The organism is Bradyrhizobium sp. SPXBL-02, assembly GCF_051853065.1.
Lineage (GTDB): Bacteria > Pseudomonadota > Alphaproteobacteria > Rhizobiales > Xanthobacteraceae > Bradyrhizobium.
The window spans coordinates 7,059,972-7,115,111 of sequence record NZ_CP182474.1 but is presented as its reverse complement, the minus strand read 5'-3'; the positions used below and the strand labels follow the sequence as shown (position 1 = coordinate 7,115,111).

Annotated in this window: 54 protein-coding genes (2 of these 54 running past the window's edge); 31 read left to right on the top strand and 23 right to left on the bottom strand. The window is 64.9% G+C overall.

The annotated features are described in order from the left end of the window. The 3 genes from fdhF to ACNJYD_RS32985 all read left to right on the top strand — a co-directional run. Nucleotides 1–2,546, top strand: partial view of a formate dehydrogenase subunit alpha gene (gene fdhF, locus ACNJYD_RS32995; protein ID WP_439364489.1) — the 3' portion only. It extends 223 nt beyond the left edge of the window; the window shows 2,546 of its 2,769 coding nt (coding positions 224–2,769); the start codon falls outside the window, past its left edge; the stop codon is at nt 2,544–2,546. Nucleotides 2,547–2,658: 112 nt separating this feature from the next. Beyond that, a complete protein-coding gene (ybaK, locus tag ACNJYD_RS32990) occupies nt 2,659–3,132 on the top strand; it encodes a Cys-tRNA(Pro) deacylase (protein WP_271501980.1) in 474 nt (157 codons plus the stop codon). 18 nt (nt 3,133–3,150) lie between these two features. After that, nucleotides 3,151–4,236, top strand: coding sequence for a HupE/UreJ family protein (locus ACNJYD_RS32985; protein ID WP_439364488.1), 1,086 nt, complete (start codon nt 3,151–3,153; stop codon nt 4,234–4,236). A gap of 13 nt (nt 4,237–4,249) precedes the next feature. Here ACNJYD_RS32985 and ACNJYD_RS32980 read toward each other — a convergent pair whose 3' ends face one another. Continuing rightward, a complete protein-coding gene (locus ACNJYD_RS32980) occupies nt 4,250–4,933 on the bottom strand; it encodes a GntR family transcriptional regulator (RefSeq protein WP_439364487.1) in 684 nt (227 codons plus the stop codon). Between the two features lie 148 nt (nt 4,934–5,081). Between ACNJYD_RS32980 and tcuA the strand changes: the two genes are divergently transcribed. Together tcuA and tcuB are read left to right on the top strand one after the other, a co-directional pair. Continuing rightward, nucleotides 5,082–6,473, top strand: a complete 1,392-nt coding sequence (tcuA, locus tag ACNJYD_RS32975; protein WP_439364486.1) for an FAD-dependent tricarballylate dehydrogenase TcuA — start codon at nt 5,082–5,084, stop codon at nt 6,471–6,473. After that, a complete protein-coding gene (tcuB, locus tag ACNJYD_RS32970; RefSeq protein ID WP_439364485.1) occupies nt 6,460–7,560 on the top strand; it encodes a tricarballylate utilization 4Fe-4S protein TcuB in 1,101 nt (366 codons plus the stop codon). The genes tcuA and tcuB overlap by 14 nt, the downstream gene beginning before the upstream one ends. Nucleotides 7,561–7,596: 36 nt before the next feature. Here tcuB and ACNJYD_RS32965 read toward each other — a convergent pair whose 3' ends face one another. Continuing rightward, entirely contained in the window at nt 7,597–11,001 is a 3,405-nt protein-coding gene (locus ACNJYD_RS32965) for an acyl-[ACP]--phospholipid O-acyltransferase (protein ID WP_439364484.1), read from the bottom strand. 238 nt (nt 11,002–11,239) lie between these two features. Here ACNJYD_RS32965 and ACNJYD_RS32960 point away from each other — a divergent pair, with 238 nt between their 5' ends. Further along, a complete protein-coding gene (locus ACNJYD_RS32960) occupies nt 11,240–11,362 on the top strand; it encodes a hypothetical protein (RefSeq protein WP_439364483.1) in 123 nt (40 codons plus the stop codon). On the opposite strand, the gene ACNJYD_RS32955 is transcribed toward ACNJYD_RS32960, so the two are convergent. Continuing rightward, nucleotides 11,355–11,621 (bottom strand): hypothetical protein, encoded by a 267-nt coding sequence (locus ACNJYD_RS32955; protein ID WP_439364482.1) that lies wholly within the window; start codon nt 11,619–11,621, stop codon nt 11,355–11,357. The genes ACNJYD_RS32960 and ACNJYD_RS32955 overlap by 8 nt on opposite strands. 51 nt (nt 11,622–11,672) lie before the next feature. Here ACNJYD_RS32955 and ACNJYD_RS32950 point away from each other — a divergent pair, with 51 nt between their 5' ends. Further along, nucleotides 11,673–12,308 carry a TetR/AcrR family transcriptional regulator gene (locus ACNJYD_RS32950; RefSeq protein ID WP_439367542.1) on the top strand — a complete coding sequence of 212 codons (636 nt, stop codon included), beginning with the start codon at nt 11,673–11,675 and terminating at the stop codon, nt 12,306–12,308. A 10-nt stretch (nt 12,309–12,318) separates the two neighbouring features. Here the strand turns inward: ACNJYD_RS32950 and ACNJYD_RS32945 are convergent, their stop codons facing one another. The 4 genes from ACNJYD_RS32945 to ACNJYD_RS32930 form a co-directional block, all read right to left on the bottom strand. Then, the gene (locus ACNJYD_RS32945) at nt 12,319–14,967 is read right to left on the bottom strand and encodes an autotransporter outer membrane beta-barrel domain-containing protein (RefSeq protein ID WP_439364481.1); all 2,649 of its coding nucleotides are present in this window, start codon (nt 14,965–14,967) and stop codon (nt 12,319–12,321) included. Between the two features lie 284 nt (nt 14,968–15,251). Continuing rightward, entirely contained in the window at nt 15,252–16,565 is a 1,314-nt protein-coding gene (locus ACNJYD_RS32940) for a GGDEF domain-containing protein (protein ID WP_439364480.1), read from the bottom strand. Between the two features lie 243 nt (nt 16,566–16,808). Beyond that, nucleotides 16,809–18,113 (bottom strand): nicotinate phosphoribosyltransferase, encoded by a 1,305-nt coding sequence (gene pncB / locus ACNJYD_RS32935; protein ID WP_172785713.1) that lies wholly within the window; start codon nt 18,111–18,113, stop codon nt 16,809–16,811. 99 nt (nt 18,114–18,212) lie between these two features. Beyond that, nucleotides 18,213–19,142, bottom strand: a complete 930-nt coding sequence (locus ACNJYD_RS32930) for a LysR family transcriptional regulator (RefSeq protein WP_212259208.1) — start codon at nt 19,140–19,142, stop codon at nt 18,213–18,215. 91 nt (nt 19,143–19,233) lie between these two features. Between ACNJYD_RS32930 and pcaH the strand changes: the two genes are divergently transcribed. Both pcaH and pcaG read left to right on the top strand, forming a co-directional pair. Beyond that, on the top strand, nt 19,234–20,022 hold the full coding sequence (gene pcaH / locus ACNJYD_RS32925) for a protocatechuate 3,4-dioxygenase subunit beta (RefSeq protein ID WP_439364479.1): 789 nt from the start codon (nt 19,234–19,236) through the stop codon (nt 20,020–20,022). 4 nt (nt 20,023–20,026) lie between these two features. After that, on the top strand, nt 20,027–20,653 hold the full coding sequence (gene pcaG, locus ACNJYD_RS32920; protein ID WP_439364478.1) for a protocatechuate 3,4-dioxygenase subunit alpha: 627 nt from the start codon (nt 20,027–20,029) through the stop codon (nt 20,651–20,653). A gap of 24 nt (nt 20,654–20,677) precedes the next feature. Here pcaG and ACNJYD_RS32915 read toward each other — a convergent pair whose 3' ends face one another. Next, entirely contained in the window at nt 20,678–21,289 is a 612-nt protein-coding gene (locus ACNJYD_RS32915) for a LabA-like NYN domain-containing protein (RefSeq protein WP_212259206.1), read from the bottom strand. 309 nt (nt 21,290–21,598) lie between these two features. Then, nucleotides 21,599–22,504, bottom strand: coding sequence for a helix-turn-helix domain-containing protein (locus ACNJYD_RS32910; RefSeq protein WP_439364477.1), 906 nt, complete (start codon nt 22,502–22,504; stop codon nt 21,599–21,601). Between the two features lie 50 nt (nt 22,505–22,554). Here ACNJYD_RS32910 and pobA point away from each other — a divergent pair, with 50 nt between their 5' ends. After that, nucleotides 22,555–23,727: a 4-hydroxybenzoate 3-monooxygenase gene (gene pobA / locus ACNJYD_RS32905; RefSeq protein WP_439364476.1), complete on the top strand. Its 1,173-nt coding sequence runs from the start codon at nt 22,555–22,557 to the stop codon at nt 23,725–23,727. A gap of 193 nt (nt 23,728–23,920) precedes the next feature. On the opposite strand, the gene ACNJYD_RS32900 is transcribed toward pobA, so the two are convergent. The 3 genes from ACNJYD_RS32900 to ACNJYD_RS32890 all read right to left on the bottom strand — a co-directional run bounded on the left by ACNJYD_RS32900 (nt 23,921) and on the right by ACNJYD_RS32890 (nt 28,088). Beyond that, entirely contained in the window at nt 23,921–26,071 is a 2,151-nt protein-coding gene (locus ACNJYD_RS32900; protein WP_439364475.1) for a CHASE2 domain-containing protein, read from the bottom strand. Between the two features lie 20 nt (nt 26,072–26,091). Beyond that, the gene (locus ACNJYD_RS32895; RefSeq protein ID WP_172785721.1) at nt 26,092–26,760 is read right to left on the bottom strand and encodes a hypothetical protein; all 669 of its coding nucleotides are present in this window, start codon (nt 26,758–26,760) and stop codon (nt 26,092–26,094) included. Between the two features lie 188 nt (nt 26,761–26,948). Beyond that, nucleotides 26,949–28,088 (bottom strand): HD domain-containing phosphohydrolase, encoded by a 1,140-nt coding sequence (locus ACNJYD_RS32890; RefSeq protein WP_439364474.1) that lies wholly within the window; start codon nt 28,086–28,088, stop codon nt 26,949–26,951. Nucleotides 28,089–28,331: 243 nt separating this feature from the next. Here ACNJYD_RS32890 and ACNJYD_RS32885 point away from each other — a divergent pair, with 243 nt between their 5' ends. The 13 genes from ACNJYD_RS32885 to ACNJYD_RS32825 all read left to right on the top strand — a co-directional run bounded on the left by ACNJYD_RS32885 (nt 28,332) and on the right by ACNJYD_RS32825 (nt 41,167). Beyond that, nucleotides 28,332–28,655, top strand: coding sequence for an STAS domain-containing protein (locus ACNJYD_RS32885; protein WP_271502006.1), 324 nt, complete (start codon nt 28,332–28,334; stop codon nt 28,653–28,655). Then, on the top strand, nt 28,655–29,020 hold the full coding sequence (locus ACNJYD_RS32880; protein WP_100231554.1) for a response regulator: 366 nt from the start codon (nt 28,655–28,657) through the stop codon (nt 29,018–29,020). Before ACNJYD_RS32885 ends, ACNJYD_RS32880 begins: the two co-directional genes overlap by 1 nt. Further along, complete coding sequence (locus ACNJYD_RS32875) at nt 29,017–31,101, top strand: chemotaxis protein CheA (protein ID WP_439364473.1); 2,085 nt, start codon at nt 29,017–29,019, stop codon at nt 31,099–31,101. The genes ACNJYD_RS32880 and ACNJYD_RS32875 overlap by 4 nt, the downstream gene beginning before the upstream one ends. After that, complete coding sequence (locus ACNJYD_RS32870) at nt 31,101–31,562, top strand: chemotaxis protein CheW (protein ID WP_260380468.1); 462 nt, start codon at nt 31,101–31,103, stop codon at nt 31,560–31,562. Before ACNJYD_RS32875 ends, ACNJYD_RS32870 begins: the two co-directional genes overlap by 1 nt. Nucleotides 31,563–31,604: 42 nt before the next feature. Beyond that, a complete protein-coding gene (locus ACNJYD_RS32865) occupies nt 31,605–33,302 on the top strand; it encodes a methyl-accepting chemotaxis protein (protein ID WP_439364472.1) in 1,698 nt (565 codons plus the stop codon). A 66-nt stretch (nt 33,303–33,368) separates the two neighbouring features. Beyond that, entirely contained in the window at nt 33,369–33,857 is a 489-nt protein-coding gene (locus ACNJYD_RS32860; RefSeq protein ID WP_100231558.1) for a chemotaxis protein CheW, read from the top strand. A gap of 60 nt (nt 33,858–33,917) precedes the next feature. Then, nucleotides 33,918–35,720: a methyl-accepting chemotaxis protein gene (locus ACNJYD_RS32855; protein WP_439364471.1), complete on the top strand. Its 1,803-nt coding sequence runs from the start codon at nt 33,918–33,920 to the stop codon at nt 35,718–35,720. Nucleotides 35,721–35,854: 134 nt separating this feature from the next. Beyond that, nucleotides 35,855–36,709, top strand: coding sequence for a CheR family methyltransferase (locus tag ACNJYD_RS32850; protein ID WP_439364470.1), 855 nt, complete (start codon nt 35,855–35,857; stop codon nt 36,707–36,709). Between the two features lie 16 nt (nt 36,710–36,725). Continuing rightward, complete coding sequence (locus tag ACNJYD_RS32845) at nt 36,726–37,817, top strand: protein-glutamate methylesterase/protein-glutamine glutaminase (RefSeq protein ID WP_439364469.1); 1,092 nt, start codon at nt 36,726–36,728, stop codon at nt 37,815–37,817. Between the two features lie 5 nt (nt 37,818–37,822). Continuing rightward, a complete protein-coding gene (locus tag ACNJYD_RS32840; RefSeq protein ID WP_439364468.1) occupies nt 37,823–39,550 on the top strand; it encodes a chemotaxis protein in 1,728 nt (575 codons plus the stop codon). A 152-nt stretch (nt 39,551–39,702) separates the two neighbouring features. Then, nucleotides 39,703–40,146: a hypothetical protein gene (locus tag ACNJYD_RS32835; RefSeq protein ID WP_439364467.1), complete on the top strand. Its 444-nt coding sequence runs from the start codon at nt 39,703–39,705 to the stop codon at nt 40,144–40,146. A 154-nt stretch (nt 40,147–40,300) separates the two neighbouring features. Beyond that, complete coding sequence (locus ACNJYD_RS32830) at nt 40,301–40,585, top strand: hypothetical protein (RefSeq protein WP_172785732.1); 285 nt, start codon at nt 40,301–40,303, stop codon at nt 40,583–40,585. Nucleotides 40,586–40,720: 135 nt separating this feature from the next. After that, nucleotides 40,721–41,167, top strand: coding sequence for a CHRD domain-containing protein (locus ACNJYD_RS32825; RefSeq protein WP_439364466.1), 447 nt, complete (start codon nt 40,721–40,723; stop codon nt 41,165–41,167). A gap of 44 nt (nt 41,168–41,211) precedes the next feature. Here ACNJYD_RS32825 and ACNJYD_RS32820 read toward each other — a convergent pair whose 3' ends face one another. The 4 genes from ACNJYD_RS32820 to ACNJYD_RS32805 form a co-directional block, all read right to left on the bottom strand. After that, nucleotides 41,212–41,577, bottom strand: a complete 366-nt coding sequence (locus ACNJYD_RS32820; RefSeq protein WP_172785734.1) for a VanZ family protein — start codon at nt 41,575–41,577, stop codon at nt 41,212–41,214. Nucleotides 41,578–41,674: 97 nt separating this feature from the next. After that, on the bottom strand, nt 41,675–43,267 hold the full coding sequence (locus ACNJYD_RS32815) for an EAL domain-containing protein (RefSeq protein ID WP_172785735.1): 1,593 nt from the start codon (nt 43,265–43,267) through the stop codon (nt 41,675–41,677). 454 nt (nt 43,268–43,721) lie between these two features. Beyond that, entirely contained in the window at nt 43,722–43,886 is a 165-nt protein-coding gene (locus tag ACNJYD_RS32810; protein WP_172785736.1) for a hypothetical protein, read from the bottom strand. Nucleotides 43,887–44,154: 268 nt separating this feature from the next. Continuing rightward, nucleotides 44,155–44,286 (bottom strand): hypothetical protein, encoded by a 132-nt coding sequence (locus ACNJYD_RS32805; protein WP_257187612.1) that lies wholly within the window; start codon nt 44,284–44,286, stop codon nt 44,155–44,157. Nucleotides 44,287–44,895: 609 nt separating this feature from the next. Here ACNJYD_RS32805 and ACNJYD_RS32800 point away from each other — a divergent pair. From ACNJYD_RS32800 to ACNJYD_RS32785, 4 genes are all read left to right on the top strand, one after another. Then, nucleotides 44,896–45,057, top strand: a complete 162-nt coding sequence (locus tag ACNJYD_RS32800; RefSeq protein ID WP_172785737.1) for a hypothetical protein — start codon at nt 44,896–44,898, stop codon at nt 45,055–45,057. A gap of 314 nt (nt 45,058–45,371) precedes the next feature. Next, the gene (locus tag ACNJYD_RS32795) at nt 45,372–45,662 is read left to right on the top strand and encodes a hypothetical protein (RefSeq protein WP_439364465.1); all 291 of its coding nucleotides are present in this window, start codon (nt 45,372–45,374) and stop codon (nt 45,660–45,662) included. Between the two features lie 41 nt (nt 45,663–45,703). Continuing rightward, the gene (locus ACNJYD_RS32790) at nt 45,704–46,120 is read left to right on the top strand and encodes a hypothetical protein (RefSeq protein WP_172785739.1); all 417 of its coding nucleotides are present in this window, start codon (nt 45,704–45,706) and stop codon (nt 46,118–46,120) included. 286 nt (nt 46,121–46,406) lie between these two features. Then, entirely contained in the window at nt 46,407–46,685 is a 279-nt protein-coding gene (locus ACNJYD_RS32785) for a hypothetical protein (protein ID WP_257187486.1), read from the top strand. Nucleotides 46,686–46,700: 15 nt separating this feature from the next. Here ACNJYD_RS32785 and ACNJYD_RS32780 read toward each other — a convergent pair whose 3' ends face one another. After that, nucleotides 46,701–47,873, bottom strand: coding sequence for a hypothetical protein (locus ACNJYD_RS32780; RefSeq protein ID WP_439364464.1), 1,173 nt, complete (start codon nt 47,871–47,873; stop codon nt 46,701–46,703). 505 nt (nt 47,874–48,378) lie between these two features. On the opposite strand from ACNJYD_RS32780, the gene ACNJYD_RS32775 reads away from it, so the two are divergent. Beyond that, nucleotides 48,379–48,618 carry a hypothetical protein gene (locus ACNJYD_RS32775; protein WP_172785741.1) on the top strand — a complete coding sequence of 80 codons (240 nt, stop codon included), beginning with the start codon at nt 48,379–48,381 and terminating at the stop codon, nt 48,616–48,618. Nucleotides 48,619–48,651: 33 nt separating this feature from the next. On the opposite strand, the gene ACNJYD_RS32770 is transcribed toward ACNJYD_RS32775, so the two are convergent. Further along, entirely contained in the window at nt 48,652–49,029 is a 378-nt protein-coding gene (locus ACNJYD_RS32770) for a hypothetical protein (protein ID WP_439364463.1), read from the bottom strand. 356 nt (nt 49,030–49,385) lie between these two features. Between ACNJYD_RS32770 and ACNJYD_RS32765 the strand changes: the two genes are divergently transcribed. Continuing rightward, nucleotides 49,386–49,832, top strand: a complete 447-nt coding sequence (locus ACNJYD_RS32765) for a hypothetical protein (RefSeq protein ID WP_439364462.1) — start codon at nt 49,386–49,388, stop codon at nt 49,830–49,832. Here the strand turns inward: ACNJYD_RS32765 and ACNJYD_RS32760 are convergent. Both ACNJYD_RS32760 and ACNJYD_RS32755 read right to left on the bottom strand, forming a co-directional pair. Beyond that, on the bottom strand, nt 49,829–50,479 hold the full coding sequence (locus tag ACNJYD_RS32760; protein ID WP_439364461.1) for a hypothetical protein: 651 nt from the start codon (nt 50,477–50,479) through the stop codon (nt 49,829–49,831). The two genes, ACNJYD_RS32765 and ACNJYD_RS32760, sit on opposite strands and share 4 nt — an antisense overlap. A gap of 23 nt (nt 50,480–50,502) precedes the next feature. Further along, the gene (locus tag ACNJYD_RS32755) at nt 50,503–51,240 is read right to left on the bottom strand and encodes a metallophosphoesterase family protein (protein WP_172785745.1); all 738 of its coding nucleotides are present in this window, start codon (nt 51,238–51,240) and stop codon (nt 50,503–50,505) included. 193 nt (nt 51,241–51,433) lie between these two features. Between ACNJYD_RS32755 and ACNJYD_RS32750 the strand changes: the two genes are divergently transcribed. Next, on the top strand, nt 51,434–52,060 hold the full coding sequence (locus ACNJYD_RS32750; protein ID WP_439364460.1) for a transglutaminase-like cysteine peptidase: 627 nt from the start codon (nt 51,434–51,436) through the stop codon (nt 52,058–52,060). A gap of 11 nt (nt 52,061–52,071) precedes the next feature. Here the strand turns inward: ACNJYD_RS32750 and ACNJYD_RS32745 are convergent, their stop codons facing one another. From ACNJYD_RS32745 to ACNJYD_RS32735, 3 genes are all read right to left on the bottom strand, one after another. Beyond that, nucleotides 52,072–53,343 (bottom strand): hypothetical protein, encoded by a 1,272-nt coding sequence (locus tag ACNJYD_RS32745; protein WP_439364459.1) that lies wholly within the window; start codon nt 53,341–53,343, stop codon nt 52,072–52,074. Nucleotides 53,344–53,428: 85 nt separating this feature from the next. After that, entirely contained in the window at nt 53,429–53,701 is a 273-nt protein-coding gene (locus ACNJYD_RS32740; protein WP_439364458.1) for a hypothetical protein, read from the bottom strand. 77 nt (nt 53,702–53,778) lie between these two features. Continuing rightward, nucleotides 53,779–54,351: a hypothetical protein gene (locus tag ACNJYD_RS32735; protein WP_439364457.1), complete on the bottom strand. Its 573-nt coding sequence runs from the start codon at nt 54,349–54,351 to the stop codon at nt 53,779–53,781. 276 nt (nt 54,352–54,627) lie between these two features. Between ACNJYD_RS32735 and ACNJYD_RS32730 the strand changes: the two genes are divergently transcribed. Beyond that, on the top strand, nt 54,628–55,140 hold the 5' portion of the coding sequence (locus ACNJYD_RS32730; protein ID WP_439364456.1) for a polysaccharide biosynthesis/export family protein. The gene runs 690 nt beyond the window's last position; 513 of the gene's 1,203 nt are visible here — the first part of the coding sequence; it begins with the start codon at nt 54,628–54,630; its stop codon lies beyond the right edge, outside the window.

Here is a 55,140-nt window from a genome sequence, read left to right as displayed (position 1 = left end):
AGGTGAAGACGGAATCCGCGCGTGCGGTGTCGGCGCAAAAAATGGTGATGGAGCTGCTCGTTGCCGACCAGCCGGCGCGTGAGACGTCACACGATCCGGATTCGAAGTTCTGGCACTGGGCCGAGACCACTGGCGTCACCGAGAGCCGCTTTCCCGCCGCCGAGCGCTGGGCAACCGACGCCAGCCATCCGGCGATGCGCGTCAATCTCGATGCCTGCATCCAGTGCGGCCTCTGCGTGCGCGCCTGCCGCGAGGTCCAGGTCAACGACGTCATCGGCATGGCCTATCGCAATGCCGGCGCCAAGATCGTGTTCGACTTCGACGACCCCATGGGCGAGTCCACCTGCGTTGCCTGCGGCGAATGCGTGCAGGCCTGTCCGACCGGCGCCTTGATGCCGGCTGTGATGCTCGACGAAAACCAGACGCGCGTCACCTATGCCGACAAGAAGGTGGATTCGCTCTGCCCGTTCTGCGGCGTCGGCTGCCAGGTCACCTACGAGGTCAAGGACGAGAAGGTGATCTATGCGGAAGGCCGCGACGGCCCCGCCAACCACAATCGTCTCTGTGTGAAGGGCCGCTTCGGCTTCGACTATATCCACCATCCGCATCGCCTGACCAAGCCGCTGGTGCGGCTGCCGAACGCGAAGAAGGATGCCAACGACCAGGTCGACCCGGCCAATCCGTTCACGCATTTCCGCGAAGCGAGCTGGGAGGAAGCGCTCGACATCGCCGCCAAGGGTCTCGTCAAGATCCGCGACGACAAGGGCGTGAAGGCGCTGGCCGGCTTCGGTTCGGCCAAGGGCTCGAACGAAGAGGCCTATCTGTTCCAGAAGCTCGTGCGCACCGGCTTCGGCTCCAACAACGTCGACCATTGCACCCGCCTGTGCCATGCCTCGTCGGTGGCGGCGCTGTTCGAAGGCCTCAGCTCTGGCGCGGTGTCGGCGCCGTTCTCGGCCGCGATGGACGCCGAGGTCATCGTCGTGATCGGCGCCAATCCGACCGTGAACCATCCGGTTGCAGCGACCTTCATCAAGAACGCGGTCAAGCAGAACGGCGCAAAGCTGTTCGTGATGGACCCGCGCCGGCAGTCGCTGTCGCGTCACGCGACCAAGCATCTGCAGTTCAAGCCGGGCTCCGACGTCGCCATGCTGAACGCGATGATCAACACGATCATCACCGAAGGCCTGACCGACGACCAGTACATCGCCGGCTACACCGAAGGCTTCGAGGACCTCAAGGAGAAGATCAAGGAGTTCACGCCGGAGAAGATGGAGCCGATCTGCGGCGTCCCGGCGCAGACCTTGCGCGAAGTGGCGCGCACCTATGCGCGGGCAAAGTCGTCGATCATTTTCTGGGGCATGGGCATCAGCCAGCACGTCCATGGCACCGACAATGCGCGCTGCCTGATTGCGCTCGCGCTGATCACCGGCCAGGTCGGCCGTCCCGGCACTGGCCTGCATCCGCTGCGTGGCCAGAACAACGTGCAAGGCGCTTCCGATGCCGGCCTGATCCCGATGTTCCTGCCGGACTATCAGCCGGTGGGGCGCGACGACATGCGCGGCGCCTTCGAAAAGCTCTGGCAGCAGGATCTCGATCCCGTCCGCGGCCTGACCGTGGTCGAGATCATGAACGCGATCCACGCCGGCGAGATCAAGGGCATGTATATCGAGGGCGAGAACCCCGCGATGTCCGATCCCGACCTGCAGCATGCGCGCCATGCGCTGGCGTTGCTCGATCATCTCGTGGTGCAGGATCTCTTCGTCACCGAGACTGCGTTCCATGCCGACGTGATCCTGCCGGCCTCGGCCTTCGCCGAAAAGGACGGCTCATTCACCAACACCGATCGCCGCGTGCAGCTGGCGCGCCAGGTGATCAAGCCGCCCGGCGATGCGCGTCAGGATCTCTGGATCATCCAGGAGATCGGCAAGCGCATGGGCCTGCCGTGGAATTATGCCGGTCCCGGCGACGTCTTCACCGAGATGGCAGAGCTGATGCCGTCGCTGAAGAACATCACCTGGGAGCGGCTGGTGCGTGAGGGCGCGGTCACTTATCCCGTCGACGATCCGAACAAGCCCGGCAACGAGATCATCTTCACCACAGGGTTCCCGACCGCGAGCGGCCGCGGCAAGATCGTGCCGGCCAAGGTCGTTCCGCCGGACGAGATTCCCGACGACGAATATCCGATGGTGCTCTCGACCGGCCGCGTGCTGGAGCACTGGCACACCGGCTCGATGACCCGCCGCGCCCAGGTGCTCGACCAGATCGAGCCGGAGGCGGTCGCGTTCATGTCACCCAAGGACATGCGCAAGAAGAAGCTGGTACCCGGCGATTTCATTCGCCTGGAGACCCGCCGCGGCGCCGTCGAAGTCAAGGTCCGCTCCGACCGCGACGTGCCGGAGAACATGGTGTTCATGCCGTTCTGCTACGCCGAAGCGGCTGCGAACCTGCTCACCAACCCGGCACTGGACCCGTTCGGCAAGATCCCGGAGTTCAAGTTCTGCGCAGCGCGGGCCGAGCGCGCCGAGATGCGGGACGCGGCGGAGTAGGGGCCTCCGCCGTCATTGCGAGCGAAGCGAAGCAATCCAGACTGCCTCGCCGGCGGGATTCTGGATTGCTTCGTCGCTTCGCTCCTCGCAATGACGGTGCTACATGTGACGCATGTCCAAAGTCACCCCCGCCACACGCGCACTCGCAGCCGCCGGTGTTGCCTTCACCGTTCACACCTACGACTATGATCCCGACGCCGAGAGCATCGGGCTGCAGGCGGCGGCCGCGCTCGGCGAGGATCCGGCGCGCGTCCTGAAGACGCTGATGGCGCTGGTCGACGGCAAGCCGGTCTGCGTGGTCGTGCCGTCCGACCAGGAGGTCTCGATGAAGAAGCTGGCGGCGGCAGCGAGCGGCAAGTCGGCGCAGATGATGAAGCCGCCCGAGGCCGAGCGCGTCACCGGCTACAAGGTCGGCGGCATCAGCCCGTTCGGACAGCGCAAGCCTGTGCGCACCGTGATCGAGCAGAGCGCGCTCGCCCATGACCTGGTCTATCTCAATGGCGGCCAGCGCGGCTTGCAGGTCCGGCTGAAGCCCACCGATGTGCGGGATGTTCTGAAGGCGGCCGTGGCGGATGTGCTGGCGTGAGCGCGATGGAGCGGGATCATGAGGCGGCCGCTCCTGGCGTGGCTCGCGGTGCTGCTCGGCCTCGCGCTTCCGGCGGAGGCACATGAGGTCAACCTCGTCACGGCACGGGTGGCGCTGAGTCCCGATCGCACGGTGAGCGCCGAGCTCGGATTGAAGGGCAGCGACGTCGATCGCCTGATCGGCACGAAGATTTATGATGCGAGGCGGGATGCGGTCGATCCCGCCGCCGTCGAAGCGGCCAAGCCCGCGATCCTCGCCTATATGGGCACGCATCTGGCTGTTACAGGAGGTGCCAGGGCCTGCTCCGCCGGAAATGCAGCGATCCTGGCGGACGGTGACGGCATCGTCTATCGCAACAGCTTTGCCTGCGCGAACGTGACCGGCGACATTGTCTATCGCTCCACGGTGCTGACGGAGAAAGACAGGGCCGCGCGGCAGGTGGTGCTGATCGCGCAGGGCCGGTCCGAGACGCAGGCCTTGCTCGACGCCCACAACACGACGGTGACCCTCTCGACGGCGCCGCCGTCGCTGTCCTCTACGATGCAGCGTTATCTCATCACCGGCGTCGAGCACATCTTCCTCGGTTACGATCACGTCGCATTCCTGGTCGCGATCGTCTTGTGGGCACGCCGGCTCTTGCCGGTCGTCAAGATCGTGACCGCCTTCACCATCGCTCACTCCCTGACGTTGTCGCTGGCGGCCCTGAACGTCCTGGTCATCCCGAGCCGCATCGTTGAGCCCGCGATCGCGGCCTCGATCGTGTTCGTCGCCGTCGAGAACTTCTTTTCGCGCGACATCGACAAGCGCTGGCGGGTGGCTTTTCTGTTCGGCTTGATCCACGGCTTCGGCTTCGCCGGCGCGCTTCGCGAGATCGGCCTGCCGCCTGATGCGATCGTTCCGGCGCTGGCCGCCTTCAATGTCGGCGTCGAGATCGGGCAGATCGCGATCGTCGCGCTGCTGCTGCCGGTACTTGGCGTGTTGGACCGCGTGACTGCGGCCGGCCGGGAGCAGCCGGCACGAGCGGCAAGGCTGGTTTATGTCACGTCCGCAATGATCGGTGTGCTCGGCGGCTATTGGCTGCTGACGCGTGTATTCGAGGCGTGATCGGGCAGACGACTTACTGCTTCTGCAGCAATTTCAACCGGCAGCGCAGCGCCTCGCGGATATGTGCACGCGCCAACTTCTCAGCCTTGTCGCCGTCGCGCCCGGCGATGGCTGCAATGATGGCCTGGTGCTCGCCGTGACTCGTCTTGGGACGGCCTGTCACCGTGAAAGTGGTCGGGCCGAGCAGGGCGATCCAGTCCTGCAATTCGCGCGAGGCGTTGTCGAGATAGCGGTTGCGCGCTGCGCGGCAGATGGCCTCGTGGAAGGTGCGGTTGAGCCTTGCCATCTCGGCGGCATCGGCCGCGGATGCCTCGACAAAGGCCTGCTCGATATCGCGGAGCGCGTCGATCTCCGGCGCTGAGGCGTGCTCGGCGGCAAGGCGCGCGGCGGCGCCTTCCATGATCTCACGCATGGCGTAGAGCTCGAGCACCTCGGAGATGTCGAGATTGCGGACGATCAGCCCGCGGCCGCCGGCAGGCGCGACGAAGCCGCGTGCGGCGAGCCGGCCCAGCGCCTCCCTCACCGGCGTGCGACTGACCTTCAGCCGCTGGGCGACCTCTTCCTCGCGCAGCCGGTCGCCGGCGCGGTAGCTGCCGGCCTGGAGCGCCTCGCACAGCGAGCGGAACACGGCTTCGCCGAGCGCAACGCCGCCTCCGCGCGCGATCGTCCCACCTGAATTTGCCGGGCGTCTGGCCATTGTCCCTCGGTGCGTCTCCTGCCCATGCAGATGCCGCTTGCGCGACTTATGTATATCTTTGTATACAAAGGTACGCAATGGCGGATCGGCGCGATCCAGACCGCCGGCTGGCAGAATGTCTCCAACTTCGCCGCATCGGGCAGATGGGATGAGCAGCAAATACGACGTGCTGGTGATCGGTGGCGGCAATGCGGCCCTGTGCGCGGCGATCAGCGCGCGGCGCGGCGGAGCGTCCGTGCTGGTGCTCGAAGGCGCGCCCAAGTTCTACCGCGGCGGCAACACCCGCCACACCCGCAACATGCGCTGCGCCCATGACGCGGCGACCGAAATCCTGACCGGCCCCTACACCGAGGAGGAGTTTTGGGAGGACCTGCTGCGCGTCACCGGCGGGCAAACCGACGAGGTGCTGGCGCGCCATATGATCCGCGAATCCAAGGACATCCTGAACTGGATCGTGGAGCAGGGCGTGCGCTGGCAGCCTTCCCTCGGCGGTACGCTGAGCCTCGGCCGCACCAACTCCTTCTTCCTCGGCGGTGGCCGGGCGATGCTGAACGCGCTGTATCTGACCGCGGAGCGGCTCGGCGTCGCCGTCGAATACGACGCCGAGGTCACCGACCTCGTGATCGAGGACGGCATGTTCCTCGCCGCGCGCCTCAAGCGGCCGATCAAGGGCGAGACCGAGATCCGCGCCACCTCGCTGGTTGCAGCTGCCGGCGGGTTCGAGTCCAACATCGAATGGCTGAAGCAATATTGGGGTGAGGCTGCCGACAATTTTTTGATCCGCGGCACGCCCCATAACCGCGGCTCGATCCTGAAGATGCTGCTCGACAAGGGCGTGCAGGAGGTCGGCGATCCCACCCAGTGCCATGCGGTCGCGATCGATGCCCGCGCGCCGAAATTCGACGGCGGCATCATCACGCGCCACGACTCCGTCGTGTTCGGCATCGTCGTCAACAAGCACGGCCAGCGCTTCTACGACGAGGGCGAGGACATCTGGCCGAAGCGCTACGCGATCTGGGGCCGGCTGGTCGCGGCGCAGCCCGACCAGATCGCCTATATCATTTTCGACTCGACCGTCGTGACCAGCTTCATGCCGACGCTGTTCCCGCCGATCGCCGGGCATACCATCACCGAGCTCGCCGGCAAGCTCGAGCTCGATCCGGCCGCGCTGGAAAGGACCATCACCGAATTCAACGCCGCGGTGCGGCCCGGGACCTTCGACCACACCATTCTGGATGATTGCGTGACGGAGGGCATCACGCCGCCGAAAACACATTGGGCGCGCCGGATCGAGACGCCGCCTTTTCTCGCCTATCCGGTGCGGCCCGGCATCACCTTCACCTATCTCGGCACGCGCGTGAACAAGGAGGCGCGCATGCTGATGAAGGGCGGCAAGCCGTCCGCCAACATGTTCGCGGCCGGCGAGATCATGGCGGGCAACGTGCTCGGCAAGGGCTATGCGGCCGGCATGGGCATGACCATCGGCAGCGTGTTCGGGCGAATCGCAGGACGGGAAGCGGCGAAACATGCACGGAACTAGGATTTTGGACGAAGCCGACCGTCTGATGACGGTCTGCAATTCCTGCCGCTATTGCGAGGGCCTGTGCGCGGTGTTTCCGGCCATGGAGATGCGCCGCGCCTTCTCCGATGGCGATCTCAACTATCTCGCCAATCTCTGCCATGCCTGCGGCGCCTGCTACGTCGACTGCCAGTTCTCGCCGCCGCACGAGTTCAACGTCAACGTTCCCGAGACGCTGGCGGTCGCGCGCGCGGAGTCCTATGCGGCCTATGCCTGGCCGCGTGCGCTATCCAGCACATTCGCGCGGAACGGCCTCGTCATCAGCATCACCACTGCGCTCAGCATGGCGGCGTTCATTCTCGGCTTCGCCGCCTTGAATGACCGCGGCGTGTTGTTCGGCGTGCACACCGGGCCCGGCGCCTTCTACAAGCTGATGCCGCACAACGCGATGGCTGCGCTGTTTGGCGCCGCATTCCTTTACGCGATCCTCGCCCTTGTCATGAGCGTGCGCGCCTTCTGGCGCGACATCGGCGCGCCCATCGGCAACCGTGCCGATGGCGGCTCGATCTTTCAGGCAATCCGCGATGCCGGCGAGCTGCGCTATCTTCATGGCGGCGGCGTCGGTTGCTACAATGAGGACGACAAGCCCACCGACCGGCGCAAGCTCTATCACCACCTGACCTTCTACGGTTTCATCCTGTGCTTCGCAGCGACGTCTGTTGCGACGCTTTATCACTATCTGCTCGGCCGCGAGGCGCCGTATCCGTGGTGGGACCTGCCCGTGGTGCTCGGTACGCTCGGCGGCATCGGTCTGATCGTCGGGCCGATCGGCCTGTTCGCCGCCAAGATGCGGCGCGATCCCGCGCTGCTGGACGAGTTCAGCTACGGCATGGATGTCGGTTTCATCGCCATGCTGTTCCTGACCGGCCTCACCGGAATGCTGCTGCTGGTGCTGCGCGAGACCGCCGCGATGGGACCGCTGCTCGCGCTGCATCTCGGCGCCGTGTTCGCATTGTTCATCACCATGCCCTACGGCAAGTTCGTGCACGGCATCTATCGCTTTGCCGCGCTGGTGCGTTACGCGCAGGAGCGGCGGACGGCGGCGTGATCCGCGCGCCGCTCGTCTCGGAGCCCGGTGAACCTCCTAGGCCACGTCGCGCTCTGGCGCTGATGCCTGCTCGCGGGCCATCGTCGTCGCCGTGACGTAATCGGTCTTGCCGGTGCCGAGCAGCGGCACCTTGTCGACCACCATGATCGTCGCAGGCACGGTCAGCTCGGAGGCGCCGATGGTCTTGGCCTGGGCCTGCATCGCACTGCGCTCGGCATTCTTCTCGGTCGTCAGCAGCACGATGCGCTCGCCCTTGCGCTGGTCGGGGATCGAAACCGCAACCGAGCCGGCCTGCGGCCACAGCGTCGCCGCGATGGCTTCGACTGCCGACAGCGAGACCATCTCGCCCGCGATCTTGGCAAAGCGCTTGGCGCGGCCCTTGATGGTGATGAACCCGGCCGAGTCGATCGAAACGATGTCGCCGGTGTCGTGCCAGCCGTCGGGCAGCTTTTCGAGCACGCCGGGATTTTCGGCCCTGAGGTAACCGAGCATCACGTTCGGCCCGCGCACCGAGAGGCGTCCGCCTTCCTCGATGCCGGGGACCGGATCGAGGCGGCTTTCCATCAGCGGTGACAGGCGCCCGACGGTGCCGGGACGGTTGGCCATCGGCGTGTTCATCGCCAGCACCGGCGCCGTCTCGGTGACGCCGTAGCCTTCGAGGATGCGGATGCCGTAGCGCTCCATGAACACCTGCCGCGTGCGATCCTTGACCGCCTCGGCGCCGGCGATCACGAGGCGCAGGGTGCGGAAGTCGTAGGCATGCGCCGAGCGCGCATAGCCGGTGAGGAACGTGTCGGTGCCGAACAGGATCGTCGCGCCGGTCTGGTAAATCAGCTCGGGCACGATCCGGTAATGCAGCGGCGACGGATACATGTAGATCGGAATGCCCGCCAGCAGCGGCATCATCATTCCGCCGGTCAGCCCGAAGGAGTGGAACACCGGCAGCACGTTGAACACCTTGTCGTTGGCGTTGGCGTCGACCCGCGCCAGCGCCTGCGCCGCGTTGGCGAGGATGTTGCGGTGGGACAGCACGACGCCCTTCGGCGTGCCTTCCGAGCCCGACGTGAACAGCACCACGGCGGGATCGTTGGCCTGGCGGGGAACGCGCGGTGTCGTGCCGGCCAGCAGGCCCTTGATCTTGTCGGCGATGCCGATCGAGGCGCGGACGTCCTCGAGATAGACCACACGCGCCTCCGCGGAGATCGCGGCCATCAGCTTGTCGAGCTTGCCCTTCTCGATGAAGGCCTTCGAGGTCAGCACCGTCTTGACCTGCGCGGCCTTCATGGCGGCGAGCACGTTGACCGGGCCGGCCGAGAAGTTGAGCATCGCCGGCACCCGGCCGCTGTTCTGCAGCGCCATGAAGACGACGGCGACGCCCGCGGAGTTCGGCAGCAGCACGCCGACATTCTCGCCGACGGCGGTGCCGCTCTCCAGCTTCCGGCTCAGCACCTGCGCGCCGAGGATCAGCTTGCGGTAGGTCAGCTTGGTGCCGAGCGCGTCCTCGATGATGACCTTGCCGGTATCGCGGTCGCGATAGGCGTGTCCGAGTGCCTCGAACAGCGTGTGATCGAGCATGGCGTTCTTGACGAGAGCGTCGATCATGACGTCCTGCAGCGCGGCGCCGGCCGCGTTGCGGCGTGCCTTGCCCTTGAGCGCTTCGTCGACCGGAAGCTTGACCGGCGGCAGGATGGTGACCGTCACGCGCGGAAACCACGACCGCTTGATCTGGCTCGAGTTGAGATAGCTGAGATAGGAGCGCTGCGCGCCTTCGATGCGGACCGGCACGACCACGGCGTCGGCCTTGTCCGCGATCATCGCGGTGCCGTCATACACCTTCATCAGCGAGCCGGAGACGGTGATCCGTCCTTCCGGGAAGATCACGACGGGCTCGCCTGCGGCGACGAGCTTGATCAGGTCGCGCGCGGCCAGCGGCTTGGTCGGGTCCATGGTGTAGTGCTTGACGACGCGCAGGAACGGCTTGGCCCACCAGGCCTTGGCGATGCCGGTGTCGACCGCAAAGCTCGCGTCGATCGGCAGCACGGCGTGCAGCAGCGGGCCGTCGATCAGGCTGACATGGTTGGGCGCGATCAGCATGCGCGTGCCCGGAGGCGGCAGGTTCTCGAGCCCCCGCACCTCGGTACGGAACAGGGCGCGGAACAGCAGCCCGCCGGCATCGCGCACGCCTTCCTTGCCCCACTTGGTCAGCACGAACCACACCGCGCCGAAGCTGGCGACGCCGAGGCCGAAGAATATCCAGCCGACATGGAGACCGGCCGCCTGCAGCAGCGCGACGAACAGCGAGCCGACCACCATGAAGGCGGCCTGCAGCACGTTGCCGGCGGCGATGATACGGGCGCGCTCGGAAGGTTCGGACCAGGCCTGGACCGCGGCAAAGGACGGAACGACGAACAGGCCGCCGCCGAACGCGAAGGCGACGAAGTCGGCCAGCATGCGCAAGCCGGCGAACGAGGTGGCGAAGCCGAGCGCGGTGATGTCCTGCCCCTTGGCGGTGACGCCGATCGCCCAGGCGAGATCGAGGCCGGCAAAGCCCATGATGATGGCGCCGATCGGCACCAGCGCCAGGTTCGGGCGAACATGGCTGAGGCTGGCGGCAAACAGCGAGCCGATGGCGATGCCGATCGCGAAGACGGCAAGGCACAGCGTCACCACGCCCTCGGTGCCGCCGACGACCTCCTTGATCAGCGCCGGCAGCAGCGACAGCACGATGGCGCCGACCAGCCAGAACCAGGAGACGATCACGGTGCCGTCCCACAGCCGATGATCGGCATGCAATGTCTTGAGCAGGCTCACCGTCGAGGTCCAGGGATTGGCATCGACGGGCAGCTCAGGCGCGGAGGGCGTCGTCTGCGGAATGCGGGACGCGAACGCCCAGGACAGCACGGCCAGCACGACCACGGCCGATGCGACCCAGCCCATATGCGCGGAGCCGGCCACGAACTGGCCGCCGGCGACGGTGCCGAGCAGGATCGCCATGAAGGTCGCGCCTTCGACCAGCGCGTTGCCGGTCGCGAGCTCGCCGAGCTCCAGCTGGTCCGGCAGCATGGCGTATTTCACGGGGCCGAACAGAGCGGCGATGGTGCCGAACAGCGCGAGCGCTGCGAACAAGAGCGGCACCGAATGCAGGAAGAAGCCGGCAGCGGCGAAGGCCGCGGCAAAAATCTCGGCGAATTTGAGCCGCCTTGCGACGACGGATTTGACGTATTTGTCGGCGAGCTGGCCGCCGAGCCCGGACAGGATGAAGTAGGGGAAGATGAAGACGGCACCTGCGACCGTGACCAGCGCATCGCCATGGCCGGTCGCCGCGCTGTAAAGCAGGATGATGACGAGTGCGTTCTTGAGCACGTTGTCATTGAGCGCCGAGAAGAATTGCGCCCAGAACAACGGCGCGAAGCGGCGTGACGACATCAATTCCCTGATCATGACCAGTCCTGTTCCAAAAAGGCAGCCTGAGATTGTTGCGTTGTCTGTGAAACGTCACGACCGGAAGCGCATGGGGCGAACGATTGCGCGGCAACGAAGTTGCTGGCCTGCTCTGTCCCCTCGGTTCCTCCGATCCTGTTGGTCTTCAATTGGTCTCGTTAGGTTCGCAAATATCTGGTTGAGGTCGCGGCGGACCCGGGCGGCAGCAGCCTCACTCGCCCGGATATGGCGCCGGGCGATGAAGGAAAAGCTGAACCGCATCGCTGAAATCCGCCGGATCGGCCGCGCAGGTCCAGACATGGTGAGTCCATCCTTGCAGCCGGCGCTTGCATTCGAACCGACCCGCGCGCGCCTCAAGTGAGATGGGCGAGGTGGCGAAACGGCGAGAGGCGGCCGAGCAGGCTGAACCGCCGCCGCTCCTGACGCGCATGGGCGCGGCTCGCTCGCCACATCCGGAAGGTCGCCCGGCGCTCGGCGAGCACGCCCGCAACGTCGCAGGCCGTGGCGATGCGATTGATCGGCGCCATGGCGAACCGCAGCAGGGCGCGGCCGAGCCCGGTCACGAGGGCGGCGGCGTCATCGGCGAAGGTGGTGACGATATCGACAGCAAGGGTTTGCATTTTCCAGGTCTCCAGGTTAAATTGAACAATGTTCACATGAGTAGCTTGAAAATGAACAATGTTCAAGAAGAATCGCGACGCGACCAGAAAAAATTTCGGCGCCGGCTGCAAATCGTCGAGATTGCCCGCGGCATTATCTCAGCTAAGGGGCTGAGATCATTGAAGGTTCGGGACGTGGCGGAGGCCGCCGGCTGCTCGGTTGGCAGCGTCTATAACGAGTTCGGCGACTTCGACGGAGTCATCCTAACGGTGAACCGGGAAACGGTTCAGGCGCTCACGACCCGGCTCCGGGGTGTTCCTGCCGAGGATCCGGTTCGCCAGCTCTATGGGCTCGCCGAGACCTATCTCGACTTCTTCGCCGCGCACGCCAACCTGCTGCGCTCCCTGTTCGAGCATCGGATGGAGGATGATCGCCCCTATCCGGACGATATCCTCCAGATGGTGATGGATGCGTTCGCGCTGATGCATCCGCCTTTGGTGCGGCTCTTGCCGGATGCGAATGACGTGAAGATCGCGCTGCTGTCGCGCACGCTGTTTTCCGCCGTGCATGGCATCATCTCGCTCGGCCTCGAGGAGCGTATGGTCGCCGTGCCGTCGCAGATGCTGCGCCAGCAGATCGAACAGTTCCTCGACACCCATCTCAGAGGTCTCGGCATTCTGCCGATCGGTGCAGGGCTGTCTCGATGAGGCGCCACCGCTACCAGGCGTAGCGCAGGCTCGCAGTGCCGGAATAAGTGGTGCTGTGGGCGGCGAGCTCGCCGTCGAACTTGGCCGACAGGGCAACACCGTTCGAGAACTTCAGCTCGGCACCGGCGGATGCGAGGGCAGCGTCTTTCGCCGGCGTCGCGCCATTGACGATGAAGCTGGCGCCGGGCAGAGCCTGGAAGGCGGCGACGAGCGTCGGATCGCTCACCCAATCATGGGCCCAGGCCGCGCGGGCCCGTAGCGTCAGGACGGCACTCGGCGAGACCAGCATCGCCCGGTCGAAGCGTGTGCCGAGCTCACTCCTCGTGTGGGAGGCCGTGCGTCCCTGATAGGTCAGCCCAAAGCCGCTGCCGGCCGGATCAGTTTCGGTATAGGTCGGCGTGCGAAATGCCTGCGCCTGCGCAGCCGCGTAGGGCGTGAAGCCGCCGATCGGCGTGGCGAAGCGATAGCCGCCCTCGATTCGGCCGCCCACGGTCTGAGCATCGAACTTTGCGGTGAGCTGGTTGCCGAACGGTGCCAGGCGGTCCGTCGACATCCAATGATTAGCCACGGCGAGAGAGGCGGCGAAATAGGCGGGTCCGTTGCGGACCGCGGTGTACACGCCGGCCTGGACCGCATCGCTCTTGCCACCGCCGATCGCCTGCGCCAGATCCCACTTGGTGCCGCCGCCGGAGAGCGCGAAGCCGACGACCGCGTCGCGGCTGACATGATAGTCGGCGCCGGCAGCTACGCCGCCGGCGCGGGCGCTGAGGTCGTGGCTGCCGATCACCACCGGGTCGCCGCTGGTGCGATTTGTGCCGCCGAACGCCGCGCCCCAGGCGGTCCAGCGCTCGGCAAAGGTCGGAGCTTTCGGCGGGGCGCCCAGAACCTTGTTGTAGGCGAGGGCAATATCCTCCGGCAGCGCGGCGCGCTCCGGGCTGAAGCCGAGCGCAGTGTCGCTGGCGCTCGTGGTACCGCGTCCGCTGACGAATGGATCGAGCATGAGGCCGAGGAATTGGCTCGTGAACTGGAACGCGCCCTGCTGCGCGCCGGTGGCAGCTTCGCCTGAGAGCTGATCGAGATTGTAGCGGAGCTGGGCGTCGCTTTGCCCTGCGAAAGACGAGAGGAAGGGCAGATTGGGGCCGAATGCGCTCAGCGCGCCGGCCACTTCCTTCTGGTTTTGCGTCTGTGCGATGGAGAGGAACGCGGCGTTGTTGTAGTTGAGCGTCAGGAAAACGTTGAATCCGTCATAGCTGAGGGAGGACGCGAACAGCTGCGGATTGTATCCGCTGACGGTCACGCCCGCGAAGCTGCCGGTGAGGCCAGCCGTCGTGCTGAGGATGGTATACTGTGTCGAGGGATTGTAGGCGCCTGCAAGTGTGGTGACGGCGACGGTGCCGCCGGTCAGCGTCGCGCTCATAGCGGCAATCTTGTCAGATTGTCCGGCCGCGTTGACCGAGATCGCGTACGTCGACCCTGACTGGAACGCCGCATTGCTGTTGACGACGAGTTGACCGAGATTGCCGGGCGCGACCGTACCGCCCGACACCACGGTGAGCGATCCGATCATGCCGCTGCCACCGAGCGTGCCGCCGGTCACGACCGTCCCGAAGTTGGCCATCGTGCCGTTGACGATGAGGGTGCCGGCCTGGACGACCAGGGCGGCCGCGTCCATCGTGATGCCCGTCAGCGTCCAGGTCGAATTGCCGGTTTTTTCCAGCAGCTCGAAGTCCTTGAACTGGCCGGCCGCGCCGAATGTGCCGAGGTCGAATGCCGCGTTGGCGGTCCCGCCCAGGCGCAACGTGTCCATTCCGTTCCCACCCACGACCCAGCCCGTGATGTTCGATCCCGCGCGCAGCTCGAAGACGTCGTTGCCATTCTTGAGGTCGACGGCGGTGCTGACCCCACTGCTGCTGATCGCGCCCGAATTGACGATGGTGTCTTGACTGTTCGAGCCCGAAATTGCGGTGCCGACACTCGAGATCGTTCCCGCATTGTTGATGACGTTGCCGTCAGCTGCGCTGTTGAGATCGATGGCAGCGACATTGCCGGACTGCACGAGGCCGCTCGACAAGATGTTCACCTGGTTGTTCGCCGCTCCAGCGCCGATGCTGATTCCGATAGCTCCGAGGGCGCCGCTTCCCACCGCGCCGGCGATCTCGACGACGTTGTTGCTCGAATTGGCGAGGCCGATGCTCGCCGAGCCAAGGGGTGTCGATGCAACCACCGCCCCGGCATCGATCGTTATGGTGTTGTTGCCTCCACCGCTCACGTCGATGCCGTCATTGCTGCTGGATGTGACCGACGCGTTGCCGAAGACCCTGACTGCGCTGTTGGATGCGAATTGAAGAAATATGCTCGCAAAGGTGGGGTCGCTCACCGTGGTCGCGGTGGTGCCGTCCCCGATGTTGACGGTGACGCCGGTGACCACGGCTGCTGTTTTGATCTGGGTGTTGTTCCCGACGCAGGTAACTGAATCGCCCGATTGAAGCGTCGTTAGCGTGCCGCTCCCGGTCATCACACACACCGCTTGTGCCGGCGTGATGAACCCCGGCAGCGAGCTGCCCAGGGCACCGATCGTGGTGCTCAAGAGAAGCGCGCGCCGCCGGCGCGTCGTTGCACGAACGATATTGCGCGGGGCGATCAAATCATTCCAAGGCACTTCCAAGCTCCTCTCGGCGCGGTCCGGGCGGATTCGTACCCGCAGCATCGGGCGCACCCATGCTTAGCGAGTGAGGCCCCGGCCATCGTGGACAGGGGCGCAATGCGACGTGTCAGAATGCGAAGGGCGCTGCTTTTTCAGATCGATGTGGCCGCGGCGTCACAACTGTGCTGCGTCACCGCATTGTGGGGCGCGCCGGATGGATCGGGGCGCCTTCGGTGGGCCTGAGGCACCTCAACCTGATTGCGATGGCGCTGGAGATGAATTTGGGGGCTAGGCGGCAATCAGCCCTTTGCAGCGATGACCTCGCGCGGCCGGTGCGCGACCACGACGACGTCCGGTTTTCCGCTCTCGACCTGAACCCGGTTGCGTCCCTTTTCCTTGGCGCGGTAGCAGGCGGCATCCGCGCGCCGCATCGCCTCCTCGAGCGAGGTATCGCGGTCGGCGATGCAGGTGACGCCGACGCTGGCGGTCACCGCGAAGCAGCGATCGTCCCAGGTGAAGCTGAACAGCTCGAGCGATCGTCGCAGCCGTTCGGCGATGTCGACGGTGCTCGACGGCGAGCACTGCGGCAGGATCAGGCCAAACTCATCGCCGCCGAGCCGGGCCACCAGATCATGCGGCCGCCGGTCCCGTTGCAGGAGGCTGGAGACCTGGCAGAGCAGGCGGTCGCCCGCGAGATGGCCGCAGCTGTCGTTGACGTTCTTGAACTGGTCGAGGTCGAGCAGGATCAGTCCCAGCGGACCCGCCGCGACATTGTCCAGCTCGCCTTGCAGGCGCGCCTCGAAGGCGCGGCGGTTGCAAAGCCCTGTCAACCAATCGTGCGATGCCTGCCAGGCCAGGCGCTCCTTCTCGGCATGCAAGGCCTCTTCGAATGACTGCCGTTGCAGCACCAGCCGCCGCGTATGCCAGATCAGGAGCAGGATCAGCGTCGCGGCGGTGAGGATATTGATGCCCGTCAGCGTCAGCTTGATCGCGCGGGAGCCTTCACCGAGGACGGTGGAGAACCGCTTGGCATGCACCGTGAACTGGGCATTCAGCTCCGACAGCCGCGACGACAGGACTTGCAGGCGGCCATCGTCCTGAATGGGACCCTTCTCCAGCTCGGATCGGATGACCTCGCCGAACACGCTGAGCTCCAGCAGCATGGGATCGGTGGCGGCCCATTCCCTGATCGCGTCCTGGAGGAAGCTGACGCGGTTGAAATATCGAAACAGCCAGATCAGTCCCGGGACATCGTCGGGATGGTTGCCGCCTTGCAGGAAGCCGATGCGGGCAGCCTCGACGTCGACCGGATCGCGCTCCAGCGCCCAGCGCGCGAACTCGTCGCCGATGGGAACGGCGAGTGAAGCCTGATATTGCGCGAACTGGCTCGGTTCGCCCGAATGCAGATACAGATTGAGGAAATAGACGGCGTTCTTCTGCGAGCGTGACCAGAGTGCTTCGCCGGCGACATAGGCGCGGACCGACGACATCACCTCGAGGCTGAATCCGGCGATCGCCGCCTGCAGCAGGACGACCATCACGAAAGGCAAGACGAGCTTGATGACGTGAAGGAAGTTGCCGCCCTTCACCGAGGCCGCTGTTCTGCGAAACACACTAGTCCCCAAGTCGATCGACGCGCCCCAGAGGGCGTTGCGCCTGCAACGCAAAGTAGACGAGATGGTTGCTTAACTCGACCTGAAAGGCGCGGAGAACTCCGTACCAGGGTGAAGCCGTTGTGAAGCAGGCGCCAGCAACTCGCTTCAAATGCGGTGAACGGGGAACTGGCGCAGTATCGACGAACGATGCCGCGCATTCGTCGTGCGCGATTTACCCGATGGAGAGATTTTGGCGAGGGGCTACACCAGCACGGGCTTGCGCACGCGACCGGCGTCGCCGAACACGCGCAGGTAACGCGCGATCTCCGAGGGCAGGCCGGTCGCCTTCTCCGGATTGTCGGAGAGCTTGACAGCCGGACGGCCGTCGACCGACGAGACCTTGCAGACCAGCGAGATCGGGTCGAGGCTGATCGAGCCGTCCGGCGTGCAGCCGACGAAGTCGTTGGTGAGGTTGGTGCCCCAGCCGAAGGAGAGCCGCACGCGCCCTGCGAAGTGGCGATAGGTGTCCTCGATCGAGCCGACATCCATCGCGTCGGAAAAGACGAGCAGCTTGTCCTTGGGGTTGCGGCCCTTCTTTTCCCACCAGGCGATGATCTCCTCGCCGGCCTGGATCGGCGGCGCGCTGTCGGGGCGGAAGCCGGTCCAATCGGCCACCCATTCCGGCGCATCGCGCAGGAACGCCTTGCTGCCGAAGGCGTCGGGCAGCGCGATCAGGAGGTTGCCGCCGTAAGTCTGACGCCATTGGTCGAGAATGCGGTAGGGCGCCCAGCGCAATTCCTCGTCGTCCCTGGCGAGCGCGGCTGCCACCATCGGCAGCTCGTGCGCGTTGGTGCCGATGGCTTCGAGATCGTTGTCCATCGCGAGCAGCACGTTGGACGTGCCGATGAAGGAGGGGCCGAGGCCTTCCTTCACCGCCTCGACGCACCAGCGCTGCCAGAGGAAGCCGTGACGGCGGCGCGTGCCGAAGTCGGAGAGCCGCAGGCCCTCGAGCTGGCGCAGCCGTTCGACCTTGGTCCACAGCTTGGCCTTGGCGCGGGCGTAGAGCACGTCGAGCTCGAAGCGGCCGCGGCCCTTCATGGCCGCACGCGAACGCAGCTCGTTGAGGATCGCAAGCGCCGGAATCTCCCACATCGTGGTGTGGGTCCAGGGGCCATGGAAATGCAGCTCGTATTGGCCCTCGACCTTGCGCAGCTCGTATTCAGGCAGGCGGAATTCCGCCAGCCAGCGGATGAAATCCGCCGAAAACATATGGGTTTTGCCGTAGAAGGTGTTGCCGGCCAGCCAGATCAGCTCTTTCTTGGTGAAGCGGATGGTGCGGGCATGGTCGAGCTGGGCGCGCAGCTCGCCCTCGTCGATGATCTCGGCAAGCCGCACATGGCGCGAGCGGTTGATGACCGAGAAGGTCACCTGCTGATCCGGGTAATCCTCCCGAATCATCTGCAACATCAATAGTTTGTAGAAGTCGGTATCAAGCAGGCTGCGGATGATGGGATCCAGCCGCCAGCTGTGATTGTAGGTCCGGCTCGCAATGTCAGTCACTGTCATGGGGGGATTTTAGCGCGGCTCCCCCTGCGCAACCAGTGGGTTTGGGAAGAGCAGTCTTGCGTAGCGCGGCACCTGATATCAGGGCTTGAGAACCGGAGATCAGAGCTTGGCGGCCGTCGTCGCGACGGCCTCGAGCTGGCTCCTCACCCAGCGATGGGCCGGGTCCTTCTGGTAGCGCTGGTGCCAGACCATGAACATCGGCAGCTCGGCCAGGGTCTTCGTGCGGGACGCCAGCGGGATCGGCGTTTGCGCAAAGCCGCGCATCACGCCGGACGCGAGCAGGCTCGGCATGCTCGCCAGCATCTGCGAGCCGCGCAGGAAGGACGGCACGCCGGAGAAGCTCGGCACCGAGATCGCGATGTCGCGATGAAGCCCGTTCGCTGCCAGCCGGCGGTCGAAGTCGAGCCGCTCATTGTCCGTGTAGACCACGGTGATGTGACGCGCCGCGAGATAGGCATTGCGGCTGGCCGGCGCGGCACGTGCCTTGGCATCGTAGTAGCAGACATAGTGATCCCTCAGCAGCCGCTTCTGCACGATGTCGACGCCCGATGGCGGCAGCGGTGTGATCAGGAGGTCGCAGCGGTTCTCGCGCAGCATCGCCGGCGAAGGCGATTGCGAGGGGATCACGCGCAGGTTCAGGCTCTTCACTTGTGCGGCGACGTGATCGAAGAACCGCGGCAGCAGCAGGTCGCGCTGGAAGTCGTTGGCGGCGATCGTCAGCGACAGCTGAGCCTCCTCCGGCGCGAAGCTGACGCCGCCGGCAAAGCTGCGCATCTCGTCGATCAGCGCGCGTGCCTTGCCGGCCAGCGCCTGGGCATGAGCCGTCGCGACGATGCCGCGGCCTGACTTGGCGAACAGCGGATCGCCGGCGATCCGCCGCAGCTTGTTCAGGGCGTGGCTGACGGCCGATTGCGTCAGGCCGAGCCGCGTCGCCGCCGCCGTCACCGATCCTTCCTCCAGCACGGCCAGGAACAGTTCGAGGGCGTGGCCATCGAGGGCCAAATGATCGATTTCCTTCATGTAATTCATTATAATTCATCTATTTATCTTGAGAATAGGGTGGCTCATGCTCTCCCGATAGCCGGGCCCGACCCCGGGCTCCCAGGGAGAGACAACGCCGATGAATGCCCAGGCGCCAGCCTTGCGGGATCCCCGCCTCAACCGTCCCGAGCCGTTCACGCCGCCGCTCGGCGACGGCGGCTTCTTCCAGCGCGACCGCGCGATCCATCCGCCGGCCCATGCGCCAGGCTACAAGTCCTCGGTGCTGCGCTCGCCGCGCCAGTCGCTGCTGTCCCTGGAGAACTCGATCTCGGAGATGTCAGGGCCGGTGTTCGGGCACAATGATCTCGGCCCGCTCGACAACGATTTGATCCGCAATTACGCCAAGGACGGCGATCCCGTCGGCGAGCGGATCATCGTCCACGGCCGCGTGCTGGACGAGACCGGCCGCGGCATTCCGAACACGCTGGTCGAGTTCTGGCAGGCCAATGCGGGCGGCCGCTACCGGCACAAGAAGGACACCTATCTGGCGCCGATCGATCCGAATTTCGGCGGCTGCGGCCGTGCGCTCACCGACGACACCGGGTACTATTATTTCCGCACCGTGAAGCCGGGCCCTTATCCCTGGCGCAACTACGTCAACAGCTGGCGCCCCGCCCATATCCACTTCTCGGTGTTCGGCTCGGGCTTTGCGCAGCGGCTGATCACGCAGATGTATTTCGAAGGCGACCCGCTGATCCCGGTCTGCCCGATCCTGACGACGATTCCGGACAAGGACGCGCTCGATCGCCTCGTCGCGCCGCTCGACCTCAACGCCTCGACGCCGTTCGACTCGCTCGCCTACCGCTTCGACGTCGTGCTGCGCGGCCAGCGCTCCACCTATTTCGAAAATCGCACCGCGGGGAACTAAGCCCATGCCGCAGCCGCTCAACTACCTCAAGGAAACCGCCTCGCAGACCGCCGGGCCCTACGTCCATATCGGCCTGATCCCGGCCATGGCCGGCTTCGACATCTTCGAGAAGAACTTCTCCAACGTGCTGGTGACGCCGAACACCAAGGGCGAGCGCATCACGCTGGAGGGCAAGGTGCTCGACGGCGCCGGCACGCCGCTGCGCGACGTGCTGCTGGAGATCTGGCAGGCCAATGCGGCCGGCCGCTACAACCATCCGGCCGATCGCTCGGCCGGCGCGCTGGACGACGAGTTTCGCGGCTGGGGCCGCGCCGGCTCCGACTTCGACAGCGGCCTCGTCACCTTCGAGACCATCAAGCCGGGCGCGATCACCGACAGGGCGGGACGCAAATGCGCGCCGCACGTCAATATCTGGATCGTCGCGCGCGGCATCAACATCGGCCTCAACACCCGGCTCTATTTCTCGGACGAGGAGGCGGCCAACGCCGCCGATCCCGTGCTCAACCTGATCGAGCAGCCGATGCGCCGCAAGACATTGATCGCAACCCGCAGCGAGCGCGCCGGCAAAATCGTGTACGCCTTCACGATCAATCTGCAGGGGCCGGAGGAGACGGTGTTCTTCGACGTGTGAGGCGCCGGGGCGGCCGTCCTCCGATCATTCCACCCGGTCGTCGCGCTTGATCGTTCCGCGCGCGAGGAATTGCGGCGGCTGCCGCATCTCGCGCGATCCCGGCCGATCGGGTGGATCGCGCCCCACTTTTGGTTTCAGCTCCACCAAATCAATGAATGCGTCCGCCTGCCGGCGCAGGTCGTCGGCGACCATGGGCGGCTGAGTGGAGAGTGTGGAGACGACGGTCACGCGGACACCGCGGCGTTGCAAGGCCTCGACCAGCGAACGGAAGTCCCCATCGCCCGAGCACAACACGATCTGATCGACGTGCTGGGCGAGCTCCATCGCGCTCACGGCAAGGTCGACATCCATGCTGCCCTTCACCTTGCGGCGGCCGGTAGCGGGGTCGACGAATTCCTTGGTGAGCTTGGTGACGACGGTGAAGCCGTTGTAGTCGAGCCAATCGATCAAGGGGCGGATCGACGAATATTCCTGATCCTCGATGATGGTCGTGTAGTAGAAGGCCCGCAACAGCGTAGCTCGGCTTTGAAATTCACAGAGCAGGCGTCTGTAATCGATCTCGAAGCCGAGCGCCTTGGCGGTGGCATGGAAATTGGAGCCGTCGATGAAGAGCGCGCTCTTCCCAAGCGAAGACATTATCCACAACTCCCGGGTTCGGCGCGAAAGCCGACCGTCCAGCTGAAATGGCGCGGCGTGTCGGCAGGAAAATACCTCAGCGCGCCGATGGTTTGCCGAAAAAGCGGCGCAGACGACCGGACAGGGTTGGCCGCCTTGCGCCGAGGGTAGGGAGGTTGCATGCCACCAGCGCCAGGGCGCCGAATGCCGTCACGCTAGGGCCTGGGCATGCCCCGCTCAATTGTACGGAGGTAAAGCGCCTCTATCCAAAGGATGGGGCGCTATATACGAAGGTAGTGGCAACGAGAGACATCGCGGTTCCGCGGCGCGTCAGCCTTCGCCGCCATGGAGCCGCGCGCGAAACGCGCGTGGCGACACGCCCGTGGCAGCGGCGTAGACCCGGCTGAAATAGGCGGGGTCGTCGAAGCCGAGGGCGTAGGCGATCGTCGAGACCGGCAGGTTGGTGTAGACGAGGTTGCGCCGCGCCTCGCGGATCAGGCGGTTGAGGATCAGATGCGAGGCGGTATCCCCGGTCGCCGCCCGCGTGATCCGGTTGAGATGCGTCGGTGTCACCGACAGCGCCTTGGCATAGTCGGCGACGCTCCAGCGCTCCAGATGATGCTGCTCCAGCAGCGCCTCGAAGCGGCGGAACAACCCGCTTTCCGCGGTGCCGTTGCCGCCGCTCTCGCCCGTGAGCGCGCGCGCCACCAGCCCGATCATGGCCGACGACAGGGCGCGGAGCACATGCGCACGGCCGAAGTCGCGCGCGGCGTGCTCGGCGAAGATCTGCTTCATCGTGGCGCGGATCTGCGGCGTGCCGCGCACCACCGCCGACCGCGACAGCGCCCCGCGCAGGCCCTCGGCGGCGAGCAGCGCTTCGTCGAGAATCTCGGCGGCGATGGTCAACACCCATCCTTGCGTATCGGGCTCGAAGCGGAAGCCGTGGACGTGGCCGACCGGCACGTTGACGATCTGCATCGGCCTCAGCGGCACCACGCGCCCGTCGAGCGTCGCCTCGCCGCCTCCGCGCTCGATCAGCAGCACCTGGTGCAAGCGGGCATGGCGGTGCACGGCCAGCGTCCAGTCGTGCAGCACCGAACGCGACGCGATCGTCTCGCAATGCACGACGTCAGGCAGATCGCCGGACTCGCCGAACAGATTGTAGACCCGGATTGTCGGGGCGGGGGCCGCGCTGCTCATGTTCGAATAGTACAAGACAAAGGCGAAACCCTCCATCGGTCTGCGGCGTAGAATATGCAAAAAAATGCCGACGGGAGGACGCAAAAATGAAAGTTCAGGTCTGTATCATCGGCGGTGGGCCGTCCGGGCTGCTGCTGTCCCAGCTTCTGCACCTCAAGGGCATCGACACCATCCTGCTGGAGAAATACAGCCGCGACCACGTGCTGGCCCGGATCCGCGCCGGCGTGCTCGAGCACGGCTTTGCGAAGCTGATGCGCGAGGCGCAGTGCGGCGAGCGGATGGACCGCGAGGGCGAGATCCACAACGGCTTCGAGATCGCCCATGACGGCGTGCTGTCCCATATCGACTTGCACAAGCATTCCGGCGGCAATTCGGTGCTGGTCTACGGCCAGACCGAGCTGACGCGCGACCTCTACGAGGCGCGCGATCGGGTCGGCGGCAAGGTCGTGCACAATGCCGAGGACGTCACGCCGCATGATCTGACGTCGGATCGGCCCTACGTGACGTATCGCTCGAACGGGCAGACGATCCGCGTCGATTGCGACTACGTCGTCGGCGCCGACGGTTTCCATGGCGTCAGCCGCAAGTCGATCCCGAAGGACGTGCTGCGCGAATATGAGAAGGTCTATCCGTTCGGCTGGCTCGGGGTGCTGTCGCGCACGAAGCCGGTATCGCCCGAGCTGATCTACGTGAAGCACGAGCGCGGCTTTGCGCTATGCTCGCTGCGCTCGCAGGTGCTGAGCCGCTATTACATCCAGGTGCCACTGACGAACAAGGTGGAGGACTGGAGCGACGATGCGTTCTGGGCCGAGCTGAAACGCCGCCTGCCGGACGAGGTCGCCGGCCGCCTGATCACCGGGCCGTCGATCGAGAAGAGCATCGCACCCCTGCGCAGCTTCGTCGCCGAGCCGATGAGCTATGGCCGCCTGTTCCTCGCCGGCGATGCCGCGCACATCGTGCCGCCGACCGGCGCGCGCGGGCTGAACAGCGCCGCGTCCGACATCTATTATCTCTATCACGCGCTGCTCGCGCATTATCAGAGCGGCGACGATGCCGGTCTCAAGGGCTATTCCGCCAAGGCGCTCGCGCGGATCTGGAAGGCACAACGCTTCTCCTGGTGGATGACGATGATGCTGCACCGCTTCCCCGATCGCATCGAATACGAGGATCGGCTGCAGCAGACCGAGCTCGACTATCTGCGCTCGTCCGAGACGGCGCAGCGGCTGCTTGCGGAGAACTATACGGGGCTGCCGTTTTAAGTTAGCTGCGCCAGCGCTGGTGTTTTTCCTTCTCCCCTTGTGGGAGAAGGTGGCGCGAAGCGCCGGATGAGGGGTTGCTTCGGCGAGCTCTAATGCGAGAGTTTCGCGCGCGGAAAGAGACCCCTCACCCGTCTCGCCGCTACGCGGCGAGCCACCCTCTCCCACAAGGGGAGAGGGGAAGTTCTTCGCTGCGTTACTTTCCTTCCAGCGTATTGACCGGTGTCCAGTCCGGCGGCGGCGGAGTCTCCGTCAGCACTTTCGCGCGCTTGGCGAACCGAGCTGACGCGGGATCGATCTTCGCGACGCCTTCGAACGCATCGGCCGCCTTCGCAAACTCGCGTCCCCGCCAGCACGCCAGCCCTTCCGCATATGCTGCGGCCACCTTCGCCTGCTCGGCGCTTTGCGCGCCGGTTTCCGCCAGCGGCTCGAACACCCTGATCGCCTCGCCGCGGCCCTGCACCCTGATCGCATCGAGCTCGCGCCAGGCGAAGCTATCGCCGGTCTGCGCCATCGTGGTTTCGGAGGCCATGATCGCGGTGCCGTAATATTTGTTGGCGCCCTCGAGCCGCGAGGCGACGTTCACGGTGTCGCTCATCACGGTGTAGTTGAAGCGGCGCCGCGAGCCGATATTGCCGACCACGGCTTCGCCGCTGTTGAGCCCGATGCGGTGCGACAGGCCGTGACCGGCGAAGGCGGGATGGCCGGCATTGAGCTCGGCCAGCTTGTCGTGGCACTTCAGCGCGGCACGCACCGCGTTGCGCGCGTGGACGGGGTCGTCGGCCGGTGCGCCGAACATGGCGACGATGGAATCGCCGATATATTTGTCGACGTAACCGCCATGGCCTTCGATGATGTCGGTCATGGCGGACAGATATTCGTTCATCAGCGTCACCAGCTCGCCCGGCGTCATCGTCTCGGCGATCGACGAGAATCCGCTGAGGTCGGAGAAGAACATCGTGACGTTGCGAGTCTCGCCGCCGAGCGCCGGCATCTTGCCGGAGGCGACCATGGTCTCGATCACCTCGGGCGCGAGGTAAAGGGCAAAGCTCTTGCGCAGGAAGCGCTCGTCGCGGTCGGCCAGCACGAAGCGATAGCCGATCATGATCGCGAGCGCGGCAAGGCTGGCGAGCGCCGGCTCGGTCAGCGGCAGCGCCAAGGCATGGACGAATGCGCCGACGGCAACGACCAGGTAGACGATGGTGAGGCCGAGCCAGGCGATCAGCGCGCCACTCGGTGCGAGCACGCCGGCCGCGCAGGCGATGATGGCCGCGAACGCGATCGTGAGAAGGGTCCGCGCGGGGAAGCCGAGCTCGGTCACGGCATCGCGCTCGATCAGGTTCCGGACCGCAGCGGCGTGCACGAACACACCGGCGACGTCGCTGCGGGCCTTTTGCGCGGTGCCGGCGGGCGCGGGCAGGGCACATCGTGCCCACGGTGTGCCGTCATGGCCGCCGGACAGGCGCATCGAGGTGAGCTTGCGATCCTCGAAGTTGAGGACGGTCCCGAGCAGAACGACCTTGCCCTCGAAGGCGCGCCGGAAGAAATCGCGGTCGCCTTTTTCGACGCAGGCGCGCAGGTCGGCAAAGGAGAAGGTCGGTACGTCGCGGCTGAGGCCGCGGAAGTTGAGCGTCAGCGTGTTCGGCACGGCGCTCGGGATCGCGTAGCCGGATAGCTCGGCCGCACCGGATGGCGCAATCTCGAGCTTTGCGCCGAGGGCGCGGGCGGCGAGCTCGACCGCCATTGCGGGCACCGGCTTGCCGTCGATGTCGAAGGTGAGCGGCATCCGCCGGATGACATCGTCCGTATCGGTGTGGACATTGAGCGCACGGACGTTGTTTCGCACCGCCAGCTGCTGCGCACGGTAGGGCGGTTCTGGATGGTCGTTGCTCAGGATCTCGCCGAGCACCAGCTTGCCATTGTCCGAGATCTGCCGCAGCGCGATCAGATAGTCCCGGTCAAATCCCCTCACACGGCTGCCAAACGATGTGTCGCCAAAGGGAATCTCGGACTGCTCGATCGAGTTCTTGAAGATGACGTCGAAGCCGATCACCTTGGCGCCGCCGTCGCTGATGCTGCCGAGCACCCGGCCGATCTCGCGCGTCCAGGTCTGCGTCGGCGATCCCTTGAACGGCGGGGTCTCGTAGGTTTCGCCGTCGATGGCCACGACGACAACCGGCGATGTCGCGGGATCGCGGCGCTCGCCGATGATCTTGCCGCGCAGCGCGGTGAGGATGTCGAGCGAGAGGCCTTGCAGCGTCTGCAGCGGCGGGGACGTGAAGATCGCGCCCGCGAGGAACGCGATCAGAATCGCCGCAACGATGTCCCGTCCCCCGATCCGCCGCATCGCCCCGTCGCTAGGTCCGCCTATTCGAGCCGCAGCAGGCGGCCGATGATCGGGGTCGGCGAGGAGGTGGCGCTGGCGTCGATCTGGAAGGTGTAGCGCTTGGCACCGAGAATGGCGAGGTAGCTGCCGCCCGGGGTCAGTGTCTTCCCGGCCTTGGCGAAATCATAGAACTTGCCGCCGACCATGGCGTCGCCCTTGAGCGGCACGCTGATCGTGGGCTCCTTGCCGTCGGTGCGCTCGATCACCAGCGTGCCGCCGGCTTTGGCTTGCACCAGTGGCGAGACGCCGTAGAGCGTCGGCAGCTTGGCCGGCCCGCCCTTGGCGTCCGAGCGCATGGTGCGGAAGGTCGTCGCGGCGCTCTGGTTCGCTTCGCGCTCCGACAGTTTTGCCGCATTGGTATCGCACGGCACCTTTTCCCGCTTGACCTCGCCCAGCTGCACGGTGCTCTGCTCAGCGCCGACCAGGACGACACCCTCGCTGATGGTCTCGCGCTGGCAGGACTTCAGGTAGCTGAGCGTGATGCTCGCCTTGGGCCCGAGCTTGATGATCTTGCCCGGCGCCACGTAGTCCATGAACGCGATGCCGTCGACCTTGCCCTGGATGTCCTCGACGATCGCAGCGGGAGTCTCCGCCAAAGCGGGGGCCGCAAGGCAGAATGCGCCGACACAGGCGCCGATCAGGCTTTTCATGGGAATTCTCATCCAATTCGACGATGCTCTGGTGCCCCGTCCTGGTTCGATGCCTAGCAGCACGGCGCCGGGGCAAGTGTGACCAGAATCACTCATAGGTCTTGGTGCCACTTTAGCAGGAACAGGTTCAAGCCGGCGACCGGAGAAACAATGTCAAGCCGCGGCAAGATGTTGGCGGATTGATCGGCTCAGGCGGTCGGGACGGCCTCGGTCGGGGTGTCCTCGTCTGAAGAGATTTCCGCCGCACTCTCCTGACTGGGAGCGAGAAGGGCCTCGGCGCTCGGCAAAGGAATCGTTCGCGGAGCGCCGGCGATCTCGACCACCTCGTCCCAGCGCGACAGGAAGGCCGTCACGCAGGCCGGATCGAACTGGCGCCCCGCGTTCTCGACCAGGTAGCCGCGCGCGACCTCAAGCGGCATCGGCTCCTTATACGGCCGCCGCGTCGTCAGGGCGTCGAAGACGTCGGCGACCGCCACCACGCGCGCGGCGATCGGGATGTCATCCGCCTTCAGGCCGCTCGGATAGCCTGCGCCGTCCCAGCGTTCGTGATGGCCTGCAGCAATTTGCGCGCCGAGCCGGATCAGCTCGCAGCTGGAATCGGCCAGGATGCGCTCGCCGATCGTCGCATGCGTCCGGATCACCGCCATCTCCGCCTCGGTGAGCCTGCCCGGCTTGAGCAGGATCTTGTCGGGAATGGCGACCTTGCCGACGTCGTGCAGGGGGGCGGCGAGATAGATGTCGCGGCAGAGCCGGGCCGGCAGGCCAAGCTGCTCGGCGATGATGCGGCTGTAGCGGGCGACCCGCAGCGTGTGCTCGCCGGTGTCGTTGTCGCGGTATTCGACCGCGAGCGCGAGCCGCAGGATGATCTCCTCCTCGCGCTCACCGAGCTTTCGTGTCGCGACCGCGACTTCGCTGGCCAGGTGCGCGGCGCGGTCGTTCAGCTTGCGTACGGCTGCACCAAGCTGAACCAAATTCCGCAGGCGCACCGTCATCTCGACGCTCTGCGGCTGCTTGGGCAGGAAATCGGTTGCACCGGCCTGCAACGCTTCCATCTTCACGTCATCGGTCTGACGCGAGGTGATCATCGCGATCGGGATGTCGGCGCGGCCGGGAAGCCTGCGGAAGGTGCGGATGAAGCTGATGCCGTCCATGTGCGGCATCTCGTAGTCGACCAGCACCAGATCGAAGGCGCGCTCCTGGGCGCAGGCCAGCGCCTCCACAGGATCGAGGAAGGTGGTGGCCTCGACCAGACCTTCAGCCTCGATGTGGCGTTTCAGGAAGTTGAGGACGGAGCGGCTGTCGTCAACCAGGAGCGCTTGGGTGAGCATCGGGCTCTGTTCGCTGGCAAAGGCACGAACCCAAGCCATTACCGAAGCGGATTTAACACGAAGCAAATTCGACGCGGATGTGCGTGTCCAGCCCACAACGTGGGCAGGTTGTGCACGTCTGCATGCGGTTGCGCGAATTCCGGAAGAATGTGACCCGTAGTTGTACGGATGCCCGCGTTAGGAGTTTGCTCACCGGATTCGCGTCAAACGAGTAGTGGAATTTTAGCAAAGGCGGATGCTGCGATGTCGCTCAACCCCACGGAGCCGAAGTGGTCGCTGCGGTTGCCCGCCGATTGCAGCATTGCGGCGATCCGCAATGTCTATGATCTCATTCGCGAGGCATTCGGCCGCCAGGAGCGGCTCGAGATCGACTGTTCCAGCGTCGACAAGGCCGACGTGACCTCGATCCAGCTTCTGCTGTCGACCGCCAAGACCGGCGAGGCCCAGGGCCGTCCGGTCGTCCTGACCTCCTTTTCACAATCTTTACGCAACACCCTTCGCCGCGCCGGCTTCGCCAGCGAGGCGATGATCGATCAGCATTTCCCGCAAAAGAAAGACGGCACCTGATGGCCACGATTTTGACCGTCGATGATTCTCCCAGCATTCGGCAAATGATCAAGGTCGTGCTCGAGCCGGCCGGTCACAACGTGATCGAGGCCGGCGACGGCGCGCAAGGGCTCGCCAAGGCGCAGGCTGGCAAGCTCGACCTCGTCATCACCGACCTCAACATGCCCGTCATGAACGGGCTGGAGCTGATCCGCGCATTGCGCAAGCTGCCGAGTGCGGTCGGCATGCCCATCGTGTTCCTGACCACCGAATCCAACGACACGGTGAAGCAGGAAGCCAAGAGCGCCGGCGCCACCGGCTGGATCACCAAGCCTTTCAAGCCTGAACAATTGCTCGCCGTGGTCGGCAAGCTGGTGCGCACATGAGCGCAATGGACCCGACCGAGGTCTTTCGTCAGGAAGCCAGCGAGCTCTTCGAAGTTCTTGAAGGCGCCTTGCTCGATCTCGGCCAGCGTCCAGACGACCGCGAGCTGGTCGATTCCGCCTTCCGCGCCCTGCACACGATCAAGGGGTCGGGCGCCATGTTCGGCTTCGACAAGGTCGCCTCCTTCACCCACGAATTCGAGACCGCCTTCGACCGCGTCCGCAAGGGCGAGATCAAGCCGACGCAGGAGCTGATCTCGGTCGCGCTCGCCGCCAAGGACTACATCCGCGCATTGATCGAGGATCCGCAGTCGACCGACGACATCATCGGCGAAGCCATCCTCGACGACCTCAAGCGCTTCGTCGCGGCCGACATGCCCGTCGCCCTTGAGGTCGAGGCCCCTCCGCTGGCGCCTGCCGAGAGCAAGCAGGCCGGCTGGCACCTCTATCTGGAGTTCGAATCCCACATCCTGCGCAACGGCTCGAATCCGCTCGACCTGTTGGAAGATCTCTGCAAGCTCGGTCCCTGCTTCGTCGTGCCAGTCACCGACGGCATCCCGTTCCTCGACGAGATGGATCCGGAAGACTGCTATCTGAAGTGGGACGTCAAGTTGCACGCGGCCTGCGACAAGGATGCGATCGCCGACGTCTTCATGTTCGTCGAGGACGAGATGAAGCTGACGCTCTCGCCTCTGGAGCATGTCGAAGCGCCCGCGCCGGCCCCGCTGTTCCAGCTGCTCGACGAAGAGCCGGCGATCGCCGAAATGGCTGCGCCCGTGGTGGAGGCCGTCGCCGAGCAGCCCGTCGCAAAGACCGGGCCCGAATTCGAGGCCAAGTCGGACGTCAAGCCGGACGTCAAGCGCGAGGCGGCACCCGCCCGCCGCGAGGACGCCAAGCAAGAGCGTAGCATCGCCACCGTTCGCGTCCAGGCCGAACGCCTCGACGAGCTGATGGACCGCGTCGGCGAGCTCGTCATCGCCCAGGCGCGGCTGACCCAGCTCGCCGCCTCCGGCTCCGATCTCTCGATCAAGATGATCGCCGAGGAGATCGAGCGCCTTGCCTCGTCCCTGCGCGACACCACGATGGGTGCGCGCATGGTGCCGATCGGCTCCTTGTTCGGCCGCTTCCGCCGCCTCGTGCACGATCTGTCGCGGGATCTGTCAAAGCCGGTCGAATTCGTCACCTCGGGCGAGGATACCGAGCTCGACAAGACCATGATCGAGGCCCTGGCCGATCCGCTGGTGCATCTGATCCGCAACGCCATCGACCACGGCGTCGAGGACACCGCCACGCGCGCCGCCAGTGGCAAGACCGAGCAGGGCCGGATCGAGCTCGCCGCCGTGCATTCCGGCGCCCAGGTGCTGGTCACCGTGAAGGACAATGGCGGTGGTCTCAATACCGCGCGCATCCGCGCGAAGGCGGAAGAGCAGGGGCTGATCGCAGCCGGTGCCGTGCTCAGCGATCACGAGATTCACCAATTCCTGTTCCACCCGGGCTTCTCGACCGCGCAGACCATCTCGGCGCTGTCGGGCCGCGGCGTCGGCATGGACGTGGTCAAGCGCACCATCGAGAACATGCGCGGCTCGATCGACCTGTCGACCCGCCCGGGCCAGGGCACCACCGTGACGCTGCGGCTGCCGCTCACGCTCGCGATCATCGAGGGCCTCCTGATCCGCGTCGGCGAAGGCCGTTACATCATTCCGCTGTCGGCGGTCGAGGAATGCGTCGAGCTGACGGCCGAGGACGAGCGTTCGCGCGGCCGCAACTTCCTCAACGTGCGCGGCAATCTCGTGCCCTTCCTGCGCCTGCGCGAGCTGATGGCCGCCTCCGGCGCGCCGGACCGGCATCAGAAGACGATCATCATCTCGACCGGCGAGACCCGCGTCGGCCTCGTCGCCGACCAGATCATCGGCAACCACCAGACCGTGATCAAGTCGCTGTCCAAGCTGCACTCCGACGTCACCATCTTCTCCGGCGCGACGATTCTGGGTGACGGCACGGCCGCGTTGATCCTCGACGTCGCGCAGCTCGTCGCAATGGCGCAGTCGAAGGTCGAGAAGCAGCATATCAGCGAGGCGGCGTGATGAACGACGGTTTGGCGGGCGAGCATCAGTCCGGCGCGATGCAGGTCGTGATGATCGGCCTCGGTGAGGAGAAGTTTGCACTCGACGCCGGTCTCGTGCGCGAGATCATCGATCCCGTCCCCGTGACCAGGGTGGCCGGCGCGCGCGCCTTCGTTCCCAGCGTGATCAACGTGCGCGGCAACGTCATTCCGCTCGCCGACCTGCGCATTCGCTTCGGCATGCCGCAGCTCGACAACTCGGCCGACACGCGCATCGTCGTCATCGAGCTCGAGCTGGACGGAGAGCCGGTTCTGGTCGGCGTCACCGCCGACAAGGTCTACGAGGTCACGGAGATCTCGCAGACCGACGTGCAGCAGACGCCGCGCGTCGGCATGCACTGGAAGCCGGAATTCATCCGCTTCATCGCGAAGTGGCGTGAAGAGTTCGTCATCGTTCCGAACATGGAACGCATTCTGAATTGAAAGCAAATCCAATCGCAAGATTGAGGGGCTGAGGGGCTGCACATGCGATTTACGGTCAAGGCTAAGCTTGCAAGCGCGTTTGGCGTCGTCCTGGTGCTGTCCATGGCCGCAGGCGGCGTTGCGTACGTGAAGCTCAACGACATGATCGTCGCCGCAGAGGGGCTGGTCTCGCGTGCTTCACGAATAGCGCATGCCGCCGACCTTGAAAAAGGCATCCTGTTCCAGGTCCGCGCGGAAAAGAACGCGATCCTTGTGCCCGAGTCGGAATCCGAGAGGTTCCTCGCGGAGATCGCCAAGCTGCGCAGTGGTGTCCTCAAGACGAAGGACGAGATTTACGCGGCGGCGACGCCGGAAGGAAAGAAGCTTCTGGAACGGTTCGGCACCGCCTACGCCCGCATGAACGTGGTGGAAGACGACACGCTCAAGGTCGCGAAGACCGACAAGGTCAAGGCGACGGAGCTGTCGATGACGTCCGTCCGCAGCGCCGTTGGGGAATCGATGGAGGCTGCCGAGGCCTATATCGCTTACGTGAAGACGGCGATGGACGAGCAGACGGCCCATGCCCGCGAGGAGAGCAGCAGAGCGCAGTTCATGCTGATCGCATTCGTTCTCGGCTCGCTCGCGATCGGCATCATCGCGGCAGTCTGGATCTCCGTCAGCATCGCCCGCGGGCTTGGCCGCGCGGTTGGTCTCGCCGGCGCGGTCGCGGCGGGAGATCTGAGCCAGACCATCAACACCGGCAGCAACGACGAAATCGGAGATCTCGTCAAATCGCTCAACCTCATGGTCGAGAAGCTTCGGCAGATCGTCTCCGAGGCGCTCACAGCCGCGCAGAACGTCTCCGCCGGCAGCCAGGAGCTCTCGGCAAGCGCCGAGCAGCTGTCGCAGGGAGCGACCGAGCAGGCCTCCTCGGCGGAAGAGGCGTCGTCCTCGATGGAGGAGATGGCGTCCAACGTCAAGCAAAACGCCGACAATGCCAACCAGACCGAGAAGATTGCGGGTCAGTCGGCGAAGGACGCGGAAGCCAGCGGCGCTGCGGTGAGCCGCGCGGTCGAGGCCATGCAGACGATCGCGGAAAAGATCACGATCGTGCAGGAGATTGCGCGGCAGACCGATTTGCTCGCTCTCAACGCCGCTGTCGAGGCCGCGCGCGCCGGCGAGCACGGCAAGGGCTTTGCCGTCGTCGCCTCCGAGGTGCGCAAGCTTGCCGAGCGCAGCCAGGCCGCGGCCGCCGAGATCGGCACGCTGTCGAGCGAGAGCGTGAAGGTCGCGCAGGAGGCGGGACAAATGCTGTCCAAGCTCGTGCCCGACATCAAGAAGACCGCGGAGCTGGTGCAGGAGATCACCGCGGCCTGCCGCGAGCAGGACGTCGGCTCGGCCCAGATCAATCAGGCGATCCAGCAGCTCGACAAGGTCGGCCAGCAGAACGCCAGCGCCTCCGAGCAGGTATCCTCGACCTCCGAGGAGCTCGCTTCACAAGCCGAGCAGCTCCAGTCCACCATCTCGTTCTTCCGCATCGAGCATGCCGGGCGGGAGGAAGCTGCTACGCCCGCGCCGATCGACCGCGCCGTCAGCCAGCTGCGGGCCAAAGCCGCGCACATGGCGGCGACGGATCGCGGCACCAGGAAGCCGGCCCCCGTTCGCAAGCCGGCCCGTGCGATGAAGGTCGCCGGTGGCGGCGGCTTCGCCTTCGACATGCATGACGGCGAGGACGAGCGCGACGCCGAGTTCCAACGCTGATCAGCCGGTCCGGCTCTTACGCCGGACCGCATTCATTTGCCAACCTCCGGATCCCTGGACTGCATCATGGCCGCAACCTCGCAATATCTGACGCTCGGGCTCGCCGGCGAGACGTTCGGCATCAGCATCCGTAACGTCCGTGAGATCCTCGACATGCGGCCGATCTCGCGGCTTCCGCACGCCCCGAACTTCCTGCTCGGCATGATCGACGTGCGCGGCAGCGGCTATCCGATCGTCGACCTCCGGACCAAGCTCGGCCTGCCGAGCGTGCCGGCCACCGAAGCCACCCGCATCATCATCCTCGACGTGCCGATGAAGGACCGCCTGGTCGGCGTCGGCTTCGTCGCCGATTGCGTATTCGAGGTCACCGACATCGACGAGCAGGCGATCGAGCCCATCCCCGAGGTCGGCGGCAAGTGGCAATCCGATTACGCCGCCGGCATCGGCCGCAAGGGCGAGAAGTTCGTCGTCATCTTCGACCTCGCCAAGCTGATGGCGAACGACAAGATTCCGGAAGGGCGCGACGCCGGTGCGGATGCGCCTCGCGCCGCCTGAGTTTGCGAGAGTGAAGCGTGATCAAGCGTAAGCACCCCAATTCGAACCAACGAGACTGACATGAGATTCACCGTCAAAGCCAAGCTTGCCAGCGCGTTCGGCGTCGTCATCCTGTTATCCATCATCGCCGGCGCGGTCGGTTACATGAAGCTGGCCGACATGGTCGGCACCACCGAAAGTCTGGTGAGCCGCGCGGGCCGCATGGAGAAGGCCTCCGGGCTCAAGGAGGGTATCCTCTTTCAGCTTCGCGCCGAGAAGAACTCCATCCTGGCTTCGGACGCCGAATATGACCAGTTCGTCGCGGACCTCGCCAAGACCCGTGAGCAGCTGCTGAAGCTCAAGGAGGAAATCCACGCCGCGGCCTCGGAAAACGGCAAGAAGCTGATCGACGGCTTCTCTGCTGCGTATTCCAAGATGAACGCCTTTCAGGACGAGACGGTCAAGCTGGCCAGGACCGACAAGGCCAAGGCGATGGATCGTTCGATGCATGACGGCCGCAAGGTTGTCGCGGACGCGCTGGACGCGGCCAACGCCTACATCCTGAACGTCAAGAAGAACATGGCGGACCAGGCCGAGCAGGCCAGACAGGACGGCTCCCGCGCGGAGATCATACTGATGAGCCTGGTTCTCGCCTCGCTCGTGATCGCTGCCGTTGCCGCGACCTGGATCGCGCTCAATATCAGCCGCTCGCTGGGGCAGGCCGTCGGGCTTGCCGATGCAGTTGCGATCGGCGATCTCAGCCGCAAGATCGAGTCCTCCAGCAATGACGAGATCGGCGACCTCATCAAGGCGCTGAATGCGATGACGGTGAACCTGAATGCCACGGCGGCGGTCGCCAACGAGATCGCACAAGGCAATCTCATGGTCGAAGCCAAGCCGCTGTCGGACAAGGACACGCTGGGTCTCGCGCTCGAGCGCATGGTCGAGAAGCTCCGGCAGATCGTGTCGGAAGCCTTGACCGCGGCCCAGAACGTCTCCGCCGGCAGCCAGGAGCTCTCCGCCAGCGCCGAGCAGCTGTCGCAGGGTGCGACCGAGCAGGCCTCGTCCGCCGAGGAGGCCTCCTCCTCGATGGAGGAGATGGCCTCCAACGTGAAGCAGAACGCGGACAACGCCAACCAGACCGAGAAGATCGCCGCGCAGTCCGCCAAGGACGCGGAAGCCTCCGGCGCCGCCGTGGGCCGCGCCGTCAACGCGATGCAGACCATCGCCGAGAAGATCACGATCGTGCAGGAGATCGCACGCCAGACCGACCTGCTCGCGCTCAACGCGGCGGTCGAAGCCGCGCGTGCCGGCGAGCACGGCAAGGGCTTTGCAGTGGTCGCCTCCGAAGTGCGCAAGCTCGCCGAACGCAGCCAGGCGGCCGCGGCCGAGATCGGCACGCTCTCGGCCGATACGGTGAAGGTCGCGCAGGATGCCGGCGCGATGCTGGCGAAGCTCGTTCCCGACATCAAGAAGACGGCCGAGCTGGTCGAGGAGATCACCGCGGCCTGCCGCGAGCAGGACGTCGGTTCGGCCCAGATCAACCAGGCGATCCAGCAGCTCGACAAGGTCGGCCAGCAGAACGCCAGCGCATCCGAGCAGGTGTCCTCGACCTCGGAGGAACTGGCCTCGCAGGCCGAGCAGCTGCAGTCGACCATCGCCTATTTCCGCATCGAGCAGGGCGCAAAGAGCCAGGCGGCCGCGCCGATCGACCGCGCGGTCAACCAGCTGCGCGCCAAGGCAGCCACCATGGCGGCGGCCGAGCGTCCGGCCAAGAAGCCGCAGGCCAAGCCGGCCCGCGCGCTGAAGGTCGCCGGCGGCGGCGGCTTTGCTTTCGACATGAACGACGGCGAGGACGACCGGGACGCCGAGTTCCAGCGCTGATTGTCTTTGTGGGATCGGCCTCCCAATTTGGGGCCGATCCATCTTCAGTCATTGCGTAGACGTGTAGGATTCAAGATGGCCAGGATGGCCCCACATTCAGTGCAGGCGGCCGCCAGGAACCAGGGTCGTCGTCCATGATGCCCGCCCTGCAGGATACGGCCGTGCATCTGTCCGACCGCCATTTCCGGACCATCGCCGAATTGATCGAGAGCCAGGTCGGCATCAAGTTGCCGCAGGGCAAGCGGCTGATGCTGGAGGGGCGTCTGCACAAGCGCGTGCGTGCGCTGAACTTCTCCGGCCTCAATGAATATGTCGAGAACCTGTTCGAGGTGGATCATTTCGAGACCGAGTTGACCCATCTCATCGATGTGGTGACGACCAACAAGACCGACTTCTTCCGCGAGCCGCAGCACTTCACTTTCATGAGGGACGTCGCGGTCCCCGCTTTGCTCAGATCGCATGGACGCAAGGACGCCAACCTGAAGATCTGGAGCTCGGCGAGCTCCACCGGCATGGAGGCCTACACCACCGCGATGGTGCTGGACGACATGGCGCGGAACGGCTCGCGCTTCCAGTACCGTATCCTCGGCACCGACATCTCGACCGCGGTGCTACGCCTCGCCAGGACCGCGATCTACACCCGCGACGTGCTCGCGCCGGTGCCGGAGCCGTTCGTGAAACGCTATTTCTCGTCCTCGCGCGACAAATCGCGCGGCGAAGTGCGGATCATACCCGAGCTGCGGCGCGTGACGCACTTCATGAGGATGAACCTCATGGACAAGTCCTATCCCGTCGATCGTGACGTCGACATCATCTTCTGCCGCAACGTCCTGATCTATTTCGAGCGCGAGACCCAGCGCAAGGTGGTCGAGCAATTGTGCGGCCATTTGCGTCCGGGCGGCTATCTGCTGGTCGGGCATTCGGAGTCGATGATTCACAGTGCGGTGCCCGGGCTGAAGCAGGTTCAGCCAACCATCTTCCAGGTCTAGGCGGAGCGCAACGACAATGCCAGGGGAGAAAGTTCGCGTGCTGATCGTGGACGATTCGGCGTCGGTGCGCCAAATCCTGCTGACGATCCTGTCCGAAGATCCCGAGATCGAGGTGATGGCGACGGCGTCCGACCCGTTCGTTGCAGCCAGGCGGCTCGAGAAGGAGCTGCCCGACGTCATCATCCTCGATCTCGAAATGCCGCGCATGGACGGCCTGACCTTCCTGCGCAAGATCATGGCGCAGCATCCGATCCCGGTGATCATCTGCTCCTCGCTGACGGAAGAAGGCTCGAACGTGATGTTCGAGGCGTTCGAGGCCGGTGCCGTCGACATCGTGCCGAAGCCGAAGATCGACACGCGGCAGGCGCTGCTCGAATGCTCGACGCGGCTGCGCGAGGCCGTGAAGTCCGCCGCGCGCGCCCGGGTGCGTCCGCGGGCGGAACGCCGCGCCATCGAGAAGAAGCTGACCGCCGATGCCATCATCCCGCCGCCGGTGCAGGGCAGGGTGCGGCCGACCACGGAACGCATCGTGTGCATCGGCGCCTCGACCGGCGGCACCGAAGCGCTCAACGACGTCCTCGAGATGCTGCCGCCGCATTGCCCGCCGCTTCTCATCGTCCAGCACATGCCTGCGGGCTTTACCGCCGCCTTTGCCAGGCGTCTCGACGGCATCTGCCAGATCAGGGTCAAGGAGGCCGAGGATGGTGAGCCGGTGCTGCCGGGCTGGGCCTATATCGCACCCGGCGCGCGCCACATGCTGCTGCAGCGCATCGGCCTGCGTTACCAGATCGCGATCAAGGACGGCCCGCCGGTGTCGCGGCATCGCCCTTCCGTCGACGTGCTATTCCGCTCCGCCGCCCAGCATGCCGGCGCCAACGCGCTCGGCGTCATCATGACCGGCATGGGCGATGACGGCGCGCGCGGCATGCTGGAGATGAAGAAGCTCGGCGCCGCGACGCGCGCGCAGGATGAAGACAGCTCCGTGGTATTCGGCATGCCCAGGGAAGCCATCGCCCACGGCGGTGTCGAGAAGATCGTTTCGCTGCACCAGATCCCGCGCGAGATCATGCTCTGGTACCAGGCCGGACATCCCGCGGTGGCAGGCTGACGGCAATGTCGCTCATTCCAGCCAATACGCTCACCGAGGCGATCGCAGGGATCGAGGGCGTCTCCTCGCGCATCGAGGACGTGTTCGCGCGCGTCGGCCACGAGCTCGGACGCGGCCATCTCATCTTCAAGGAGCTGAACCAGGGTCTCGCGGCGCTTTCCGCCGAGCTCTCCGGCGCAGAGATCGAGGGCGCCGCGACGGCGCTGCAGGAGATCGCTGCGCGGCTCAGCGAGCTGGCGCAGGCGCTGCCGGCCGAGACCGCCCTGCTCGAGACCATCGGCAAGAGCACGGCGGAGGCGTCTGCTCTGCTCAAGCCGCTGTTCAAGCACATCCAGATGATCACCATCATCGCCCGCAGCGCGCGGATCGAGGCGGCCTCGCTCGACGGCGATCGCGAGGGCTTCCTCGCCTTCACGCAGGAGGCCTACGATCTCGGCAAGGCGGTGCAGGGCGCGATCGAGGGCTGCGCGCGCGATCAGCAGCGGCTGTCCGAGGCGGTCGCCACCGCATCCGGCCGGCAGAAGGAGTTCGAGGGCCGCTACCGCAATCAACTGGCGGCGGAGAGCGCCGAGCTCGGCTCCGCCTATGCCGGATTGCGCGATCAGCGCAGCAACAGCAGCCATCTCGCCGATCTCGCGAGCGCCAGCACCAGGAAGATCGCCGAGGCGGTCGGCAGCGCGATCATCTCCTTGCAGGCCGGCGACAGCACGCGCCAGCGCCTGGAGCATGTCGCTCACGGCCTCAGCCTCGCTTCGGGGCCCGCCCCGAGCCTCGTTCCCGAACCTGTCGCGAGCGAGGACGGCGCGCGCACGATCTGTCAATTGCAGGCGGCCCAGCTCAGGGATGCCCAGCGCGAGTTCGGCGGCGACATCGGCCAGATCGTTCGCGCGCTGACCGCCATCCTGCACGACGCGGGCAGTGTCGTCGGCCACGGCCGCACGTTGTTCGGCGGCGAGGATGGCAGCTCGTCATCGTTCCTGGCGCGCATCAAGCAGACGCTGGCGCACGCCTCGACGCTGATCATGACTTGCGAAGGCGCCGGCCGCTCGGTCGACGAGGCGCTCGCGATCGTCGAGGACACGCTCACCAAATTTCGTCAGGCGATCGCCGGGCTCGCCGAGGCGACGGTCGACATCACGCTGATCGGCATGAATGCGGGCCTCAAGGCCAGCCATCTCGGCAGCCGCGGCAGCGCCTTCGTCGTCATCGCCAACGAGCTGAAGGCCACCTCCGACCAGGTCTCGCTGGGCGCGGGACGCTTGAGGCCCGTGCTCGACGGCATCGAGCGCTCGGCGAGGGAGCTGAAGCAGCTCCGAGTGCAGGGCGATCCCACCCAGCTCACCCAGCTCGAGCCGCAGATTCTCCAGGCGCTGCGCGAGGTCGAGGCCGGCAATGAACGGCTCGGCAAGCTGATGAGCCGGCTCGTCGATGAAGGTGCGGAATTCGAGCGGCTGATGAATTCGGCGCAAGGCCTGATGAGCACGCTCGGCGAAGGTTCCGCGGCGTTGCCCGCGGTCGCTGCGCGGCTCGAGACCGCGAGCGCGGGCGGCCAGAAGCCGCGGCCGCAAGCGCAGGACGAAGCGATGCTCGATGCGCTGTTCGCGCGCTACACGATGGAGCGCGAGCGGGACGTCCACCGCCAATTCCTGCAGACGCTCGGGCTGACCTCGGTTGCCACCGCATGCCGGGTCGAGGCTGTCGAGGCTGCCGACGACGGCATCGAATTGTTTTGACGGTGCTGCGGGCACCACCTCGCCGCGCCCTGCAGCAATTGACGGATTGGTTTTGCAGGGCATTAACCGTGGCGGAATGCTCGCCGTGTCGGTCATTGTCGCGCCTCGAGCTTCGTTGCAAATACGCATGGAAATCACGGGTGGATGCTTCCATGCTGAAAGAGGGCAAATACGCGGCGTGGTTCAGAACCGCGCACGCGCAAGGCACGGGTATCGTGCATCTGGCCCAGGGACGGATCTCGGGCAGCGACAGCTTCTTCAACTATGGCGGCTCCTATCAGTTCGAGGACGACCGGCATTTCACCGCCGTCCTGACCACGCGTCGACATGCCGACGGGCCGCCGACCGTATTCGGGTTCGACGAGGTCGAGGTCGAGCTCTCCGGCGTCTATAGTGGTGCGATGGCGACCTGTTCGGGAACGGCCCGCGAAGCGCCCGACGTGAGCTTCGAAGTGACGCTGATCTACAGCCAGGAAGAGGCGCCGGCTCCCGACGCCCGGGGCGCGGTCGTCAAGCTCAAGGCCGACAAGCTGCCCAAGAGGCTCGACAGCCGTTCAAGGCCGCGGCATCGGTTCACGACGGGTTCGCCGAAGTAAAACCGGATCGGCAACAATTCCGCGCAATTCCATTCGCGCCCGCCGCCCGGTTAGCATCGCATTGACGTTGTTGTCTCGAATTCGCGCTGCAGCAACTCTGCCTTTAGAAGCGAGAGCTATCCAGTCTGCGATCGATCGAGTGTGGTGGAAGAACATGCCTCAAATCTGGATGACATATGACGAGCTCGGCGCGCTTTGCGGCTGCGGTGCAACGGAAGCCCGGAACCGCGCCATCCATCTGTCGCTCGATCGTCGCAAGAGCCGCGACGGCGCAACGCGCGTCAAGCTCGATCTGGCACTGACGGCCAAGTTCTTCGCGTCGGTTCGCGAGGCTGATTTCGATCTCGACTGCGCCATTGAAGCGCTGCACGACACCCACCGCCAGATGGCCGAGCTCCTGGTTCCCTCCGGGCGTCACACGAGGCGCGGGGCGGCTTGAGCCGGCGCGTGACGCGCTTGCGAAGGTCTATTTCCCGCAAGCGTTGTCCCGAATCAGCATAAGCTCTGTGGTGGAATGTCCGGCAGTCCTCGGTGTTTTCATCGCGGGACGAGCAGAATCCGCAGGAGGAAGTGCATGAGCAAAGCCGTGTGTCGACGGTCCGTGGCGCTGTTGGGAGCGCTGGCGCTGGTCGGAGGCGTCAGCGCGACGGGCGGAACGGCCGGTGCGGAGGTCGTGAAGCTGCAAGCGGAACTCAAGGGAAGCAACGAGGTGCCGCCGAACAGCTCGACCGGATCGGGCAAGGCGGAGGCGAGCTACGACACTGAAACGAAGGTCCTGACCTACGTCGTCACCTTTACCGGGCTGACGGGACCGGCGATGGGAGCGCATTTTCACGGTCCCGGCGAGGCCGGAAAGAATGCCGGCATCGCCCTGCCGTTCAAGACGGCGCAAAGCCCGATCCAAGGCAGCGCCACCCTCACCGACGCGCAGGCGGCAGATCTGTTGGGCGGAAAATGGTACGCGAACATTCACACCGCCGCGAACCCAGGCGGTGAGTTGCGCGGTCAGATGATGAAGTGAGGATCGGGTCGGCCGGTCATTGCGCCGAGGCAATGCGCGCCGCTTCAGGACGGTGGTCTGGGCAGGAACGCCAGGATCATCTGTGCGAGCATGACGCCCACGGTGCCTCCTGCCGCCTTCTGCAGCACGTCGAGAAAGCCTGGATCGCGGTCGGGTATGAACGCTTGCATCAGCTCCAGCCCCATGGCGACCGCGATGACGAGCGAGCATGCCAGGCTGAACCGTCCCGGCAGCAGGAACGACAGCAGGAAGCCGAGCAGGCCATAGGCGCTGAAGCGCTCGATCACGACGACCCAATAGGCCTCGTGGTGCCCTAGCAGCGCAGGCCGTCCCGACAGCTTCGCCAGCGTGGCATAGACGATCAGCGCCAGACAGATGCTCGCGGCTGTTATGAGGTGGCTCCTGCGCATGGCCCCAACATACAAGCTTGCTCGCCGCTCGGGTTTGAAAGCGGAAAATATCGTTAGAAAGTATCGTTAAAGCCTCGGCGGCTATGAGCGCCGGCAGTCAGGCCACCAAAGCCGTCGTACCGGATGTCGCCGCGCCCGACTGCGCAACCCGGCGCGACTCGAGGAGCTCATTGAATTTTGCGGCGGGCAGGGGCGGCGCAACCAGATAGCCTTGGCCTTCCTCGACGCCGGAGGCGAGCAATGCGCGCAGCTGCTCCTCGGTCTCGATGCCTTCCGCGACCACGCTCATATTGAGGTCTTTCGCGAGCGCCACCAGCATTTCCACGATCGTGGTCGTCGATGCGTCCACCGTGATCGTGTCCACGAAGAACTTGTCGATCTTGATCGTGTCGGCGCCGAGGCCCTTCAGCCGCGACAGTCCGCTATGGCCGACGCCGACGTCGTCGATGGCGACGCGGAAGCCGCGGTCGCGCAGCTCGGCCACGACCGAAGCGGCGCGCGCCAGATCATCCAATTCGTCGCGCTCGGTGATCTCGACCACGATCTGGCGCGCGGAGATGCGTGCGGTCAGAACCGTGCGCCGCAGCGTTTCGACGAAGCCCGCACTCAGGAGGTGCTTGGGCACGACGTTCAGCGACAGCTTGAAATTTTTGTCCGCCCTGAGCAATGGCCTGAGCTCGGTGAGCGCCGATCCCAGGATCTGCCAGGTCATCGCCTGGATGCGCCCGCTGGATTCGGCGAGCGGAATGAAATTCATCGGCGGGATGACCGAGCCATCGCGGCGCAGCCAGCGAACCAGAATCTCGCAACCCTTGATCCGACCGGTCCGGAGGTCGAAGATGGGTTGGTAATATGGCTTGAATTCGCCGGCCGTCAGCGCCCGGTCGAGATCGGCGACTGGCCCCTCCATGCGACGGCTGCGGGCCAGCAGAATACCGAAGATCGCGCCAAGTCCGAGGGCCACTGCGAGCGTGGGCCAATAGGCCTCGTTATTCCAGCTCGACAGCACCGCGTGCTCGAGCTGGATCGTGGCATGAAGCGGCAGCCGAGCGGACGTCCGCTCGAAGCTGATCGGCGCCGGCAGAGACTTGCCGGCGTCGGTCTGGAATTCGCCGAGCTTCTCGCCATTGCTCAAGGCGAGGATCACCTGGCTGTGCGCGCGCAGCTCGGCCGGCATGATATCGAACAGGCTGGCATTGATGCCGACAATGGCGACCAGAGCGGAGCTGCCATCGACGTCCCTGAGCACGCCCAAGGCGTCGCCGCCGAACTGCTCGACGCGGAACAGCGAAAGCGTCTTGTCGCGCGAAGGCAGCATGTCGCGGCGGTCCACCCATCCCTTGTCGAATTCGAGCGTCTCGGAATAGGCCGAGCAGATCACCGAGCCGTTCGGCTTGACCAGGCGGACGTCCTTGATCGCCGAGCGCTGGTAGACGTGCAGACGGATGGCTTGCAGCGCCGCCGGCTCGCAGCTGGCGAAATTGCGCCGCGCGAGCTCGTCCAGGCTGCCCGCGGCAAAATCGACGGCAAGCTCCGATCGGCGCAGAACGACCTCGGTCAGCTCGTTGAGCTGATGCGCCTGTTGATGGCGGATGACGGCCTCCGCGGCGAAATGGCCCGCCAGCCCAAACGCCAACATGCTCGCAAGCACGAGCGCCGCAAACGGAAGGCTTGGTCGCAGCAATCTCATCCGGTTTCAGGCGAATTAGGGCAAGGCGAAAATACGAGCAGGCTTGGAGATTGATCCTAGCCAGCGGGGGCTAAGATAGGGTTTAACGGAGGGACCAGCCCGAACGGGCGGCCGCGCAATGCCCTGGCCAATGGTCAGGCGGCTCAGGGCTAGAAACAAGCAGGGAAAGTTGAGCAGTATGATCAGGACGTTAAGCCTCGTCGTGGCGTTGACAATCGGAAGCTCCGTGGCCTCGGCGCAAGGAACCAAGGACCAGCCATCGGGTACTCAGCCCACGTCCGCGACCCGCAGCGGCACGGGCACCAACTCCGGATCGGATCCGATGGGCGGAGCCTTCAAGGGAACGGGAACACCGAGCTACGGAACCAGTCCCGGGATGGGGTCCCAGAAGCGGACGCAAAATTAGGTCGAGGCGGCTGGGCGGGGCACCGCAGGCAACCCGCTCAATCGACCCTCACTGTCCGAGACGATGGCGGACGGGAACGACCCCGGGATAGGGGCGGCTGGGCCTGTCGATGCGGGGCGTTGCGGACTCGCAGGCGGCCCGCAGCCGGAGCACCACGAAGGCGATGTTGAGCGCCAGCCAGACCAAGACTGCGGAAATGGCAAAGTGGAGCACTGCCAGACCTCGCTGTGAGAGCCGGACCAACATCCCAAGGTTGATTTGGTTCCTCCCACCGCGGCGACGGCTTTGCCGCGCTGCCTGACGCAAAGTCCGAAAGTTCTGTCTTGGCCGGCGGGCTGAAGAAAGCTCAGCGCAGGAATTTGCGAAGCCGCTTTTGCGCTTTGGCCTCCATGACGGCCCGTTGTCTCATCGGCGACGTCACTGGACGTTCACTGCAGCGGCCGGCCACGAAGCCGAGGCGAGCGCCGCTGCACTGCTACGATCAGCTCTTCTTAGCCGCCTTCGACTTCAACGAAAGACCAAGCCGCAACGCCATGCGCTTGACCGCATCAGGCGAGCGCCCGAGAGCTTTTGCTGCCTGCTCCAGCGAGGCTGCAGACTTGGCCAGCTCCATGAGCCGGCGATCTTCCTTGAACGACCAGGGCCTGCGCGCCATAACCGAAATGATCCTCTCGTCGACACAACGACAAAGCCGCCAAGCGGACCCATGTTCGCTCGACGGCTTTGCTTGGGTGGGGCCGAGCTTGGGGGAGCCCGGTACGAGAGATGGATAAGCAATCGCTGAGAGTTCGCAACAAACAACGCGGGTTAAGCTAACCTCTCAACCTTACCGCGACGAAGTTGCCGCATGACGCTCCGTAGAACAACGGATGCTGCGTCGGCACTGGCTTCGCGATGGCAGCCAGATGCCCTTGACGAGGTGTCAGTGCCTGTTCTGCAGATCGCAGCATTGCCCGAGTACCGCGCATTCCACCGCTTCGTTCGAGGCTGCTGCCGCAGTGAACACGGGTTAACATCGTGGGCTGGATATCGCCCTCGAACGATGAGAGATTTCGTCATCCCCTGGGGCTCGTGGTTCTTGCAACGACCAAACTTCAAGCATCACGTTGCACAAACTTCATGTTCCTCTGACAAAACTTTCAGCGCCGATGATCTTGAAGTCGTCACAACATCACGTTGAAATGAGCCGGGAGGAGCGTTCCGATCATTGGGAACATTCCAAATGTTTGCAATTCTGGTTTTGATTTCGATCTTTGCAGCCGGCTTTTGCTGCGGCTATGGCGTGCGGGCATGGCGCTCCCGCAAGCGGTCGGCACGATATCGTCTCTATGCGCCCTACACGCCGGCAGCGATGGGCGCCAAGCAGAGCGAGCATCCATCGTAGTGGCTCGGCCATGGGCGGATGTGAGCGCAAGCTGATCTCGCCGTGCGGCCCGGTCGGATAACCATGCGCAGTTAGGTTAACGTGATGCGGTTCTTGAGAGCTTCGGAAAGGCAACCTAGAACGTAGCAATTCATGGCGAGACTTTACTTTAGCCGCCTCCATATTTTCGCGGCTCGCATAGGTGGGCTGAATGGCGTATTTGATTGCGTTGCTGGGCGCGACCTGCGTCCTCGTTTTGATCGCGTTTGTTCGTAGCTTTGAGCGGCGGCTGAAGGATCGCCCAGGGCCATGGATCATGAATGAGGGCCCTGCGCATGACTGATCCAAGGCACAACGCGCCGCGCAGATATTTCGTCGACGCCCAAGGGCATCGTGTGCTGATCGGCCTGTCTCCGGAGGAGACGGCGGAGTTCGAAGCACTGGACCTCGCATCGAACGAGACAGGACCATTCACATCCGAGGTCCGCGCACGGGTAGGCGCCGCTGCGGACGGCGAAGTCCGCTGGCTCGAGCTCTATGCCAGGCACGAGGGAGCTTGGCGGGCATGGATCGCACAAAGCCAGACCGGACGGGCGCCGGATTCAGGATTTGTTAACTACGGCTGACCGATGGTACCCGCCTGGATCTCGTATGTGGGATGGCCCGGATGTTTCAGCTGTTCCTGAGAGCGCGCGCACACAATCTCCTCGGCTCCCGCCGCGAGGACAAAACCTTCAAGGCCCGCTCGGCCGAGCGCGATGCGGAGACCGACCGCGTGCGGATCGGAGCTGTTTTGGCGGCGATCGAAACCGCCTTGCAGGAGGCGGAGAGGGAGCAGGCCGGGCTCAACCGGCGTGTCGACGATGCCCTTGCGCGTGCTTCCGTGACCTTCGGAAACGGCACCGATGAATATCTCGAGCGGGAGGCGCTCGATAATTATCATCAGGATCTCTTCGCGGCCGACATCTCGAACGGCCAGCGCCGGCTCAAGGAATTGGCGAGCACCATTGCTCACTTGAAGTTCGTCAAGACCGCAATGCTCACGCGCTTTCCGGATTTCAAGCCGCCGCAGCTCAACAGCTAGGAGCGCGACCGCGGCCATCCTTCGAGACGCCCGCTTTCAGCGGGCTCCTCAGGATGAGGACGGAGCGCGCGGCAGCGACAGTTTCAACGGGCACCGTCGCCGATCAGCCTCATCCTGAGGAGGCGCGTTAGCGCCGTCTCGAAGGATGAGGCGCGCGCTCGGATGGTGCACAGCCCTGCCGGCACGCAGGGCAAACCGCGTGACAAATCGGCGCGGTTTGCCGTTTGGCGCCTCGTTCCTTTTTGGTATGGTTCGGCAAGCATTCACCGACTGAAGGAGCGACGAGGTGCCGGTCAAGAATTTGCGGACATTGGTTGGGCTGGCATGCGCTTTGACCCTGGCGGTGCCGGCGACGGCCTCGGCCATTACCGTCGAAGTGGCGCGGGCATGCGATGCGGCCGTGGCCAAGGCCTTTCCGCCCAGACAAATAGGCAACCCCGCAGCGGGGAGCACCAAGGGAACGGGCAAGGACCAGCGCGAGTACTTCCGGAAATGCGTCGCCAACAACGGCAAGGTCGACGACATGCCGGCGGATGCGCCAAAGGACAACAAGCCGGCCAAGTAAAACGGGAAGGCTGCGTTATCGTCGCGGCGGCGGGCAGGGCGAATAGAACGCGCCGTTGATCGCATTGATGCGCTCGACGCATTGGTTGGGATCGGTGATCGTCCCCGCAACCGTGAAGTCGTAGCCCATGCCCTTGACCAAGACGATGTAGCGGCCGGGCGCGAGCGTGAAGCCGTCCTGCTCCGGTTGCAGCAACAGCATTCTCGACTGGTCGTCGATCGGTCCTACCTTGTAGGGGTAGGACATGCTGCGGATGACCCAGGAATCGCCGGCGCTGACCATGGCCGCTTTCCCGGTCGCATCGACGCCCATGGCGCGGGAGACTTTCGCGATCACCCGAACTTCGGTTCCGCCGGCCTCGACACCCCCATCGGGCCTGAACACGATGAATTTGACATCACCGTCCGGCACTGTGGTCACGCTCGGCGTGTTGATGGCGGCCGAGATCGCGACGCGCCGGTCCGGAATCTTTCCGGGTACCGGCTTCAGCTCATGGAGCTGGCCCTCGCTCAAGGCGTAGACGCCGAACGTCGTCGGCAAAGGCATCGAGGGGTGCGCCGCCGGCGCCGGGCTCTCCGGCGTCCGTTCCGGGGTCTCGCCCGCCGCGGGAGTCGGGGTCGCGGTCGGTTGAGGCTCGGGACTTCCAGGCGTGCGCTCGGAGAGCGGCGCCACCTGCGACAATGCGCTCAGTTGGGTCTTCAGCCGTGGCCAATAGACGATCGCGGTGCCGGCCCCGGCGATCAGCAGCAGGATGGCGCTCAATCGCACCAGCGAATTGAAGGCTCTGCTCCGTTTGGGCTGGTCAAGCGAACGTGGCGGTGCGGCAGGATGGCCCGGCGTCTCGGGAGCCGTCGGAATGGGCGGAGGAACAGGGACGTCGACCAGCGGAGAATTCGCCGCGGAAACTGCGGCAGCCTTTGGCGGTGATGATATTCCGCTTCGCTCAAAGGACCGTTCGACCTCCCGGATGGCGTGTTCGAGGACTTGCTGGAGCTCTCGCGCTTCCCGCGCATCGGCGTGGGTGAATTGTTCCAGAAGCTTGACGCGAGCCAGCTCGTAGACGACATCCCGCATCTGCCTGGGGTCGCCGGAGACTTCGCGGATCCGCTCCGATAACAGGCGGACGAGTCCGGCCTTGATCTCTTGCGCCTGCGAGGCGTTGGCTGCTGTGTCGCCGGTCTCGGTCATCAAGGCCGATCAACTAGCCCGGATAGTGCCGTTCCGCTAGGCTTTTTCACCCCGGACCCCGTTGGTCGCGGTGAAACGCGCTGATGCTCCGGCCCCGCAAAGGTCCTGTGCGATCGTCTCGTAGAGCTTGCTTTTGGGCAGAAACCTGTGACATTTCGACCAGCTCCTTCATCCGGTGTGTGACCATGCGCGGCATTTTGACAGCAATCATGTTTTTGGCCTTTCTGGTTCAGTCTGCTTCGGCACAAGGGACCAAGGACCAGGCCAACACCACGAGCTCCAGCATCGTGACGACACCTGAGAAAAAGAAGCAGACCACTCAGGCTGCCTCTCGACCTACCGCCGTCCGGAACGTGGGGAGCCTTCCCACCGGAAAGGCGGCCCAAGGTGTCTGGAGAGATGGCAAGCTGATTGCCGTGCGTCGATGAGGTCGCGCAAGGAACCGTGATGCCGCCGTGAAGGAACGGTGTTCGCCTCCCTGACGTTCTTGCTCGGGAGATCTGGCATGAAACGCTTAGTCTTGATCACACTCGCGCTTGTGGTGCCTGCCGGCGCCTGGGCCCAGGGCGTCAATGACCCCTCGAGCCCCAATCGCAACGTGATCATCGTCAACCCGTCGCAGCCCGCGCCGCCCAACGCGACGCCGAATATTCCGAGCCGGATCGAGCCGCCTGTGACGAGGGGCGGATATGCCCGTCCCTATTACGGGAATAGAACCCGGGGCAGCGGGTCGAGCCGCCGTTAGTCGCGCTGAACATCCGCCACGAGGCGGAGCGGGCTATTGCGGATTGACCTCGACCTCCAGGGTCGATGTCCCCGGAGCGTGACGGTTCTTGCCCGAGATCAGCAGCGTGAAATTGTCGCTGCCGCGCGCCCCGGCTTCTGCCGAATAGCGGAAGCCGGACCCGACCACCGCCAATTGCCCCCGTGATGGCCCGCTCACGACCGATACCTTGAAGATCTGCATGTACGACCAACGCAGTCCCTGGATGCAGTCGGCTCCAGGCGCGATCGACATCGTCCATTTCACGGTGTCTTGCGACAATTCAAACGGTGTACGCTCCTTGACGCAGGCGGGACTGGCGTGAGCCGTAAGGGCAGGCATGGCGGACATCGCAACGGTAACACTCAACAGCAATACCGGTCCTGCATGCATGCACGGCAACTCCATCAGCGAATGCCGAAATCTAGCAGCGATGACCTAACGAGGCCTTGGGACCGAGTTATTGTCTTTGAGGCGCTCATCCGAGGCTGATCGCAAATAGGCCGATTATCGGTCGGCCTCTCTCCAGATCATGCCATCCTACCCCCGTTTTGCCCGACGGACCAAGTCGGATTTCGGGAAATTCGTAACCCATTGATTTGGCTGGGGTCGGCTACTGTGCATGGGGTTGTTTTTTCGCTTTTTTGATGGGACGGCCGCGGCGTTCCGAAAATGTTGCAATTGGCAGCCGTATCAGCTGAAGTCGCGGCGGCCTCGGGCTGCCGCTCGGCCCCTTTGGAGTCATCGGAGTGCGCTCCCTTCGCTGCAAGTCCCTGTCAGACCGCCGGACACTGGCGCGCGCGCCGGCTCAGGCGGCCATGGCGGCCGCTGTCGGATTGGCCCTCTATGCCTGCCCGCTCTCATGCCGTGCCCAGACCGAGCCGGAGCCGTCCATCAACGACTATCTTCCGTCGAGCGAGCCGGAAGTCTCGCGCGGCGAATGGCGGCAGCGCATCGAGGATGCGCGGCGCCGTGCCAAGGAGGTTGCGCGCGAGCGGCGCGAGCATCCGGAGCTCTACAAGCCGATTCCGGAAGATCCGGACCTCGTCGCGACCGAACGCCTGCTTCGCGACGACAGCCTGCAGCGAGGCGACATCGTCGCCACCAAGAAGGGCATGTTCGTGTACCAGGGGCGATCCGACCAGCCGCGCCGCGATCAGGATTTCGTGCCGGTCACCCCGAAATCGGCCCGCTAGTACCGCCGCAAGATCTCGTTGAATTTGGGATCGGTCACTTTCGTCGTCTCCAGCAGCAGCGACTTGCCTTGCGGAGTTGCCTGCACATAGGCCGCGATCAGCAGCGGCTCGTAACGCGAGCGGTTGGCCAGCGCCGACCGGATGTCGGATTGCGCCAGCAGCTTGATCTCTTCGTCGGTTGCAGCGGCGCTCGAAGTCACGGTGCGGACGCGTGAGAAGGCAACATCGATCGGCACCGACCCGGTCAGATAGGACATCTTCACCGCGGGCGTGACCGCTTCGCCGGCCTGGGCCTGGAGCGTGCCGAGCGTGAGCCAGAGCGCCGGCCTGATCGGCGAGACTTTCAAGGCCGCGACGACAGCGGCTTGGACCGCCTTGCTCTCGCTGGCCCTTCCGCTTGCGTCGGTCGACGGACGGTGCAGAACGTCGGCGGCCATCGCCGCTGCATAATTTGCCAGGAGGTCGCCATCCCACGAGAAAGACGCCAGGCTACCTGCGGCCTTAAGCTTGGTCTTGTCCGGCGGAATCTCGCCCGAGAACAAGTCGCGGGCGCGAAAGTCCGGCCGTACCAGATCGCCATAGAACGTCATGCCGGCGTGGAGCGCCAGCGCGATCGCGGTCAGGATACCAATGGCGCGAAGCGTCATCACCGAAGTTGCGGCCCAAGCTTTCAAATTGCGAGAAGACTATCGCCTTGGATCGTCAATAGCGTCAAGTTGCCGGTCGCATACGCGCCGGTGTCGATGTTGATGCGGTTCGGTCGGATATCGGGCGCGCTGACCGGCGTGTGACCGTGAACGATGTATTTGCCGAACCGCTCCTCGGATGCCAGGAATTCCTCGCGGATCCAGAGCAGGTCCTCATCCTTCTGGCGATCGAGCGCGACGCCAGGCTTGACGCCGGCATGGACGAAGAAGAAGTCGCCGCAGGTAAAGGACGAGGGCAATTGCTGCAGGAAGGCGAGGTGCTCGGGCGGGATCGCGCGCCTCAGTCCTTCGATCAGCTCGACCTGCTGTTCCGCGGACGGATTCATGGTCGGCGTGACGCCGTAGGAGACCAGGGTCAGGAGGCCGCCATAGTGGCGCCACTCCTGCAGGCGGGCGGGGTCCTTGAGCACCTCGAGCAGGAAGACCTCGTGATTGCCCTTCAGACACACGGTCTCGTGCGACTTCGAGCGTTCGATCAAGAGATCAAGAACGCCGCGCGAGTCCGGGCCGCGGTCGACAAAGTCGCCGAGAAAGACCTGAATGGCGCGTTGGGGGGCCGAGCGGGCCAAGTCGGCGTCGATCACGGTTAACAGCGATTGAAGCAAGTCGGCGCGGCCATGCACGTCGCCGATCGCATAGACGCGAACGCCGTCGGGAAGCCGCGGCTTGGTCTTCTTGCGAAAGCGTGAGGAAAGGCCCATCAGGTCGGTCGAATCGCATCCAGCGTCACGAGCGGAACGTCGTGACCGCTCTTAGCAGAACAAGTCACGCATCGGTATTCTTAATTGTCCCTGACCGAGGCGCCCGCATTTTGATTAAAGCACCGCGCGGCCTTTGAGCCGTATTTCAAGAGGTCTCGCGTAGCGTCTCCCCAACAAGAACGGGGAGCGCGACATGCGCAAAGTTGCAAAGTTCCTGGCGGCCGTCGCCGCCATCGTCGTCACTGCGGGGATGCAGCGGAGCGCGGAAGCCGCCTTTGTCGGCGCGCCCCTGGGGCTGCGCGGCGCGATCCAGTACATCAAGTTCGACCAGCCGACGCTGGCGCCGATGGCGTTCACGCTGTTTTGCCTGAAGTACAAGGACGAGTGCAAGCCGCGGCCGCAGCAGATCGTGTTCCGCGGCGGCCGCCTGAAGCTCACCGCCGAGCGCGTGGCGCAGATGCAAGAGGTCAACCAGCGGGTCAATGCCGCGATCCGTCCCGAGCCCAACCTGGAAGGCCTGCGCGGCGAAAAATGGCTGCTGCATCCGGCAAGCGGCGACTGCAACGACTATGCCGTGACAAAACGCCACGATTTGATCGCCAAGGGCTTTCCGGCGCGCTCGGTTCTGCTGAGCGAGGTCGTCACCACCTGGGGCGAGCATCATCTCGTGGTCGTGGTGCGCACCTTCTCCGGCGATCTCGTGCTGGACAATCTCTCCGGCCACATCATGCCGTGGTCGAAGAAGCCCTATCGCTGGGTCCGCATCCAGTCGCCCAAGAACCCGAACTACTGGGCCTCGCTCGGCGACCGCGCGGTCTAATAACCCGCGCGCTACCGCGATCCGGATTGGCTGACGCTCTGCGACAGTCCGAGGCCCACGATCACCGAAAGACAGAGGATTGCTGCCGGGTGCAGCAATCCGGGACCTGCAAAGCTCTGAACCAGTGCGAAGAGGACGCAAGCCGCGGCCGAAGCGGGAAAGAACGAGTCGCGTCCGCGCTGCAGGGCGCCGAAGAACAGGCGAACCAAAGCCAATAGGCTCACCGCGATCATGACGGCTAGGCCGACCCACCCCATCCCTGCGAACACGGAAATGGCTGCCGAGGGCGTGGTCAGGACGGCGCTGGCATCGCTCTGATAGATCCTGCCCACCGCAGCAAAAGTCCCGGCACCGGCGCCGAACCAGCGTGTGTCGGCCAACATCCGCTCGAACGCGGCCGTCGTTTCGGCCCCCATCTCCGGGACGAGCCGCAGGAGGATCGGTCCGGAGTTCTTCTCGAACAGGAAGGTCAGCACGATCGCCGCGCCGGCCAGAGCTGCTATCGACAACGCGCTCGCGGCCAATGGCGACAGATCCAGTCTGCGGATGACGAGAATCAGCAGGATCAGCACGACGCCAAAGGCCGCTGCGATCGCGCTGTTCGTCCCGGACAACCCGAAGATCGCAGCGGCACTGACCAAGGCTCCGACGAGACCGCAAAGTCCGATCGCGACCGAGCGAACGACCGAATGATGCGTCTCCGCCCGTTCCGCGGCGAGTTGCATCACTGCCAGATTGAGCATGAGGCCGAGCCCGGCCAGGCTCGTCGTGAGGTCATGGGGGACGGTTGCAGCAAGCGCCGGCGAGAGCCGATGCAGGTCCAACATCAAGGCGGAGATCGCGGCGACCCCGCTCAGCACGAACAGAACGAGCTCGGCACGGATGCGGTTGCGGACAACCAGGATCGCGACGCCGAGCAACGAGATTGCGGCAAGCGCCAGCAGCAACGCATTCACCGTCAAGCCGATATCGGCCGTGATCGGTCCGAGCGAGAGGCCACCGATCACCTCGTGGGCGCTGGCCCAGATCGGATGAGCAAAGCGCAGCGGAAGCGGAGCAAGCTGGGCCGCGATGCACAGCGGAATGGCCACCAGGATCCAGCGGCCCCAGGAGGTGGCACGGACATAATGATCGTAGTCGGCCTTTCGCGCGCTGAAGGCGGCCGCCAGCAAGCCTAGCGCTGCGGCCAGCGTCCCGAGCTGCGCCCCGAACGTGGCGCTGGCGATGTCGAGAGCGGAAGCGGAAACGACGGAGACGATGAGGGCAAAATAAGCGAGAGACAAACGGCGCGCTCGACAAGGAATCCTGAAACGGTCAGGTCACCATACAAGCGGGCGGTGCGTTTTCAAACAGAGGCCTGCGCCGTGATCAGCGGGTGGCCTTAACCGCTCGACCGAAGACGCGGGTGGCGCGTGCGGCGGCAAGGGCAAAGCGCGCCCCCGAACCGAAGAGGTAACCGCCCTGGAGGGCGATGGCGGCGAACACCGCAGCCTTCATGCCTTCAAGGCCAAGGCTGGTCATCATGCTCACCGGCAGCATGGTGAGCACCAGTGCAAATGTGACCGGCAGGAGCACGAACACGCGAAAGCGCTGGCCCAGCACGGCACCTACCAGAAAGCTGAAAATCAAAAAGGCGGTCATCCGAAACACTCCCCCGTGCTTCGGACCCTAGGTTCCCCACCTTAAAAAGACCCTTAAGTTGTATGGCTAAATTTGGCCTATTGGCCGCAATTTGCCAGCAGCGAATTGTAGGCTTCGCGCAAGCCATTCAGCGCCACCAGTCCCTTGATCTCGCTGTCGCTTTCCCTGACCACCACGGACAGTGAGGCCGTGGTCTGCCACTTGCCCGCGGCAAAGGCCGAGACCTCGTCCGGCAACAGCACGGCCGCGCCCGCGGCCGCCATGCTGCCCTCGAAGCTCAAGGTGCCGCCGCCGCTCGCGGCGATGGTCACCTTGGGGTGGCTGCGGGGCGGGAAGGGCCGGATCAAGGCCACCAGCACATCGACCTTGCCCTTCGGCGCGCAGCGGACGATCAGGCCGGCGAAGTCCGGGTCCGACTGGGTCGTGTCCGCGGTCTTCATGATCGCGGCGAAGCTCTCGCCGTCCTTGGCCCCCTGGGTCCGGGTAAATTTCCAAACGGAAGTGGACGCAGACCCGGCGACCTCAACCACCGCCGCGCCGCGACACCACCCCACGGCGCTGGCAGAGCAGGCGACGGTGGTGCCGGATGCGCGATCGGCGGCGCCAAGGAGGGAGCCCGCCAACAGCGGGATCAGAAGGAGGCCAGACACGGGGAGTTCCTATCTTCAACACCCCAGAGTTAGCAGAGGGCGGAGCGGTCAAGAAGCCTTGCGCTCGACACACCGCCCCCACGACTGGGGCGATCTGCTCTCGAACCGAGCACACGAAATACAACAAATGGTCACAAAGGGTTAAACTAAGCCTCAAAGAGTGGCCCGCACGCAACACTGGCCGACGGATTGGTCCGTTAACCACCGGGAACACTTGTCGCACCACCCCCTAGGCCGTACCAATTTACATCAATTGGGGACCCTCGGGCGCGATTCATGTCATCTATTGCCAAGACCTATGCGTTGAAGCCTGTGTTGCTGGCCGCCGCTTTGGCGCTCGGGGCCTGCTCGACCAATCCCGGCTCGGGGCCGCTCACCGACGACGTCAACAACAAGATCCAGACCGAAAACGCGCCGGCCTACGAGCTGGTGCCGCTCAATCCGGCCACGGTGAAGATCCTGCACACCCATGAGCCCAAGGGGCTCGCCGGCGTGTTCACCGATCGTCGTCCGCCCGCCAGCATCGTGTTCGGCATCGGCGACGTCGTCAGCGTCACCATCTTCGAAGCCGCGGCAGGCGGTCTGTTCATCCCGGCCGAAGCCGGCGTCCGTCCGGGTAATTATGTGACGATCCCGGATCAGTCGGTCGACAATGACGGCTTCATCACCGTGCCCTATGCCGGGCAGATCAAGGCCGCGGGCCTGACGGCGGTCCAAATCCAGCGCGCCATCGTCGAGAGGATCGGCAACCGCGCCATCGAGCCGCAGGCGGTCGTGGCGATGTCCTCG

What these genes read in the sequence shown, in the direction of transcription:
- ACNJYD_RS32760 (WP_439364461.1), bottom strand. Translation starts at nt 50,479, where the DNA reads ATGACGCTTCGCGCCATTGGTATCCTGACCGCGATCGCGCTGGCGCTC.
- ACNJYD_RS32900 (WP_439364475.1), bottom strand. Translation starts at nt 26,071, where the DNA reads ATGCGGCGGATCGGGGGACGGGACATCGTTGCGGCGATTCTGATCGCG.
- ACNJYD_RS32870 (WP_260380468.1), top strand. Translation starts at nt 31,101, where the DNA reads ATGAACGACGGTTTGGCGGGCGAGCATCAGTCCGGCGCGATGCAGGTC.
- ACNJYD_RS32780 (WP_439364464.1), bottom strand. Translation starts at nt 47,873, where the DNA reads ATGACCGAGACCGGCGACACAGCAGCCAACGCCTCGCAGGCGCAAGAG.
- ybaK (WP_271501980.1), top strand. Translation starts at nt 2,659, where the DNA reads ATGTCCAAAGTCACCCCCGCCACACGCGCACTCGCAGCCGCCGGTGTT.
- ACNJYD_RS32965 (WP_439364484.1), bottom strand. Translation starts at nt 11,001, where the DNA reads ATGATCAGGGAATTGATGTCGTCACGCCGCTTCGCGCCGTTGTTCTGG.
- ACNJYD_RS32855 (WP_439364471.1), top strand. Translation starts at nt 33,918, where the DNA reads ATGAGATTCACCGTCAAAGCCAAGCTTGCCAGCGCGTTCGGCGTCGTC.
- ACNJYD_RS32850 (WP_439364470.1), top strand. Translation starts at nt 35,855, where the DNA reads ATGATGCCCGCCCTGCAGGATACGGCCGTGCATCTGTCCGACCGCCAT.
- ACNJYD_RS32845 (WP_439364469.1), top strand. Translation starts at nt 36,726, where the DNA reads ATGCCAGGGGAGAAAGTTCGCGTGCTGATCGTGGACGATTCGGCGTCG.
- ACNJYD_RS32800 (WP_172785737.1), top strand. Translation starts at nt 44,896, where the DNA reads ATGTTTGCAATTCTGGTTTTGATTTCGATCTTTGCAGCCGGCTTTTGC.
- pcaG (WP_439364478.1), top strand. Translation starts at nt 20,027, where the DNA reads ATGCCGCAGCCGCTCAACTACCTCAAGGAAACCGCCTCGCAGACCGCC.
- ACNJYD_RS32985 (WP_439364488.1), top strand. Translation starts at nt 3,151, where the DNA reads ATGAGGCGGCCGCTCCTGGCGTGGCTCGCGGTGCTGCTCGGCCTCGCG.
- pobA (WP_439364476.1), top strand. Translation starts at nt 22,555, where the DNA reads ATGAAAGTTCAGGTCTGTATCATCGGCGGTGGGCCGTCCGGGCTGCTG.
- tcuB (WP_439364485.1), top strand. Translation starts at nt 6,460, where the DNA reads ATGCACGGAACTAGGATTTTGGACGAAGCCGACCGTCTGATGACGGTC.
- ACNJYD_RS32895 (WP_172785721.1), bottom strand. Translation starts at nt 26,760, where the DNA reads ATGAAAAGCCTGATCGGCGCCTGTGTCGGCGCATTCTGCCTTGCGGCC.
- ACNJYD_RS32835 (WP_439364467.1), top strand. Translation starts at nt 39,703, where the DNA reads ATGCTGAAAGAGGGCAAATACGCGGCGTGGTTCAGAACCGCGCACGCG.
- ACNJYD_RS32885 (WP_271502006.1), top strand. Translation starts at nt 28,332, where the DNA reads ATGTCGCTCAACCCCACGGAGCCGAAGTGGTCGCTGCGGTTGCCCGCC.
- ACNJYD_RS32775 (WP_172785741.1), top strand. Translation starts at nt 48,379, where the DNA reads ATGAAACGCTTAGTCTTGATCACACTCGCGCTTGTGGTGCCTGCCGGC.
- ACNJYD_RS32805 (WP_257187612.1), bottom strand. Translation starts at nt 44,286, where the DNA reads ATGGAGCTGGCCAAGTCTGCAGCCTCGCTGGAGCAGGCAGCAAAAGCT.
- ACNJYD_RS32950 (WP_439367542.1), top strand. Translation starts at nt 11,673, where the DNA reads ATGAACAATGTTCAAGAAGAATCGCGACGCGACCAGAAAAAATTTCGG.
- pncB (WP_172785713.1), bottom strand. Translation starts at nt 18,113, where the DNA reads ATGACAGTGACTGACATTGCGAGCCGGACCTACAATCACAGCTGGCGG.
- ACNJYD_RS32750 (WP_439364460.1), top strand. Translation starts at nt 51,434, where the DNA reads ATGCGCAAAGTTGCAAAGTTCCTGGCGGCCGTCGCCGCCATCGTCGTC.
- ACNJYD_RS32830 (WP_172785732.1), top strand. Translation starts at nt 40,301, where the DNA reads ATGCCTCAAATCTGGATGACATATGACGAGCTCGGCGCGCTTTGCGGC.
- ACNJYD_RS32825 (WP_439364466.1), top strand. Translation starts at nt 40,721, where the DNA reads ATGAGCAAAGCCGTGTGTCGACGGTCCGTGGCGCTGTTGGGAGCGCTG.
- ACNJYD_RS32770 (WP_439364463.1), bottom strand. Translation starts at nt 49,029, where the DNA reads ATGCATGCAGGACCGGTATTGCTGTTGAGTGTTACCGTTGCGATGTCC.
- ACNJYD_RS32790 (WP_172785739.1), top strand. Translation starts at nt 45,704, where the DNA reads ATGTTTCAGCTGTTCCTGAGAGCGCGCGCACACAATCTCCTCGGCTCC.
- ACNJYD_RS32815 (WP_172785735.1), bottom strand. Translation starts at nt 43,267, where the DNA reads ATGAGATTGCTGCGACCAAGCCTTCCGTTTGCGGCGCTCGTGCTTGCG.
- ACNJYD_RS32890 (WP_439364474.1), bottom strand. Translation starts at nt 28,088, where the DNA reads ATGCTCACCCAAGCGCTCCTGGTTGACGACAGCCGCTCCGTCCTCAAC.
- ACNJYD_RS32840 (WP_439364468.1), top strand. Translation starts at nt 37,823, where the DNA reads ATGTCGCTCATTCCAGCCAATACGCTCACCGAGGCGATCGCAGGGATC.
- ACNJYD_RS32980 (WP_439364487.1), bottom strand. Translation starts at nt 4,933, where the DNA reads ATGGCCAGACGCCCGGCAAATTCAGGTGGGACGATCGCGCGCGGAGGC.
- ACNJYD_RS32910 (WP_439364477.1), bottom strand. Translation starts at nt 22,504, where the DNA reads ATGGAGGGTTTCGCCTTTGTCTTGTACTATTCGAACATGAGCAGCGCG.
- ACNJYD_RS32860 (WP_100231558.1), top strand. Translation starts at nt 33,369, where the DNA reads ATGGCCGCAACCTCGCAATATCTGACGCTCGGGCTCGCCGGCGAGACG.
- ACNJYD_RS32795 (WP_439364465.1), top strand. Translation starts at nt 45,372, where the DNA reads ATGACTGATCCAAGGCACAACGCGCCGCGCAGATATTTCGTCGACGCC.
- ACNJYD_RS32880 (WP_100231554.1), top strand. Translation starts at nt 28,655, where the DNA reads ATGGCCACGATTTTGACCGTCGATGATTCTCCCAGCATTCGGCAAATG.
- ACNJYD_RS32875 (WP_439364473.1), top strand. Translation starts at nt 29,017, where the DNA reads ATGAGCGCAATGGACCCGACCGAGGTCTTTCGTCAGGAAGCCAGCGAG.
- ACNJYD_RS32915 (WP_212259206.1), bottom strand. Translation starts at nt 21,289, where the DNA reads ATGTCTTCGCTTGGGAAGAGCGCGCTCTTCATCGACGGCTCCAATTTC.
- ACNJYD_RS32820 (WP_172785734.1), bottom strand. Translation starts at nt 41,577, where the DNA reads ATGCGCAGGAGCCACCTCATAACAGCCGCGAGCATCTGTCTGGCGCTG.
- ACNJYD_RS32865 (WP_439364472.1), top strand. Translation starts at nt 31,605, where the DNA reads ATGCGATTTACGGTCAAGGCTAAGCTTGCAAGCGCGTTTGGCGTCGTC.
- ACNJYD_RS32930 (WP_212259208.1), bottom strand. Translation starts at nt 19,142, where the DNA reads ATGAATTACATGAAGGAAATCGATCATTTGGCCCTCGATGGCCACGCC.
- ACNJYD_RS32740 (WP_439364458.1), bottom strand. Translation starts at nt 53,701, where the DNA reads ATGACCGCCTTTTTGATTTTCAGCTTTCTGGTAGGTGCCGTGCTGGGC.
- ACNJYD_RS32755 (WP_172785745.1), bottom strand. Translation starts at nt 51,240, where the DNA reads ATGGGCCTTTCCTCACGCTTTCGCAAGAAGACCAAGCCGCGGCTTCCC.
- ACNJYD_RS32960 (WP_439364483.1), top strand. Translation starts at nt 11,240, where the DNA reads ATGAAGGAAAAGCTGAACCGCATCGCTGAAATCCGCCGGATCGGCCGC.
- ACNJYD_RS32955 (WP_439364482.1), bottom strand. Translation starts at nt 11,621, where the DNA reads ATGCAAACCCTTGCTGTCGATATCGTCACCACCTTCGCCGATGACGCC.
- pcaH (WP_439364479.1), top strand. Translation starts at nt 19,234, where the DNA reads ATGAATGCCCAGGCGCCAGCCTTGCGGGATCCCCGCCTCAACCGTCCC.
- tcuA (WP_439364486.1), top strand. Translation starts at nt 5,082, where the DNA reads ATGAGCAGCAAATACGACGTGCTGGTGATCGGTGGCGGCAATGCGGCC.